Raw genomic sequence first — 57,671 nt, 5'->3', positions numbered from 1 at the left:
CCGCTTGAATCAGTTTCGAGCCGTGTTTGATCACCCCCTGCTGCTCCGATTCGGTGCCGACCATGAAGCCCGTGGTGTTGTGGAAGAACAGCAGCGGCGTCTGGCTCTGATCACACAGTTGAATGAACTGCGCAGCCTTGCTCGCACCGTTGGGCGTGATCGGGCCGTTGTTGCCGATGAAGCCGCAGGCGCGGCCCTGGATCTTCATTTGGCCACAAATGGTCTGCTGATCGAACTCGCCCTTGAATTCGAGAAACTCCGACTCATCGGCAATCCGCGCAATGATTTCGCGCACGTCGTAGGGCTTTTTCGGATCGTCCGGGATCAGCCCCAGCAGTTCGTCGATGGGGTAGAGCGGCTCTTTGTATTGCGGTTCCGGCAGCCACGGCAGTTGTTCGTTCCACGGCAACATGCGCAGGATCTCGCGCACCGTGCGCACGCCGTCGGCATCATTCTCGGCGAGGTATTCGGCGGTCCCGGCAACCTGTGCGTGCATCTCGGCGCCACCCAGTTCTTCATCGGTGGCCACTTCGCCCGTCGCGGCTTTGAGCAGCGGCGGACCGGCGAGAAACAGCTTGGCCTTGCCGCGCACCACCACCACGTAATCGGAAAGTCCCGGTTGATAGGCGCCGCCCGCGGTGGCCGAGCCATGCACCACGGTGATCTGCGGTAAGCCCATCGCCGACATCCGCGCCTGATTGGCAAAGCTGCGCGCTCCTTCGACGAAAATCTCTGCGGCATAGTTGAGGTTGGCGCCGCCGCTTTCGGCGAGGGTGATCACCGGCAATTTGTTCTCTTGGGCGATCTGTTGCAGGCGCAGGGATTTTTTCAGACCGCTGGGCGAAATCGTGCCGCCCTTGATCGCACTGTTGTTCGCCACCACCATCGCGCGAATGCCCGAGACGTAGCCAATACCCGCGATCAGCCCGCCACCGGCCGCGCTGCCGTCCTTGTCGTCATGCAACTTGTAGCCAGCGAGGCTGGCCAGTTCGAGAAAGGGCGCGCCCGGATCAAGCAACAGATTCAGACGTTCGCGGGGCAGCAACTGCCCGCGCTGGTCGAATTTCGCCTTGGCCTCGGCAGCCTTGTTCAGCAGGTTTTGTTCCAGTTGCTGCACATGCTCGATGGCTGCGAGCATCGCCGCACGATTTCGGGCGAAGGCTTCGCTGTGCGGATCGAGTTGGGACTGGATCTGCGCCATGACTTACTCCTTGTCCTTGAGGACATCTGGCAAGTAGGCCCGATGAAAACCATTGAACGACTCGCTGTGCGTCGCCTTGTGCAACGGCCACGCACGACTGCCGAGGCTGGCCGCGCCATCGATTTTCAGCGTGCTGCCGCTGATAAATGCCGCCGCCGGACTGAGCAGAAACACGATCGCGGCACTGACTTCCGATTCGGTGCCAATGCGCTTTAGCGGCACGTGTTCACGCAGGGTCGGGATCACCGCTTTGAACGCGCCTTCGTAGGTGTCCATGCCGCTGGAAGCGATCCAGCCAGGCGCCACGGCGTTGACCCGCACTCCGGCATAACCCCACTCGAACGCCGCCGTTTTAGTGAAGTTGTCCATGCCCGAGCGTGCCGCGCCGGAGTGGCCCATGCCGGGCATGCCGCCCCACATGTCGGCGAGCATGTTGACGATATTGCCGCCGTGCTTGCTCATCGACTGGTTGAACACTTCCCGGGCCATCAGGAAACCGCCGACCAGATTGGTGCGCAGCACGGTTTCGAAACCTTTCTGATTGATCGAGGCCAGTGGCGACGGGTACTGACCGCCAGCATTGTTGACCAGCCCGCGAATCGGCCCCTGTTCGTCGATCAATTCGCTGACCAGTTGTTTCACCGCGTCTTCATCGCGGATATCGCACGCCTTCCAGTGCGCACGACCACCGTCTTCGGCAATTTCTGCCGCGACCTTTTGCAGCTTTTCCGGCTTGCGCCCGACCAGCAGCACATTGGCGCCGAGCGCGGCGAGTTCATGCGCGGTGCAGCGGCCGATGCCGCTGCCGCCCCCGGTGACAATGATGGTCTGGCCGCTGAACAGATCGGCTTTGAATATCGACGCGTAAGCCATGCACACCATCCTCTAATCGAGCTGCTCGGCGATGCTCTGCGGCACCGGGATCTGGATTTCCAACAGTTGCTGGGCGAAGGCCTTGCCTTGCGGGTCGATGCGCAGACTGGCCACGCCACCGCCGCCGAGGGCGTTTTCCAAAAGGAAATTCAAGCTGTGGGTGCCGGGCAGATACCAGCGTTCGACCCGGCCGTGAATCGGGTCGAGGACGTGGCTCATCCAGTCGACGATCACCGCCGGGGTCAGCGCTTCGGCGATCCACGGCAGGTATTCGGGCTTGCGCGCCAGCACACCTATGTTGCTGTGATTGCCCTTGTCGCCGGAGCGCGCCACGGCCAGTTTTACCAACGCCACGCTGGCGTCGGCACGGCCCTGGGGTTTGGGTGGCTGATCGGCGATTGGCAGGTCGTGGCTGTCGAGTGCGGTCAGCGAGGGCAGGGTGCAGGGATGACGCTCACCGGCCAGATCGATGTGCAGCGTGCAGGCGCTTTTGTCGATGAGGAAGGAGAACAGCTGGATCACTGGGTAAACCGTCGGCCGCCCGCCGACGATCCCGGTCAATCCCGGCGCCATGCCGGTAGCGGCCTGGGCGATCTCCCGGGAGAACAGGACCAGCGCCTGTTTACTCTGATGGCGCACGGCGATTTTGATCACCACTTCGCGGCTGTCGCGACGCTGGCCGTGGGGGCCGTAAGTGGCTTCGCTGCCGAGCAGCTCGATGTCGGTTTCGCTGTAGGGCGCCCAGCCGCGCTGGCTGAACATCTCCGAGGTCTTGTCGAGGATCGCCTGGCTGACGCGCTGGGCCTTTTCTACTGCATCTATGCCGGCGATGAGGCAACTGGCGGTGCAGCGAAAGCCGTCCGGGCAGGTAGCGCTGACCTTGTATTTGTCGCTGGGCGGCAGGCCTTTGGCGCCGTGCACCTGCACAGCGTTCTTGCCTTGTTGGCGGAGTGTGACCTGGCTGAAATCGCAGATCACATCGGGCAGCAGATACGCCTGCGGATCGCCGATTTCATAGAGCAACTGTTCGCCGACGGTCAGCGGCGTGACCAGTCCGCCGGAGCCTTCGGGCTTGCTGACGATGAAGTGGCTGTCGGCGCTGACTTCAACGATCGGAAAGCCGATGTGCTCGTAATCCGGCACGTCGCGCCAGTCGGTGAAGTTACCGCCGGTGCATTGCGCGCCGCACTCGATGATGTGCCCGGCCAGCGCGGCCTGGGCGAGTTTGTCGTAGTCGTGCCACGACCAGCCGAATTCGTGCACCAGTGCCGCGCTGACCACCGCACTGTCGACCACGCGACCGGTGATAACGATATCGGCGCCCAGGCGCAGCGCTTCGACAATACCCGGCGCGCCGAGGTAGGCATTGGTCGAAACGCACACTGGTGGCAATGGGGCGCCGCTGAACATCTCGCGGATGCCGCTGAGTTGTTTGACTTGCGGTTGCAGATCATCACCCAGCAAGACGGCGATTTTCAGCGCGACGCCAGCCTTGTCGCACGCCGCTGCCAGCGCGGCGGCACAGGCCTGTGGATTGACCCCGCCGGCGTTGCTGATGACGCGGATATTCTGCTCGGCCAGTTGCGGCAGCAGCGGCGTGAGCACTTCGATGAAGTCACTGGCGAATCCGGCCTGCGGGTCCTTCATGCGTGCGCCGGCCATGATCGACATCGTGATCTCGGCGAGGTAATCGAAGACCAGATAATCCAGGCGTCCGCCGTGCACCAGTTGCGCGGCGGCGGTCGACGTGTCACCCCAGAAAGCACTGGCGCATCCGATGCGGACGGTGGTTGGCATTTTTATCTCCGACTCAGGAACCTGCGACAGAAGTGTCTGGAGGCTACCAAGCAAGCGCTTGGTTTGTAAACAGCTGAAATATCTTCTGCCCAAGCGCTTGCTTGGTCGCCATCGGCGGCTTAAATTGCGCGCAACCCTGCGGTTTCAGGGGGCAACAGACTGATCGACTGTAGGAGAGAACGGGTGGACGAGCAAAAAGCCCTGAGGGTCATGCGCGAATTGGTCGACGACGGCCAGTTGACCGACCCGGACAGCGCCCGCGGCAAACTGCTGCAAGTGGCGGCTCACCTGTTTCGCAACAAAGGCTATGAGCGCACCACGGTGCGTGATCTGGCCGGTGCGGTGGGCATTCAGTCGGGGAGCATTTTTCATCACTTCAAGAGCAAGGATGAAATACTCCGTGCCGTGATGGAAGAAACCATCCGTTACAACACCGCATTGATGCGCGCAGCGCTGGCCGATGCCGGCAATGTGCGTGAGCGGGTGCTGGCGCTGATTCGCTGCGAATTGCAGTCGATCATGGGCGGCAGCGGCGAGGCGATGGCGGTGCTGGTCTACGAATGGCGCTCGTTGTCCGAAGAGGGCCAGGCCAGGGTTCTCGCCCTGCGCGACGTTTATGAAGACATCTGGCTACAGGTGCTCGGTGAGGCCAAGGACGCCGGATTTATCCGCGGAGATGTATTTATTACCCGACGTTTCCTCACTGGCGCATTGTCCTGGACCACCACCTGGTTCCGTGCGGGCGGCAGTTTGAGCCTTGATCAGTTGGCTGACGAGGCGTTGATTCTGGTCCTGGAAGAGCGTTGAAGCGCTTTCTATCGAGTCGGGAAACTGGCTAACTGGGCGAAACCGCCTAGCTTGAATGCATTGATCGGTATTTTTTCGGGGAGTGGGGTGTTTTGAAGTCTTCGCCAATTCGGACGGCCGCGGGTTTATTGCTCGCAGCGCTGGCTGCAATATGGGTATTGCCCGCTCAGGCAGCGCAACTGGTTCGGGTCGGTGCGGCGCATTTTCCGCCTTACACCGTTCGCCCGGAAAACGGTGCCGACACGGGTCTGTTGCCGCAGTTGGTCGAGGCGTTGAACCGCCTGCAAAGCGACTATCAATTTGTCTTGGTTCCGACCTCGATTCCTCGCCGGTTCGGTGATTTCAAGCAGGGCCGGATCGACATGGCGATCTTCGAGAACCCTGAGTGGGGCTGGAAGGAAATTCCCCACAGCGATGTCGATATGGGTCTGGAGGACGCTGAAATATTCGTCGCGCAACGCGAGGACGGCCGCCAGCAGAGTTACTTTGCCGACCTCACCGGCAAGCGTCTGGCGCTGTTCAGCGGTTATCACTACGAATTCGCCAGCTTCAATGCCGATCCAAAATTTCTCGCGCAGAACTTCAATGCCACGCTGACCTATTCCCATGACAGCAACCTGTTGATGGTGCTGCGCGGGCGCGCGGACATTGCGCTGGTGACCCGTTCCTATCTGAGTGATTACCTGCTGCGAAACGAAAAAGTGCGCGATGAGTTGCTGGTATCGCAGCGCATTGATCAGATCTATCACCACTACGCTATCTTGCGTCCGACCGCGCCGATCAGCGGTGACGCATTCGGCAAATTGCTGCAAGGTCTGCGCGACAACGGCGAGATGCTGAAGATTTTCGAGCCGTACCGGATTGCCGTGGTGCCGGTGCCTCACCATTGAGGCACTGATTTGCCGCTGAGGCTAAATTTCCCCGCTCGGCTCACGTCCCATCGTTGAACTGTCGACGATTATCGTGAGCCCGACCCATGTCCAATCTGAATGACCTGACTGCCCTGGCCTTGCCTTCGGGCAGCCACTTGGTAGCCGATGCAACCGAAAGCCGTCTGAGCCTGAGCCTGGACGGGCAACCGCTGATTCGCCTGCGTCTTGATCGCGAGGCCCAAGGGCCGATCCAGATCGATGAGCGGTTTGCCCTGCCGCCTGTCCAGGCGCTGTGGGCGGCCTGTTATTGGCTGTTTGCGCGCGATCCCGAGTGCCGGCAATTGACCTGGCAACTCGACGAGCCGCCGAGCGAAGCCTTGCTCAGCGGTTTGTTGGTGAGCACTGAAGTGGCTGGTGAATACCGCTGTGAGCGCGGTTTGTTCTGGCAATTGCCACAACCGTGGCTCGGTACTTCGCTGACCGGCAGCTATCCGCAGCAAATGGTCATCAGCAGTGGCAAACGCCATCCGCTGCGCCCGGTCAAACCGCGCGGTGAAGTCTATCGGCGTTTTGATGCGCGGCTGGGGGCGTGGATTTCCCTGCGCACGGTCGAAATCGAAGCAGACCTGCCGCGTTTCAATCGCTGGCAGAACAGCCCGCGAGTGGCCAGTTTCTGGCAAGAAGAGGGCAGCCTCGAAAAGCATCGCGAATACCTGAGCAAACTCGACGCCGATCCGCACACGCTGACCTTGATCGGCTGTTTCGATGATCAGCCATTTGCCTATTTCGAAGCCTATTGGGCCAAGGAAGATCGCATCGCGCCGTTTTACGACGCGGACAATTACGACCGCGGCATTCACATGCTGGTGGGGGAAGAGGATCACCGCGGCCCACACAAAGTGGCGAGCTGGCTGTCGGCGCTGGTGCATTACCTGTTTCTGGATGATCCGCGTACTCAGCGGGTGGTCGCCGAACCGCGTGCCGACAACGCGAAGATGATCGGCCACATGCAAAATCAGTGCTTCCATTGCGAGAAAGAGTTCGATTTCCCGCACAAGCGTGCGGCGCTGATGATTCTGGGGCGCGAGCGGTTTTTTGATCGCTGCAAACTGGCTTGATGACCAGGCCTCAGGATCTCTGTGATCCTGAGGCCGCCTTCGCGAGCAGGCTCGCTCCCACATTTAACCGCGTTCTTTCAGGAGAAATGCAGTCGTATGTGGGAGCGAGCCTGCTCGCGAATGAGGGCGCCAAAACTTTTCTGATTAACGACGACCCACCGCCACTGCATCCCGACGACTGCCCGACACCTTGCGGCAGTGCACCAGTGCATCGCGAATCATGAAGTTGACCAGCGTCGGCGAAACCCCCAGTTCCTTGGCGATGTCCTTTTGCGGCACGCCATGCAGGCGGTACATCTCGAATGCATAGCGAGTGCGGCTGGGCAGCTCGGTCAGGGCGTCAGCGATGTTTTCGAGGGTCGAGAAGTTGATGTGCGAGGTTTCTGGTGACGCGCCTTGAATGACCACGTTCAGCCCTTCCTCTTCAGGGCCGGAATACTTCTGTTCCAGCGCCTGTTTGCGGTAGTGATCAATGGCGAGGTTGCGCACGATCTGGAACAGATAACTCAATTGAGCCTTGATCGACGACGTGATCGGTGGCGCCGATTGCAGTCGGAAAAACGCATCCTGCACCACATCTTCGGCGCGTGACCGGCAGCCGGTAATGCGGGCTGCAATCTTGACCAGAATCAGTCGATTGTCGACGAATGCCTGAAGTAGCGGTGAATCGCACCTGCTTGTGGATACTTGTTCCGTCATGGAAATCACCTTGCTGCCAATAGGTTAGTGGGACGCCTGGGGGACGGGGCCGTCCTACACATCGAGCGACAAATTATGTTGAATGATAATGATTGTCAATTGAGAAAGAGAACTAATGCGTCAAATCGGTGCGATGTGAGAACTGCGACACGCCGCCGCACCCCGGCCCCATTGGCGATCCAGCCTGCGGACTAATTATTTCAAGACGTCATCCGTTCTCATTGGTGAATGGTTCCGGCTGCAGAGCCCCGGCCAGACAGCATTCCCATGCCTTGCGCGGTCGGCGTAGACCGCGTCCTGCATGCGCTCCACGCCCCTGGATGGGCGTGACGCAGCACCCCGATTCCACTAGCAAGCCGAATTCAGGCAGGAAACCAAATGACCGACGCGTTCGAACTCCCCAGCACCCTGGTCCAAGCCCTCCAGCGCCGCGCGGCCCTGACCCCGGACCGGCTGGCCTTGCGTTTTCTTGCCGAGAACGCAGAACAGGCTGTGGTACTCAGCTATCGCGAACTGGATCAGCGAGCGCGCACTATCGCCGCCGCGTTGCAGGCCGAAGCCGAATTCGGAGATCGCGCGGTTTTACTGTTCCCCAGCGGTCCGGACTACGTCTCGGCATTCTTCGGTTGCCTGTATGCGGGCGTGATTGCGGTGCCGGCTTATCCGCCGGAATCGGCGCGCCGTCATCACCAGGAGCGTCTGCTGTCGATCATCGCCGACGCCGAACCGCGCCTGCTGCTGACCAGCGCCGACCTGCGCGATGCGTTGCAGCAGATCGAAGGCGCGCCGCCGCTGTTGTGCGTCGATACCCTCGACGACGCACTGGCCGAACGCTGGGCTGAACCGACCCTGCCGGCAGACCACATCGCCTTCCTGCAATACACCTCCGGCTCCACCGCGCTGCCCAAAGGCGTGCAGGTCAGCCACGGCAATCTGGTCGCCAATGAGTTGCTGATCCGCCACGGCTTCGGCATCGATGTGAACCCGGATGACGTGATCGTCAGCTGGCTGCCGCTGTACCACGACATGGGTTTGATCGGCGGCCTGCTGCAACCGATTTTCAGCGGCGTGCCGTGCATTCTCATGTCGCCGGCGTACTTCCTGGGCCGGCCGTTGCGCTGGCTCGAAGCGATCAGCCAATACGGCGGCACCATCAGTGGCGGGCCGGATTTCGCTTATCGCTTGTGCAGCGAACGGGTCAGCGAGTCGGCCATGGAGCGTCTCGACCTGAGCCGCTGGCGCGTGGCGTATTCCGGCTCGGAGCCGATTCGTCTCGATACCAATGAGCGTTTCGCCGAAAAATTCGCCGCGTGTGGCTTCAGCGCAGACAGTTTCATGGCGTCCTACGGTTTGGCCGAGGCCACGTTGTTCGTCGCCGGCACGCCACGCGGCAAGGGCATTACAGCCCTGCGCGTGGACGATCAGGCGCTGGCGCAGAACCGCGCCGAACCCGGCGACGGCAGCCCGATCATGAGTTGCGGCATCAGCCAGCCAGATCACGCGGTGCTGATCGTCGAGCCCGGCAGTCTTGCCGAACTCGCCGACAATGCCGTCGGCGAAGTCTGGGCCAGCGGGCCGAGCATCGCCCTCGGTTACTGGCGCAATCCCGAAGCCAGCGCCAAGACTTTCGTCCAGCACGCCGGCCGCACCTGGCTGCGCACTGGCGACCTGGGGTTCATGCGCGAGGGCGAACTGTTCATCACTGGCCGTCTGAAAGACATGCTCATCGTGCGCGGCCACAACCTGTATCCGCAGGACATCGAGAAGACAGTCGAGAACGAAGTGGAAGTGGTGCGCAAGGGTCGCGTCGCCGCGTTCGCAGTCACTCAAAACGGCGAAGAGGGCATCGGCATCGCGGCGGAAATCAGCCGCAGCGTGCAGAAAATCCTTGCGCCCGAAGCGTTGATCAAAGCCATCCGTCAGGCAGTCGCCGAGGCATATCAGGAAGCACCGAGCGTCGTGGTGCTGCTCAACCCGGGCGCGTTGCCGAAGACGTCCAGCGGCAAACTGCAGCGTTCGGCCTGCCGCAATCGCCTGGCCGACGGCAGCCTCGACAGCTACGCGGTGTTCCCGAGTGCAGAAGCCACAAGCACCGAGTCGACCCTTGAAGCCTCCGAGCTCGAAGCACTGATTGCGAGGATCTGGGCCGAGCAACTCAACGTCAAACAAGTCAACGCCGACGATCACTTCTTCCTGCTCGGCGGCAACTCGATCGCCGCCACGCAAGTGATCGCTCGGGTGCGTGAAGAACTCGGTCTGGAGTTGAGTCTGCGCCTGCTGTTCGAGGCTCCGACCCTGTCTGCATTTGCCGCTGCGGTGGCGCAACAGCAACAGGATGGCGGCACTGCCCAAGGTGACATCAGAGCGTTGTCGCGCGCGCAAGCGCTGCCGCAATCGCTGGCGCAAAACCGCTTGTGGATCACTTGGCAACTCGACCCGCAGAGCAGCGCCTACAACATTCCCGGCGGCCTGCGTCTGCGTGGCGAACTGGACGAAGACGCCGTGCGCGCCAGCTTCCAGCAACTGATCGAGCGCCACGAGTCCCTGCGTACGCGCTTCGTCGAACGCGACGGCGTGGCCCTGCAACAGATCGACGCGGCGGCTGAATTCAACCTGCAACTGATCGACATCAGCGACCTGCCGGCCCATGAACGTGAAGCCCGCGCCCAGCAGATTCGCGAGGACGAAGCACGCACCCAGTTCGACCTGGAAAAAGGCCCGTTGCTGTGGGTGACGCTGATTCGCCTCGACGACGAAGATCATCAACTGTTGGTGACGATGCACCACATCATCGCTGACGGCTGGTCGCTGAACGTATTGATCGACGAGTTCTCGCGCCTGTACGCCGCAGCCTCCCAGGGGCAGCGCGCCGAACTCGCAGCGTTGCCCACCCAGTACGCCGACTACGGCAGTTGGCAGCGCCAATGGCTGGCGCAAGGCGAGGGCGAGCGACAACTGGCGTACTGGAAAGCGCAGTTGGGCGAGGAGCATCCGACGCTGGAGCTGGCCACCGATCATCCGCGTGCTGCCCAGCAAAATCATAGTGCCGCACGCCACAGCGTACGTCTGAGCGTCAGCCTCAGCGAAGCGATCCGCAACACCGCGCAGGCGCATCAAGCCACGCCGTTCATGCTGTTGCTCTCGGCGTTGCAGAGCCTGTTGCATCGCTATAGCGGTCAGCGCGATATCCGCATCGGCGTGCCGAATGCCAACCGTCCGCGCTTGGAAACCCAGGGCCTGATCGGCTTCTTCATCAACACCCAGGTGCTGCGTGCGGATGTCGATGCACGCCTGCCCTTTGTCGAGCTGCTCGCCCAGACGCGTCAAGCCGCACTTGGCGCCCAGGCCAATCAGGACCTGCCGTTCGAACAATTGCTCGAAGCGTTCCCGCAGGCTCGCGAACAGGGTCTGTTCCAGGTCATGTTCAACCACCAGCAACGTGACCTGAGTGCGCTCAAGCGCCTGCCGGGTCTGCTCGCCGAAGAACTGCCGTGGCACAGCCGCGAGGCCAAGTTCGACTTGCAATTGCACAGCGAGGAGGATCGCAACGGTCGCTTGACCCTGTCCTTCGACTACGCCGATGAGCTTTTTGATGGAGCGACCATCGAGCGTCTGGCCGAACATTTCAGCAACCTGCTGCGCGATATTTGCGAGCAACCGCAACGTGCCATCGGCGATCTGCAAATACTCACTGCCATCGAGCACGATCAGCAGAAAGACTGGAGCGTCGCCCCGTGCGCGAAAGCTGAGCAATGGCTGCCGGAGCTGCTCAACGAACAAGCCCGCCAGACCCCGGAGCGCACCGCGCTGGTGTGGGCGGGTGGCAGTCTCGATTTCGCCGAATTGCATGCTCAAGCCAATCGTCTCGCGCATTACCTGCGCGACAAAGGCGTCGGCCCGGATGTCTGTGTGGCCATCGCCGCTGAGCGTTCGCCGCAACTGTTGATCGGTTTGCTGGCGATCATCAAGGCCGGTGGCGCTTACGTGCCGCTCGATCCGGATTACCCGGCCGATCGCCTGGCCTACATGCTCAGCGACAGCGGCGTCGAACTGCTGCTGACCCAGACCGAATTGCTTGAGTGCTTGCCGGCCAGTGAAGGCGTCAGCGTTATCGCCATGGACGCGCTGCACCTGGAAAACTGGCCAAGCCAGGCGCCGGGTTTGCACCTGCACGGCGACAACCTCGCCTACGTGATTTACACCTCCGGCTCCACCGGCCAGCCGAAAGGCGTCGGCAACACCCACGCGGCACTGGCCGAGCGTTTGCAATGGATGCAGAACGCTTACCGCCTCGATGAAACCGATGTGCTGATGCAAAAGGCGCCGATCAGTTTCGACGTGTCGGTGTGGGAATGCTTCTGGCCGCTGATCACTGGCGCGCGTCTGTTGATTGCCGGTCCCGGTGAGCACCGTGATCCGCATCGCATTGCACAACTGGTTCAGCAATACGGCGTGACCACGCTGCACTTCGTACCGCCGCTGCTCTCGCTGTTTACCGACGAGCCACTGAGTGCCGAATGCACCAGCCTGCGCCGGGTTTTCTCCGGCGGCGAAGCGTTGCCTGCCGAACTGCGCAACCGCGTGCTGGCGCAACTGCCGGCGGTGCAACTGCACAACCGCTACGGCCCGACCGAAACCGCGATCAACGTTACCCACTGGCAATGCACCAGCGCCGATGGCGAGCGCTCGCCGATTGGCCGGCCGCTGGGCAACGTGATCTGCCGGGTGCTCGATGCCGATCTCAATCCCGTTCCGGCCGGTGTGCCGGGTGAACTGTGCATCAGCGGCATCGGCCTTGCTCGTGGCTACCTAGGTCGCCCTGCGCTGACCGCTGAACGTTTCGTCGTCGATCCACTGGGCGAGCAGGGCGCGCGTCTGTACCGCACCGGTGACCGTGCGCGCTGGACAGCCGACGGCGTGATCGAATACCTCGGCCGTCTCGATCAGCAGGTCAAACTGCGTGGCTTTCGCGTAGAACCGGAAGAAATCGAAGCGCGCCTGCTCGCTCAGGACGGCGTTGCCCAAGCCGTGGTGCTGGTGCGCGAAACCGCCGCTGGCGCACAACTGATCGGTTACTTCACCGCGACCGATGCCAGCGAAGATCATGACGCGCAAATCGCCCGGCTGAAAACCGCACTGGCCGCCGAGCTGCCGGAATATATGGTCCCGGCGCAGCTGTTGCGTCTCGACAAAATGCCGCTCAGCCCCAGCGGCAAACTCGACCGTCGCGCCTTGCCCGATCCGCAATGGCAAGTGCGTGAGCACGTCGAACCGGTTACCGAACTGGAACAACAGATCGCCGCGATCTGGCGCGAAGTGCTGGGCCTGGCGCAAGTCGGCCTGCGCGACGACTTCTTCGCCCTTGGCGGCCACTCACTGCTGGCCACGCAAATCATCTCGCGCAGCCGTCAGGCCTGCGATGTCGAGTTGCCGTTGCGCGCCCTGTTCGAGCACAGCGAACTCGGTGATTTCGCTGAACAGATTCGTCTGATCCAGGCCAGCGGAAAAACCAACAAGCAGCCACCGATTGAAAAAGTCGACCGCAGCAAACCGGTGCCGCTGTCTTATTCGCAACAACGCATGTGGTTCCTCTGGCAGATGGAACCGGACAGCCCGGCGTACAACGTCGGCGGCATGGCGCGCTTGCGTGGCGTGTTGCATGTCGAGCGTTTCGAGGCGGCGCTGCAAGCGCTGATCCTGCGTCACGAAACCCTGCGCACCACGTTCCCGAGCGTCGACGGCGTTGCCCGTCAGCAGGTGCATGCCGAGACTGGTGTGCGCATGGACTGGAAGGATTTCTCGAAACTGCCGGCCGATCAGCGTGAGCAAAACGTCCAGCAACTGGCCGATGCAGAAGCGCACCTGCCATTCGATCTGGAAACCGGTCCGCTGCTGCGCGCCTGTCTGGTCAAGACTGCCGAGCATGAGCATTACTTTGTCCTGACCCTGCATCACATCGTCACCGAAGGCTGGGCGATGGACATCTTCGCCCGTGAACTCAGCGCGCTCTATGAAGCCTTTGTCGACGACCGCGATTCGCCGCTGGAACCGTTGCCGGTGCAGTACCTCGACTACAGCGTCTGGCAGCGCAACTGGCTGGAATCCGGCGAGCGTCAACGTCAACTCGACTACTGGACCGCGCAACTCGGTCGCGAACATCCGTTGCTGGAATTGCCGGGCGACCGTCCGCGTCCGCCGGTGCAGAGCCATCAGGGTGAGCTGTTCCGTTTCGACCTGAGCGACGATCTCGCCGCACGCGTTCGTGCGTTCAACGCGCAAAACGGTCTGACCCTGTTCATGACCATGACCGCCGCGCTCGCGACCTTGCTTTACCGCTACAGTGGCCAGACCGATCTGCGCATCGGCGCGCCAGTAGCCAACCGGATCCGTCCGGAAAGTGAAGGGCTGATCGGTGCGTTCCTCAATACCCAGGTGCTGCGTTGCCAGCTCGACGGGATGATGTCGGTTGGTGAATTGTTCGAGCAGGTACGTCACACGGTTATCGAAGGCCAGTCTCACCAGGATCTGCCGTTCGATCATCTGGTTGAAGCCTTGCAGCCACCGCGCAGTGCCGCGTACAACCCGTTGTTCCAAGTGATGTGCAACGTGCAGCGCTGGGAGTTCCAGCAGAGCCGCATGCTCGCCGGCATGACTGTCGAGTACTTGGCCAACGATGCGCGGGCGACCAAGTTCGACCTCAACCTGGAAGTCACCGACCTCGACCATCGCCTCGGCTGCTGCCTGACGTACAGCACTGATCTGTTCGACGAACTGACCATCGCCCGCATGGCCAGACATTGGCGCAATCTGCTGGAAGCGCTGCTCGCCAATCCGCAGCAGCGCCTCAGCGAACTGCCGCTGCTCGATGCGCCAGAGCAACAACAACTGCTCGACAGTCTCGGCGTTGAGCCGGGCGAGCATCGTCTCGATCAGTGTATTCATCACCTGTTCGCCGAGCAGGCGCTGGTGCGCAAAGATGCGCCGGCCCTGACCTTCGCTGGCCATACCCTGAGCTACGCCGAACTCGACGCCCGCGCCAATCGTCTGGCCTGGGCTCTGCGTCAGCGTGGCGTCGGCCCGCAAGTGCGGGTCGGACTGGCGCTGGAGCGTTCGCTGGAAATGGTTATCGGCCTGTTGGCGATTCTCAAGGCCGGTGGCGCCTATGTGCCGCTGGACCCGGAATATCCGCTCGACCGTCTGCATTACATGATCGAAGACAGCCGCATCGGTCTGCTGCTCAGTGATCGCGCAATGTTCAAAGCGCTTGGAGACTTGCCGGCAAGCGTGGCGCGCTGGTGCCTGGAGGATGACAGCGCGACACTGGCCGATCACCCAGCCACTGAGCTGCCGTTTATCAGCCTGCCGCAGCATCAGGCCTACCTGATTTACACCTCGGGATCGACTGGCAAACCGAAAGGCGTGGTGGTCTCCCACGGCGAAATTGCCATGCACTGCCAAGCCGTGATCGAGCGTTTCGGCATGCGCCCGGACGACTGCGAACTGCACTTCTATTCGATCAACTTCGATGCCGCGACAGAACGTCTGTTGGTGCCTTTGCTCAGCGGTGCGCAGGTTGTGCTGCGTGCGCAAGGGCAGTGGGACGCGGAAGAAATCTGCGGTTTGATCCGTAGGCATAAAATCAACGTCCTCGGCTTCACCCCGAGCTACGGCAGCCAGTTGGCGCAGTTCCTCGCGACGCAAAACGAAATCCTGCCAGTGCGGATGATCATCACCGGCGGCGAAGCGCTGACCGGCGAACATCTGCATCGGATTCGTGCAGCCTTCAAGCCAAGCCTGTTCTTCAACGCCTACGGCCCGACCGAAACCGTGGTCATGCCGCTGGCCAGTCTGGCCCCGGACGTGCTGGAGGAGGGCGTCGGCAGCGTGCCGATCGGCAGCGTGATCGGCGACCGGGTGGCGTACATTCTCGACGCCGACCTGGCGCTGGTCCCGCAAGGTGCGACCGGTGAATTGTTCGTTGGCGGCGCCGGTCTGGCGCAGGCCTACCACGACCGTCCGGGCATCACGGCCGAGCGTTTTGTCGCTGACCCGTTCGCCACCGATGGCGGGCGCATGTACCGCACCGGCGACCTGGTGCGCCAGCGTGCCGATGGTTTGGTGGAATACCTGGGGCGGATCGACCATCAGGTGAAAATCCGGGGTTTCCGTATCGAGTTGGGCGAAATTGAAACCCGCCTGCTCGATCACGATTCAATTCGCGAAGCCGTGGTGTTGGCGCTGGATGCGCCGAGCGGCAAGCAATTGGTTGGCTACCTCGTCACCGAGATCGCCGAACACGACGAAGCCAGACAAGCCGAACTGCGCGAAACGCTGAAGTCGCATCTCAAGAGCCAACTGCCGGACTATATGGTGCCGACGCACCTGATCCTGCTGGCGAGCATGCCGCTGACCGCCAACGGCAAACTCGACCGCCGCGCCTTGCCGGCGCCGGATCCGGAGCTCAATCGTCAGGATTACGTGGCACCGAGCAACGAGCTGGAGCAGACCCTGGCACAGATCTGGTGCGAAGTGCTCAACGTCGAGCAGGTCGGCCTCAACGACAATTTCTTCGAACTCGGTGGCGATTCGATTCTGTCGATTCAAGTGGTCAGCCGGGCGCGGCAGCAGGGCATTCATTTCAGCCCGCGTGACCTGTTCCAGCATCAGACGGTGCAGACCCTGGCGGCGGTGGCGAGCCGCAGCGAACAAGTAACGGCCGAGCAAGGGCTGGTTGCGGGTGAGTCGCGTCTGACGCCGATCCAGCACTGGTTCTTCGACACTGATATCCCTGAGCGCCAGCACTGGAATCAGGCGTTGTTGCTGGAGCCGACCGTGGCGCTGGAGCCGCATCGTCTGGAGCAAGCGCTGCTGGCCGTGATTGAACAGCACGACGCCTTGCGTCTGCGCTTCAGCGAGGTCGGCGGAGCATGGCAAGCGACGCATCAACCGCTGTCCGATGCGCCCGTGTTGTGGCAAGTGCGCGTGACCTCGATGGACAAGTGCGAGGCGCTGTTTGCCGATGCCCAACGCAGTCTCGATCTGGAAAACGGCCCGCTGCTGCGTGCCTTGCTGGTCGATGGTCCTGAAGCTCAACAACGTCTGTTCATCGCCATCCACCACTTGGTGGTCGACGGTGTGTCGTGGCGGGTCTTGCTCGATGATTTGCAAACGGTGTATCGCCAGCTCGACGCCGAACAATCGGTGAAACTGCCGGCGAAAACCAGTGCCTTCAAGGACTGGGCGGCGCGTTTGCAGGCATACGCCGGCAGCGAATCCCTGCGTGAAGAGCTGAGCTGGTGGCAGACGCAACTGGCCGGTCCCAACGCTGATCTGCCTTGCGCAAATTCGCAGGGCGGCCAGCAGAACCGTCACGCGCAAACCGTCAGCGTGCGCCTCGATGCCGAGCGCACCCGACAACTGCTGCAACAGGCGCCGAGCGCTTATCGCACCCAGGTCAACGATCTGCTGCTGACGGCGCTGGCCCGCGTGTTGTGCCGCTGGAGCGGCCAGCCATCGGCGCTGATTCAACTGGAAGGTCACGGCCGCGAAACCCTGTTCGACGAGATCGACCTGACCCGCACTGTCGGCTGGTTCACCAGCGCTTATCCACTGCGCCTGACCCCGCACAACATCGAAGAAGCCGCCGGGCAGGGCGCTTCGATCAAGGCGATCAAGGAGCAACTGCGCGCGGTGCCGCACAAAGGTCTGGGCTACGGCGTGCTGCGTTATCTGGCTGATGACCTCAGCCGACACAGCATGGCTGTGCTGCCGCATGCGCCGATCACCTTCAACTACCTTGGCCAGTTCGACCAGAGCTTCGGCAGTGATGCGCTGTTCCGTCCGCTCGACGAACCGGTCGGCGCGGCACACGGTCCGCAAGCGCCACTGCCAAACGAATTGAGTGTCGACAGTCAGGTTTACGGCGGTGAGCTGCTGCTGCGCTGGACCTTCAGCGCCGAGCGTTATGACACGCAGACCATCAATGATCTGGCCGACGCCTACCTCGGCGAATTGCAGAGTCTGATCGAGCATTGCCTGCAAGACACAGCCGGCGGTCTGACGCCGTCGGACTTCCCGCTGGCGAAACTGACTCAGGCGCAACTCGATGCCTTGCCGGTGCCCGCCGCGCACATCGAGGACGTCTATCCGCTGACACCGATGCAAGAAGGCATGCTGCTGCACACCTTGCTCGAACCGGGCACCGGCTTGTACTACATGCAGGATCGCTACCGCATCAACAGCGAACTCGACCCCGAGCGTTTCGCTCAGGCGTGGCAAGCGGTGGTCGCCCGTCATGAAGCACTGCGTGCCTCGTTCTGCTGGAACGTTGGCGAAGACATGCTGCAAGTGATTCACACGCCGGGTCGCACGCCGATCGAGTATCTCGACTGGAGCAACGTCAGCGAAGCCGAGCAGGAACCGAAACTGCAAGCATTGCTGAAAAGCGAACGTGAGGCCGGTTTCGATCTGCTTAATCAGGCACCGTTCCACCTGCGTCTGATCAAGGTCGGCGCGGCGCGCTACTGGTTCATGATGAGCAACCACCACATCCTTATCGATGCCTGGTGCCGTTCGCTGCTGATGAACGATTTCTTCGAGATCTACACCGCGCTCGGCGAAGATCGCGAAGCTCAATTGGCCGTACCGCCGCGTTACCGCGATTACATCGGCTGGCTGCAACGCCAGAGCCTGGCCGAGGCGCGTCAGTGGTGGCAGCAGAACCTGCAAGGCTTTGAGCGCACCACGCCGATTCCGAGTGATCGACCGTTCCTGCGTGAACACGCCGGTGAAAGCGGCGGCATGGTCGTCGGCGACCGTTACACCCGACTCAATGTCGAGGACGGCGCCCGTCTGCGCGAACTGGCCCAGGCTCATCAACTGACCATCAACACCTTCGCCCAAGCGGCGTGGGCCTTGGTGCTGCGACGCCTGAGCGGTGATCGCGACGTGCTCTTCGGCGTGACCGTGGCCGGGCGTCCGGTGGAAATGCCGGAGATGCAACGCACCGTCGGCCTGTTCATCAACAGCATTGCGCTGCGGGTGCAGATCCCGGCAGACGATCAGCGCGCCAGTGTGCGGCAGTGGCTCAGTGGATTGCTCGACAGCAACATGCAACTGCGCGAGTACGAATACCTGCCGCTGGTGAACATCCAGGAACAAAGCGAATTGCCGAAAGGCCAGCCGCTGTTCGACAGCCTGTTCGTGTTCGAAAACGCCCCGGTGGAAGTCTCGGTACTGGACCGTGCGCAAAGCCTTAACGCCACCTCGGATTCGGGCCGTACGCATACCAACTTCCCACTGACGGCGGTGTGCTACCCCGGCGATGACCTCGGTCTGCATCTGTCGTATGACCAGCGTTATTTCGACGAATCGACCATCGAGCGCATGCTCGGCGAGTTCAAGCGCCTGCTGCTGGCGCTGGTCGATGGTTTCCATGGCGACATGGCTGACCTGCCGTTGCTGGGCAGCGAGGAACAGGACTTCCTGCTGCACGGTTGCAACCAGAGCGCCCATGATTATCCGCTGGAGCAGAGCTACGTTGCGCTGTTCGAAGCACAGGTTGCAGCGCATCCGCAACGCATCGCGGCCAGTTGTCTCGATCAGCGTTTGAGCTACGCCGAGCTTAACCACAACGCCAACCGTCTCGGCCATGCACTGGTCGCGGCCGGGGTGGAGATGGATCAACCGGTGGCGTTGCTGGCCGAGCGTAACCTCGACCTGCTGGGCATGATCATCGGCAGCTTCAAGGCTGGCGCCGGTTACTTGCCGCTCGATCCGGGGCTGCCGAGTCAGCGTCTGCAACGCATCATCGAGCTGAGTCGCACGCCGGTGCTGGTGTGCAGCGAGGCGTGCCGTGACCAGGCGCAGGCGTTGCTCGATGAGTTCAGCTGTGCCAATCGGCCACGCTTGCTGGTGTGGGAAGAGGTTCAAGCGCAGGCGATCTCGATGGAAAATCCGGGCATATGCAGCGGCCCGGACAACCTCGCCTATGTGATTTACACATCGGGCTCGACCGGCCTGCCGAAAGGCGTGATGGTCGAGCAGCGCGGCATGCTCAATAACCAGTTGAGCAAAGTGCCGTACCTGAATCTGACGGACGCCGATGTGATCGCGCAGACCGCGTCGCAAAGCTTCGACATTTCGGTCTGGCAGTTCCTCGCCGCGCCGCTGTTTGGTGCGCGGGTCGACATCGTGCCGAACACTATCGCCCACGATCCGCAAGGTCTGCTGGTGCATGTGCAGACCCAAGGCATCACGGTGCTGGAAAGCGTGCCGTCGCTGATTCAAGGCATGCTGGCCTCGGATCGCCTGAGCCTCGACGGTCTGCGCTGGATGCTGCCGACCGGTGAAGCGATGCCGCCGGAACTGGCGCACCAATGGTTGCTGCGTTACCCGGACATCGGTCTGGTCAACGCTTACGGCCCGGCGGAATGTTCGGATGACGTAGCGTTCTACCGTGTCGACATGGCCTCGACGCGCGGCAGCTATCTGCCGATCGGTACGCCGACCGACAACAACTTGCTGTACTTGCTCGATGGCGCGCTGGAACTGGTGCCGTTGGGGGCCGTGGGTGAGTTGTGTGTGGCCGGTACCGGTGTCGGTCGCGGTTATGTCAGCGATCCGTTGCGCACGGCGCCGGTGTTTGTGCCGAACCCGTTCGGTGCGCCGGGCGAGCGTCTCTATCGCACTGGTGACCTGGCGCGTCGCCGTAGCGATGGCGTGCTGGAATACGTCGGTCGGGTCGACCATCAGGTGAAGATTCGCGGTTACCGGATCGAACTGGGTGAAATCGAGGCGCGCCTGCACGAGCAAGCGGAAGTCCGTGATGCCGCGGTCGGTGTTCAGGAGGGCGCCAACGGCAAGCACCTGGTGGGTTATCTGGTCGCCGCTGATTCGGCATTGAATCCAGGTGAACGGCTGGAACGGATCAAGCAGCGCCTGCGCAGCGAATTGCCGGAATACATGGTGCCGCTGCACTGGCTGTGGATGGATCAGTTGCCGCATAACGCCAACGGCAAACTGGACCGCAAGGCCTTGCCGGCACTGGAGATCGGTCAGTTGCAGAGCCAGGATTACCTGGCTCCGCGCAACGATCTGGAGCAGACCCTGGCGGGTATCTGGGCCGAGGTGCTGAAAGTCGAGAAAGTCGGTGTGCGCGACAACTTCTTCGAACTGGGCGGACATTCGCTGCTGGCCACACAGATTGCCTCGCGGGTGCAGAAAACCCTGCAACGCGACGTGCCGCTGCGAGCGATGTTCGAGTGCAACACGGTGGAAGAACTGGCCGAGTACATCGATGGACTGGCGGCCAGTGATATCACCGAGGAGAAGGTAGATCGCTTGAATGACCTGATGGCGGAGCTGGAGGGCTTGTAATCTCCAGGGTCTTTTTCGGCCTCATCGCTGGCAAGCCAGCTCCCACAGGGATTGAGTGTGTGCACAAATTTTTTGTTTACCGCTGAACCTGTGGGAGGTAGATCGCTTGAATGACCTGATGGCGGAGCTGGAGGGCTTGTAATCTCCAGGGTCTTTTCCGGCCTCATCGCTGGCAAGCCAGCTCTCACAGGGATTGAGTGTGTGCACAAATTTTTTGTTTACCGCTGAACCTGTGGGAGCTGGCTTGCCAGCGATGGCGTCAGTGCGTCCAACACAATTCAACCGGTACATTCACGTACATTTCCAAGGTTGACGATCCAGAACCGGCAGCTCAGTCTGCCGGTTCTCTTTTTTGTCTCGGGGGTGGTCGATGCCTTTCTTCACGGTGGACGGACAAGCGCTTCATTACATTGATCAAGGCACCGGCCCGGCCGTGCTGCTGGCCGGTAGTTATCTGTGGGATCAGGCCATGTGGGCGCCGCAAATCGCTGCGCTGTCACCGCACTACCGGGTGATTGCGCTGGATCTCTGGGGTCATGGCGAGTCCGCACGCTTGCCGGATGGCACGACATCGCTGAATGACATCGCCCGGCAGGCCGAGGCGTTGCTCGATCATCTGGAGATCGACCAGGTCACTCTGGTCGGTCTGTCGGTCGGCGGCATGTGGGGCGTGCGTCTGGCACTCTCGGCTCCACAGCGGGTCAACGGTCTGGTGTTGATGGACACCTATGTCGGCGTAGAGCCCGAACCCACGCGTCAGTATTACTTCTCGCTGTTCAAGCAAATCGAAGAAAGCGGTGAGATCAGCGAGCAGTTGCTCGACATTGTCGTGCCGATTTTCTTCCGCCCGGGCATTGATCCACAGTCGGCGCTTTATCAGGACTTCCGCGCAAAACTGGCGGGTTATTCCGCCGATCGACTGCGTCAAAGCATCGTGCCGATGGGGCGCATCACGTTTGGCCGTGATGATCTGTTGTCGCGTCTGGGCGAGCTGAATGCGGCCACCACGCTGGTGCTGTGCGGGGATCAGGACAAACCACGACCACCGTCGGAGACACAGGAAATGGCGGAGTTGATTGGCTGTCCGTGGGCATTGGTGCCGGAGGCGGGGCATATCTCCAATCTGGAGAATCCGCAGTTTGTGAATGAGGTATTGCTGAAGTTTTTGGCGGACCGCAATCAATAAACTCTTCAGGCACTGCGGCACGCTGCGATCTCTTGATCTTGCTTTTTACGATTAAAAATCAAAAAATCGCAGCCTCGTTTCACTCGACAGCTCCTGCAGCGGACTTGTGAGCGACGATGAAAACTTGTGGGGCTTTGCCCGCAATGATGTTCGTAAAGGATCTGCTGTGAAGCAATTTTACTGGCGGGATCTCAAGGATCTTGAGGAAAACTGGGTCGGGCTGAGCGTTGAGGTCAAACGCTCGAAGTCGAGCAAACCGCCACTGCATTTGCTCAGTGGCAACAATGCTCGAATGAAGTTGATGCTCAATGACGTCCCGTTGTTCTGGGGCACTATCGCCACTTCGTATTACGGCGCGTGGTTGGTGCGCAACCCTCAGCCCATTCAAGCGGATTCGCCATCCGTCCCCGCTATTGGCTCGGCTGACGTTCAGGAACACTTTGAGTTACCTCCCGACCAGCGCATACGCGGCTGGTGTCGCTACTTCATTAACAAGCTGATGGAGAATCAGGCCGATTTTCTCTACCCCGGCCATTGGGTGGCGCGACCAATGTTGCCCCATGCCGGGCGCAGTAAATCCGGCGATGGCTCAAGTGGCTGGTATTTCTCCACACTACCTGATGCATCCAGTCATTTGCCGAACTGGTACGCACGTGGTGAGGGCATTCTCGATAACGTGCAAGCGCAAACCGTGCATTGGCTCGATTGGGATCTGGGCCATATTATCGGCGTGCATGCGGTGGACCCGCTGGCAGGTCGTCTCAAGTGGTGGCGTAAGAAAGCGAGAGAGGGCAGTTTGCCGCCGGTATTGCTGTGGTACGTGGGAGGGTTGTGCTCATACGTGATTATCGATGGGCACTATCGGTTGCAGGCAGCGCTCGATGAGGATGTCCAACCCACTTTTATTGTCGTGAGCTCCACTGACGCTCGGCAGGTCAAATTGTGCGAAGAGACGCAACAGCGGGTGTTCAGCTCACTGATGATGCAGAACGCGAAAAATCCGGACTTTGATGTACGAACATTGAATCAGGCACTGATCAACACGTTTGACGATCGCCCCTACCATCGCGCGGGCACCCACGCTTGGGCTGGCATTGCGTCAGATCAGCAGTGGGTCGCCGAGGTCACGTCATTCTTGAAGGAACAGGGGACGGCAGACAATCTGGATGACATCGTCGGCCGATGCGAGTGGTAATGGCTCCCGCACCCGGTGCAGGAGCCCGTGATCTTTACTTAGGCCCGAGAATCTTCGCCAACTTGTCCGGCGAAGGCGCGCCTTGCTGTTGTTGCAGTTCACCCTTGTCATCCATGTAGAAAATTGCCGGCGTCGCCTGCAATTCCAGGTCTTCCATCAACTGCATGTTTACCGCCAGTTTGCTCTGCACCGCTGCTGGAATGTCCTTCAAGGCTTTGAGCGAACTGCCCTTGCCGGCCTTTTCGTGATCTTCCAGGGCTTTGCTCGGATCCTTGGCCGCCAGCAGTGCGGCGGATTTGCCCGGGCTGTCTTCGCGGATGATGCCCACCATGATGTGCCGCAACTGCACCTTGCCGGATTTGACCCAAGGGCGGGCCTGTTCCCAGAACATGTTGCAATACGGACAGTTCGGATCGCTGAACAGATACACGGTGCGTGGCGCATCCTTATTGCCGTCCTGAATCCAGTTGCTCGCCTCGAACTTGGCCCAGACTTCCTTGGCCAGCGGTGCGTAGACCAGTTTTTGCAACGGCTCGCTGCTCAAGTCTTTGCCGTCGGCATCGTACAGATTGCCCAGTAGCACGTGTTTACCGTCCGGGGTCAGGTACAGCGCCATGCCGCGGTTCTGGTATTGCGCGGCATAACCGCGCAAACCATCCGGTGCGTCGAACTGGCCGACGATTTTTGCGCCCTTGGCTTCGATCTGCTTGATCGCAGCGGGCAGTTCTTCGGCGGCCTGAACCGACGGCAGTTGCAGCAGGGCAGTGCCCAGGGTCAGCGTCAGCAGGTGGCGGAGGCGGGGCATGGCAGTTTCCTTGCAGAGGTGGCCGGTACGGCAGTCGAATCAGGATTCGGGACGTCGAAGTTTTCCAGGGCGCGGGCCAGGCTCGCGTTGGACAACTCGCCCAGGTGGCTGGCCAACAGGCGACCATCAGGGTTATAGAACAGGGTAGTCGGCAATGCCATGGAACCCACGGCCTGGCCCAGTCGACCGCCGCGATCAAACAACACGTTGTTCAGGCTCAGGCCTTGGGTTTCGAGAAAAGTCGCCACGCTCTGCATGCTTTCGGCCTGGTTGACGAACAGGAAGGTCAGGTCCGGGCGTTGCTGCTGGGCATTTTCCAGTACCGGCATTTCACGCCGGCACGGTGGGCACCAGGTCGCCCAAAGGTTGATCACCAGCGGGCCGCCCTGATAGTCGCTGAGCTTGATCGTCTCCCCGGCAGCGTTGCGCAGGTCGATGTTCGGCAGCCGAGTGCCTTGTTCGTAGATGTTCAGCGACAGCGTCGCCAGCAACCAGAACACCACACCACTGGCCACGCCAAACCCCAACGGCCGACGCAAACCCGGACGACGCCAGCCGCGATACAGGGCGGCGAGCAGCAAGACAATCACCCCCGGCCAGGCGAGAAAACCGCCATCGCGCAGGTCAACGATTTGCCATGGATCATTGCGATAGTGGCTCCAGTACAGAGCGACAAACGCAACGCGGGCGGCGAGCATGCCCAGCAGAAACAGGCTGAACAGCGCCGACTCGGGATTATCGCCGCCGCGTTTGGCCACCCGCCAGCCGACGAAGGTCGCCAGTGCCAATGCACTGATCAGCAGCAGGTGGTTAAGCGCGATGGCAAAGGTGCCGAGGGTGAATGTCAGCATCAGTTGGCGTCTCGGGTGGTGGTCCAGCGTTGCAGAAACGTCTCGGCATCGACTTCACCGGTAATGCGCTGGCTGCGTCGTTCCTCGCCGTTGGCGCCGATCCAGACAAAGCTCGGTGGCCCCGGCACTTTGTAACGGCCGAGCAGTTCACGGCTGACGGCATTGTCGGCGGTGACATCCAGGCGTAGCAGGCGTACGTCGCTCAACGCCTGCATCACCTGGTCCTTGCCGAACACCTGCTTCTCCATGACTTTGCACGACACGCACCAGTCGGCGTAGTAATCGAGCAGGACCCATTGGCCCTGTGCCTTGGCGGTATCGAGTTCGCGTTGCAGCGCTGCGGGGTCGTTGATCGTGATGAACGCGTCATGACCATTGGGTGCGGTGCTGGCGACACGGCCGCCGCTGTAAACCTGCAACGGCTGATACGGATCGTCGCTGCCGCCCGCCGCACCGATCACCAACAAACTGCCCCATAACCCGAGCAGCAATCCCGTAGCACCGAACAACTGTGCGACACGGCTAAAGCCTTCCGACTGTTTCCAGGCGCAATAAGCCGCGATCAACAGCAGGGCGCCGCACAGACCGAGCCACAACGATGGATCGAGCACCGGGCGCAGCATCAGCAAGGCCGTGGCGAGGAAGAGGAAACCGAACACGCCTTTGAGCAGGTTCATCCACTCGCCGGGTTTTGGCAGGAAGCGATTACCGACGGTCACCAGCAACAACAACGGCACACCGATGCCGATCCCCAGCGAGAACAGAATCAACCCGCCGTGCAGGGCGTTGCCACTCTGTGCGATGTACAGCAACGCGCCGGCCAGTGGCGCGGTCATGCACGGGCCGACCAACAGGCCCGACAGCGCGCCGAGTACGCCGGCGCCAATCAGGCTGCCGCCGCTGCGACTGCGCGAGGCATGTTCCAGCCGATCTCGCAGCGCCACCGGCAATTGCAATTCAAAGAAGCCGAACATCGGCAACGCCAGCACCACGAACACGGCCGCGAAGGCGCCCAGCAGCCACGGATTTTGCAACCACGCCTGAAGATTGGCTCCAAGCAGCGCGGCAATCACGCCCATCGCCGCATAGACCAGCGCCATACAGATCACATAACTGCCAGCCAAGGCGAAACCACGACGAGGCGTCGCGCCACTCCCCACAATAATTCCGGCCAGAATCGGCAGCATCGGCAACGTGCAGGGGGTGAAGGCCAACAGCAGGCCGAGGCCGAAAAACACCAGCAGGCTCCAGCCCAGCGCCCGTTGCTGCAGGCTGCTGGCCAGCGCTTGATCCGGTGCTTCGGCGCCGGCAGCCGGGGTCGCTTTACCGCCCAGGTCAATCACCCGGGTTTGCGGCGGATAACACAGGCCAGCATCGGCGCAGCCTTGATAACTGACTTTGATCTGACCGGTGGCCGCCGCCGGGATTTTCACTTCCAGGCCTTGGCGATAGACCGGTTGTTCGCCGAAAAACTCGTCGCTGTGGGATTCGCCTTCGGGCAAGGCTGGCTGCTGCTCAGCGGCCAGTCCATCGAATTTCAGGCGTTTCTGATACAGGTAATAGCCGTCGGCAATCTGCCAGAACAGCTGATTCTCACCGGACTCCAGACGTTCAGAGGTGAGGACGAACGCCTTATCGACCGGCAAGAATTCCGGTTTCGTTTCGAAAGGATTACTTCCCGCCTGGGCCAGGCCCGAGATCAGCAGAGCAAACAAAAGAAAAAAATGACGCATGGAGGAGCCTTGTCCCTGTGCAAGTGAGATGCAGAATGGGTGGCGGCGATTAACCGATAATTAACCCTATCCTACAAGCCCCTCCATGATTGGCCAATCAGTCGCGCAACAAGCCTGGCCAGCGTCCTTCATCAACCTCGTAGGGGCCATGTACACTTGTACCTGAATAGGTCACGTACTCATTGTTGGTAAGGAAGAAATAGATCCTTGTGGGGTCTGGCACATCATTTTGTACCACTGAGATAATTCGATCTTTAAAGGGCGATAAACCGGGCCAGTTACGGTGGTTGATAGTGTCGCGTTTGACTCTGCCAGTCGTCAGGTTCAGTACGAGACAATGGCCATCATTCAGGATGAATCGGAAAAGTTCGCTTTTAACGTTGGACCCCCACCAGAAACCTCCGATGATGCGATCGAAATAAGGTAGCAGGCGATACCATATTGATTCTTCAACGCGTTGGAAACCCATGTTCTTGTCGGTGTCCTGGTTGTACCAGTTCACTGTCGGAATTCCATCCTGATAAGAAAACAACCAGAGGATGTCACGATCGTCGAAGAACACGTCTTGCCTGGGGATTCCGGTCGTACTAAAGCCGAAACGCAAGGTCGTCATATCAGTGAGGGTATCCCAGCCTCCGGCAACCGGTCTCGGATAACCGGAGGGAACTTCATTATCGCCGATATTGAATCGAGAGTAAGTGTTGGTGTCTTTGAAGAAAAAATAGATCCGGTCCTTTCCGGAACGCCAATCCACGGCGACAAAATTTTTTAATGCGGGCATATCTTGATCCTTTAATTTAAATAGGGTGAATGTGTTGCTTTGAGTTGCTCTGCGCTAGCTCTTTCATGAAGTGATTAAGTTGCGCATAATTTCGAGTCAATGGCTGTTATCGATTTTTTTTCGGGCCGGGGAGCCAGTAAATAGAGACGATTTGTTATAGTTTTGATGTGTTCTACATATCAATTTTGTGGCTGTTTAAGTTGTCGGTTTTAAATTAATTGATTGGGCTGTTTATATATAGGTGAAAAGTGTTTCTTTATTAGTGAGAGAGGATTGAACGCCCGGTGACTGTGGCTTTTCGCGCCAGGTTTTATGCAGCGGTTTTTATCCCGTCTTCCCGGGAACCTCGGTGACGGCCATAATTGCCGCTTAATCCTCGCCTGCTTCACTCGCCTTTTTATTCACGGAGCACCCATGCACGTACTGGTTTGCGAAGACGACGAGCTGATCGCCAGCGGCATCGTTGCCGGTCTCACGGCTCAGGGGCTGACCGTCGAACACGTCAACACCGCGTCCAAGGCGCGGGCGATGCTCAAGGTTGCCGAGTTTGATGTCATGGTGCTTGATCTCGGCCTGCCCGACGAAGATGGTCTCAAACTGTTGCAGCAGCTGCGCCAGCACGGTCTGGAAATTCCGGTGCTGATTCTGACCGCGCGCGATTCGGTCACCGACCGGGTCGATGGCTTGCAGGCCGGCGCGGATGATTACCTGCTTAAACCGTTCGATCTGCGCGAGCTGTTCGCGCGTCTGCAAACCTTGTTGCGGCGAGTGGCCGGGCGCAGTGTCAACCTGATCGAACACGGCGCGCTGACCTACGATCCGAGCAGCCGCGAAACCACCCTGGCCGGACAACCGGTGGATTTGTCGCGACGTGAGCAATCACTGTTGCAGGCCTTGTTGCACAATCGCGGCCGGGTGCTGTCGACCGAGCAGTTGAAGGACAGCGTCTACGGTTTCAACGATGAGCTGGAAAGCAACGCGTTGAATGTGCATATCCATCACCTGCGCAGCAAACTCGGCAAAGGCATCGTCGAAACCGTACGCGGTCTGGGCTATCGCTTGGGCCCGGCCGATGGTGGAGATCAAGGCAAGTGATGAGCCTGCGACTGCGCCTGAGCCTGACCCTCGGCGCTGCGTTCGCGCTGATCTGGGCGCTGGCGGCAGCCTGGATGCTCAGCGATCTGCGCAACCAGATGATGTTCTCCCTCGACCAGCGTCTGGTGGCGTCGGCGCGCATGGTCGCCGGGCTGCTGGAGCAACTGCCGGCGCTGCCGAGCAAGGGCGAGGGCACCCATTTCAGTGCCGAGCAACTGAACATTCCCGGCGGCATGGCGTGTCAGGTCAGTTCGCTGCGCGGGGAAATTCTTGCTCGCAGTCACAACCATCCCGAACAAGCGCTGGAGGCCGAAAAAATGGGCTTCCACGACCAGATGATCGATGGTGCGCCATGGCGCAGCTTCACCCTGGCTCGCGGCGATGTGCGGATCACCACGGCGGATCGGCAAATCGAGCGCGAAGCCCTGAACATGTCGATCCTGCTGGCGGCTTCGGTGCCTGTCGGTGTGGCGCTGCTCGGCTGTCTGTGCCTGCTGTGGCTGGGCATCGGCCAGGGGCTGGCACCGCTCAACCGCCTGCGCGAAGCCTTGATGCGGCGCAATGCCGACTCGCTTGAGCCGTTGCAATTGCAGTCGTTTCCCAGCGAATTGAAGCCGTTGCTCGACACCCAGAATCAACTGTTCCAGCGCATCGGCAAGACCCTTGAACGTGAACGTCGATTGACCGGTGATGCCGCCCACGAATTGCGCAGCCCGCTGACAGCGATCAAGACGCACCTGCAAGTGGCGCGGATGACCGACGGCAGTGCCCGCGACCAGTCGCTGGCGCGGGCCGAGGAAGGTGCCGACCGGCTGCATCGCACGCTTGAACAATTGCTGTTGCTGGCGCGGGTGGAGGGCAGCCTGTCGTTCGACGATGGCTCGCAATGCAGCGCCGAGCAAGTGGCCAGGCTGGCGATTGCCGATGCCACGGGCGGTGAGCGTCTGCGGATCAAGTTGCACCTGCCGCCCGAGCTTTCCACAGCGCCGTTGCACATGCCTGCGGTGCTGTCGATTGCTGCGTTGCGCAATCTGCTTGATAACGCTTTGCGCCATACCCCTGAGGACTGTGCGGTGGAGTTACGTCTGGAAACCATTGGCAACCGCGTACGTTTCGTCGTGCGTGACCATGGCCCGGGCATTGCGCAGGATGATCTGCAGCATCTGACTCAGCGCTTCTGGCGCAACGGCCAGAGCACCGGCTGCGGCCTCGGCCTGGCGATTGTCCAGGCGATCGTCCAGCGTTGCGACTGTGCCCTGCATTTCGACAGCCGCCCGGATGGCTTGCGCGTCGAGCTGACCATGCCGTTGCAAGCCGTCTGAATTCACCACTTTCCCTTGTAGGAGTGAGCCTGCTCGCGATAGCAATCGTTCAGTCCCATGAGTGTGGAATGAACCGACGCTATCGCGAGCAGGCTCACTCCTAGAGGAGTGGCGCACATCAAATGTAACTTCTCTCCATTGGTTATTCGCTGGCGGTGACGCTAAGGTCAGCGCAGCTTTGACTCAATGGATTGAGGGGACAGCGCCATGGAAGCACCCATCTGTATTCGTCCGGCCGTTCTGGCCGATGTCGGAATCATCAGCCGTATCATCGAACGCTCGATCCGCTTCGGTTGTGCGCTCGATCATCGCAATGACCCCCAACTTGTCAGCGACTGGATCGGTCAGCAGTCCGCCGATTTCATCAGTGCCCGGCTGGCCGATCCGCACTTCTACCTGAGTATCGCCTTGCTGGCGGACAAACCGGTGGGCGTCGGCATGGCGCAGGCCAGTGGTGACATTGTGCTCTGCCACGTTCAACCGGAATCCTTTCGCCGGGGCGCAGGGCGGGCGCTGATGAGCGATCTGCAAGGCTGGCTGCAAGGGCGTGGCGTGTTCCATGCGCACCTGAACAGCACGCGCACCGGGGAAGCGTTTTATCGCCATCTCGGCTACCGCGAATCTGCCCCACGCCTCGTCCACAAAGGCTTGCAGATCTTGCCTATGTCCACGCCACTGGCAATGTCCGGATGATCAGTCGCTCAAGGGGCTAAATCCTCGCCTCGCTTAAGCGTTTCCAGAACAGGAAAACCTGCAAGTGCGCCCCGCAACCGGAATGCGCACCTGTCCGGTGTGCTGTTTTGGTCACAATCCATAGCGAATTGAGGGGTCGAGAGATGTCAGTCGCCACCAGCCTTATCGAAGAGTCGTCGGCCCGGGTCAGCTCGGCGCCAGCAGAAACGTTGTACCAGTTCAACGAATCGCCACTGCTGGCCCGTCAGGCCCGGCAGGAATCCAATGCCCGCAGCTATCCGCGCCGCATCCCGCTGGCACTCAAACGCGCCAAGGGCCTGTATGTCGAAGACGTTGAGGGCCGGACCTTCATCGATTGCCTGGCCGGGGCGGGAACGCTGGCATTGGGGCATAACCACCCGGTGGTGATCGAGGCGATCCAGCAGGTGCTGGCCGATGAACTGCCGCTGCACACGCTGGACCTGACCACGCCGGTCAAGGATCAATTTGTCCAGGATCTGTTCGGCCTGCTGCCGCCGGCACTGGCGGCGCAGGCGAAAATCCAGTTCTGTGGCCCGACCGGCACCGATGCTGTCGAAGCCGCGCTGAAACTGGTGCGCACCGCCACCGGGCGCAGCACCGTGCTGTCGTTCTCCGGCGGTTATCACGGCATGAGCCAGGGGGCGTTGAGCCTGATGGGCAGCCTGGGGCCGAAAAAGCCGCTGGGCGCCTTGCTCAGCAGCGGCGTGCAATTCATGCCGTTCCCGTATGACTACCGTTGCCCGTTCGGACTCGGTGGCGAGGCGGGTGTGAAAGCTAACCTGAGCTATCTGGACAACCTGCTCAACGATCCCGAAGCCGGCGTGCAATTGCCGGCGGCGGTGATCGTCGAGGCGGTGCAGGGCGAGGGCGGTGTGATTCCAGCCGACATCGAATGGCTGCGCGGCTTGCGCCGCATCACCGAGAAAGCTGGCGTAGCCTTGATCGTCGATGAGATCCAGAGTGGGTTTGCCCGCACCGGCAAAATGTTCGCCTTTGAGCACGCCGGTATTACGCCGGACGTGGTGGTGCTGTCCAAAGCCATTGGCGGCAGTCTGCCGCTGGCGGTGGTGGTTTATCGCGACTGGCTCGACACCTGGCAACCGGGTGCCCACGCCGGCACGTTCCGTGGCAACCAGATGGCGATGGCCGCCGGTTCCGCCGTGATGCGTTATCTGGTGGAGCACAAGGTTTGCGAGCACGCCGCTGCCATGGGCGAGCGCCTGAGCGAACACCTGCACATCCTGCAGCGCGATTTCCCGCAACTCGGTGATATTCGAGGCCGTGGTTTGATGCTCGGCGTTGAGCTGGTCGATCCAACGGGCACGCCGGATGCGCTCGGCCATCCCCCCGCGTTTGCGCGTCTGGCGCCACTGGTGCAGCGCGAATGTCTCAAGCGCGGTCTGATTCTGGAGCTGGGCGGTCGTCATGGTGCGGTGGTGCGATTCCTGCCACCGCTGGTGATCACCGCAGCGGAAATCGACCGCGTCGCCGAGATTTTTGGCCGTGCGTTGGCTGCCGCCACCGCCGCTGTGTAAATTTTTCGCCGCGCCGAACGTTCTTTCTACATACCCGGCTGCATCCGATGTGCAGCCACCCTTACAACGATGGAGAACCAGCATGACGTCAGTTTTCGACCGCGAGGACATCCTCTTTCAGGTCGTGGTCAACCACGAAGAGCAGTACTCGATCTGGCCGGACTACAAAGCCGTGCCTGAAGGTTGGCGCACCGTGGGCAAGAGCGGCCTGAAGAAGGAATGCCTGGCCTATATCGAAGAAGTCTGGACCGACATGCGCCCACTGAGCCTGCGCCAGAAAATGGAAGCACAGGCTGCCGCTCAATAAGCTGCCGGCCAAAAAGAAACCCGCTGGACTGGTGACAGTCAGCGGGTTTTTTCATGGCTGGAACTTGTGGTGCCTTTTAGCCCCCCATCGCTGGCAAGCCAGCCCACAGTGATTTGCGGTGTGTACACCATTTGTGGAACACAACCAACCCTTGTGGGAGCTGGCTTGCCAGCGATGAACGATGACTCGGTACAACTGAAGTTATGCGCCGCTCAAACCCTTGAGCAGCAGATCCACATTCCCCTCAAGCTCAGTCACCGGATCCGCCGCATCGGTACTCAGCACCAGCAGACGACTACCCGACTCGGCAATCGCCGCTTTCACCGCGTCCGAAGGCTGCCGGTGATGCAACACCACCGCCACATCATTGTCCTTGAGCGTCGCCGTCAATTGCTTCAGATCCTCCGGCGTCCACTCGCTATCAGGACGTGGATCCTGTCCGATCAGCTCCAGGTTCAGGCTGCCGATCAGATAACCGAAGTGATCGCTCAGACTCATCACACTCAGGTTATCGGCACTGGCCAGACGCGCCTCACTGTCGGCACTGAGTTTGAGCAGGCGCTGTTTCAACGCCGCCAGATTCGCTTCGATCTTCGGTTTGGCAGCCGGTGCCAGACGCACCAGATCCGCCGCCATCACGTCGGCCATGCGTCCCATATTGTTGCTCGCCAGCCACGGCTGACTGTTCAAGCCATCGACCTTCGAGCCCGGTTGCACGGCGATGCCGGGCAGGGCGCCATCAACCGGGCGTGCGGCATCGACCTCGACGATACGGATGTTGCTGCGCCGGGCGATCGGATACAGCGGATCATCGGCCCACAGCGAACGCACGCCGATCACCGCGTCAGCCCCGGTCGCCAGTTTGCTCAGCGCCGGGGCGCCGCGACCGGTGAAATAGGCGGTCTGTCGGCTGCCCGGCAAATTTGCCGGTGCGGCGCGTTCCAGGCTGATGTCAGTACCCTTGAGCAGCACTTCGCCCAAGCCGTAGGTGATCGGTAGCGAGGCCAGCACCCGCAAGGGCTTGCTGCTTTCAGCGGCCATCAGCGGTGTGCAGACCACGCCGCACAGGGCCATGGCCAAGGTCAGGTTGCGCAATGAAAAAGTCATTTATCCAAGATTCCCTTTCAGACTCGGGACAACCCCGCGCGCGATGGCGGCGAGGGCGAAAGCAATGCCGGCGACCAGAATGATCGCGGCGCCAGACGGGATCGGCAGATCGAATACGATGGGGGCGAGAATTCCGCACAGCGTGCTGACGGTGGCGATCAGCACCGAACACCAGAAAAAGCCCTTGAGCGACTGACTGAGCAAGCGCGCCGCCGCTGCCGGAATCACCAGCAACGCGCCGACCAGAATCGCGCCGATGACTTTTACCGCCGCCACAGTGATCAGCGTGACCAGAATCACGAACAGGTAATCCAGGGTCTTCACCGCCACGCCGCGCACGGCGGCCAACTGAGGGTTGAAACTGGCCAGCATGATGCGGTTGTACAGCGGCAGCGCCAAAGCCATGACCAGTGAACCGACGATGGCCAGCACCGCCAGATCATTGCCATTGACGGTCAGGACTGAACCGAACAGCACGTTTTCCAGAATGTGCACGTTGATCTTGCCCGCCAGAATCAGTAGCAGACTCGCGCCCAGCGCCAGCGATACCGACAGGAACACGCCGATCAGAGTGTCCGGCGCCAGGCCGGTGCGGTTGCGCAGGTAATTGAGCAGAATGCCGAACAGCAGGCAGTAGCCGAACAGGCTGCCATACGGTCCGGTGTAAGGTTCGCCGAGCAGAATGCCGATGGCCACCCCGGTCAAGGCGGCGTGGCCGACCGCTTCGGAGAAAAACGCAAAGCGTTTCACCACCACCAGCGTACCGAGCCCGCCCAGTACCGGGCCGATCAACAGACCGGCAAGCAGCGCGTTGACCACAAAACCATAGGCCAGCGCTTCCGGCAGGTAACCGGAGGACGCCCAGCCCTGAACCATCAAGCGAAAGGCTTCATAACTCATCAGACAGCGCTCCGTGGATGGGTTGAAAACAGGCTCAGCAGACGTTCCGGGGTCAGCGCCTGTTGTGGCGTGGCGTCGAACAGCACGCGACGGTTGAGGCCGGTGACGCGATTGGCCAGACGCCCGACTGCTTCCAGATCATGCTCGATCCACAGCACTGTAATGCCCGCCGCGCGCCAGTCGCCGAGCAGGCGCTCGAACACCTGGATCCCGGCCTCATCGAGGGCCGACATCGGCTCATCCAGCACCAGCAATTGCGGGGCAGGGATCAGGCCTTGGGCGAGCAACACGCGTTGACGTTCGCCGCCGGACAGTGCGCCCATGCGCCGTTTGCGTTTGTCCTGCATGCCGACCCGTTCCAGCGCCTCGCCGATGGCGCCGGCGTAGTGCTTGCTCAAACCGAGAAACGCCGGGCGGCGCTGACACATCGCAGCCATGAAATCGTCGACGGTCATCGGCAAGCCGCGATCAAACTCCAGCGCCTGCGGCACGTAGCCGATGGTGCCGGGCTCGCCGGGCCATTGCAGGCTGAGCTGGCCTTGGTGCGGCATCTGTCCGAGCAGGGTCTTGATCAGCGAACTCTTGCCGCCACCGTTGGGGCCGACCAGCGCATGGACGCTGCCGGGCAGAACCTGAAAGGTGACGTTGTCGAGAATCGTGGTGCGGCCCAGCGTCAGGCAAACCCCCGCAAAATCCAGCGTCGGCCCGAAACCCTGTAGGAGTGAGCCTGCTCGCGATAGCGGTGCGTCATTCGATAAAGATGTTGGCTTATCGGGCGCCTTCGCGAGCAGGCTCGCTCCCACAGGGGATTTGGAGGTGTCAGAAAGGGTTTCTTTTACAGTCATGCCCCCGACTCCTGAATCGCCCGCACCACGGTGTCGAGGTTGCCGGTCATTTCCTTTTCGTACTTGTCGGCGGTGTATTCGCCGTAGGAAATGTGCGACAGCGGATACAGCTTCACACCCGACTCACGCTGAATGGTTTCGACGTACGTGGACGGGAAATCCATTTCCGAGAAAATCACCTTAACGTCCAGTTCGCGCAGTTGGTCGATGGTTTTCTTCAACTGGCTGGGGCTCGGTTCGATCCCGTGTGCAGGTTCGACCACGGCCGTCACTTCCAGGCCGAATTCGCGCAGCAGATAGTCGTAAGCCGCGTGGACGGTGGCGACACGCAGTTCGGCGTTCGGCGCCTGGGTCAGTTTGGCCAACGCATCGGCACGCATCTGCCGCAGGCGTTTGCCGTAGGCGCGAGCGTTCTGGGTGTAGGTCTTGGCATTGTCCGGATCAATTTTGCCCAACTCCCGGGCGATGTTGTTGACCTGCGCGATGGAGGCGCTGATCGACAGGAAGGTGTGCGGGTTGACCACTTTGCCGGCACCCCGTGCGGCGACTCCTGTGGCGGCCAGCAGCGGCACGTTTTCGTTGGCCTCGATGGTTTTGATCTTCGGTGTTTCGCTGGCGGCGATCATGCGGTCGGCGAAGTCATCATGGCCCACGCCATTAAGCACGATCACGTCGAGGCCGCTGATGCGCTTGATGTCTTCGGCGCGCGGCTCGTAGGCGTGCGGGTTGAAACCGGCCGGGATCAACGGGACGACTTCGGCCTTGTCGCCGACGATGTTCGCCACATAGCTGTAATAAGGATGCAGGGTAATGCCGATGCGCAGGCGCTTGGCCTCATCGGCGCTGGCCAACGGGCTCAGCAGACAGGCGCAAAGGCCAAACAGAAACAGACGCAATAAAGGACGACGAGGCGATGAACTGGACATGGGCAAACGGTCTTCTCTCGGTTGAGGGCGAGGAATCAATGGCGATGTTCGCGGGTAACCCCGGCATCGTATTGCGTGACGATCTGTTTCCAGCCAGCGGCAGACAGCGCAGCGTCGGTCAGATCCTGCGGCGCCGTGAGAGCGGCGTCACGGTTGAGCCAGATATCCGGCGCAGCCTTGTCGTCGCTGTCGATGCGCATCAGAAACGAACCGGCAACGGCAGGCGTCTGGCTGTGGCCGAAGTAGGCGGTGTCTGCCTGCATTTGCCAGGCATGACCGCCACGGCTGACGGAACTCGCGTCCTGCGCAAACGGCGCAAAGCCTTCATCCGCGAGGTTTTGTGGCGTCGGCAGGGTTTTCTGCTCTTCACGCAGCAAGCGAATTTCGTCCAGGGTCACGCGCAGGTCGGCATAAATGCCTTGCTCGGCGGCACTCAGGTCGCGGCGAGCATCGAGTTGATCGCTCGCGACCGGTTCCGGGTCATGGGACACCCCGCGCCACGCCACCACGGAACCGGCCAGCGCGAGGATCAGCAGGCACAGCAGCAGAACGTTGAGGGTTTCATGACCGGCACCGGCCGGGCGCACGATTTGTGTGGTGGGCGTGGTCATGGGGCTTCGATATCCGCTTGGTCGATTTCGACGACGTGGCCGGGGCCGGCGTCGAACAGCACGTAGAACTCGGCGCCGGGTTTCTTGAAGGTCAGCGTCGAATCACTACCGAGCTTGCCCGGCACCAGAATGGTTTCGTCGTAGCCGATCACGTCCAGGGTCACCCCCGGTGCGCCACTGCCGTCGGAAAAACCACCGGTGCATTTGATCTGCTCGGCGTCGATGGCTTTGCATTCGCACATCGGGTTATGCGCCAGGGCGCTGGCACTGAAACCGGCGCACAGCACCAGCAGCGCGGCGCCCAGCCGCAGGCGGGAAGGATGTTTGGCAGGGCTCATGGTTTGGCTCCTTGTTTATTCAGCCAGGCGACAGTGGCGGGGGAGGCCTGGCTCAGGGGAATCGAGGCCTGATGCATGCTGCCGTCCCAGCCTTCCATGGTGATCCACAGTTCGGCGTCGGTTTTGGTCTTTTCCGGGATCGGCATTTGTGTGCCCATGCGGTAGGGCGTGCCAAAGAAGATGGTTCCGGCTGCGCGCAGGCTGCGCGGCTTGCCGATGCGCAGGTAGGTGGCTTTGACCTGTTCGACACAGGTATCGCACAGGGCTGCGCTGAAGTCTTTCATGTAGCCGGCCGGGCCCGTGAGGATGGGGGCCTGGTCACGCAGTTCGGCCAGGCGCAGACTCCATGGCCCGACCTGGATATTGCCGATTTCATGTTGTCCCAGGCCGCTGTCGCCGCGAAACAGCGAAGCGTCGGCGAAGTACTTGGGCATGAAGCCCAGCGGGATCAACAGCAACAGGATGTTGATATGAAACCGCCATTTGCGCCAGAAACGCGCCAGTGGCGAGGGCGCCGCGGTCGTTTTGGACTTGCTCATTGGGTGGCCTCCGAAGGTTCACGGCTCATGACCGCTTGTGCCTTGGTGCGGTTTTTCTTGTCTTCGCGTTTGAGCGCGTTTGCGGTAGCGAGGGCAGTGCGTTTGGTCCAGATCAGCAAGCCGCTGAGCACCATCATGCTCAGCAGCAGGCCGAAGAAAAACCAGATCAGCTTGATCCAGATACCGCCGAAGTCACCGGTGTGCAGCGGGCGCATGGATTCCGTGACGAACTCCAGCGAGGAGCGATCGGAGAGCAAACGTGAAGCGGCCATATCACCGTTGTACGGATTGAGTGTCGCGGTCTGGAACATCAACGGATACCAGCCGCGACCACCGACACTCATGTGGCTGTAAGCGTTACCCGGCAGGCTGACGAAACTGGCTTCCAGTCCCGGAATCTCCTGCTGAGCGATTTCGACGGCGCGATCCAGGCTGATGCGCGGGGGCGGCGTGCCGGCTGCGGAAATCGGCACGCTTTCACGGGACATGGCCGGAATGATCGGTTCACTCGAGATTGAAATCTGGTTGTCGAACAGGAACGCCCGAATCAGGAACCAGATGCCGGTGATGGAGATCACCGCAATGAACCAGATTGACCAGATACCGGACAGTCGATGGAAGTCGCCCCAGAAAATCCGCGCGCCGTGGCGCACGCGCAGGGTCGGGCGCAGAAAGCCTTTCCAGAAGCGTTTGTAGACCACCAGGCCGGTAATCAATGACACCAGCATCGGCACGCCGAGAAACGACACCAGGTACCAGCCCCAGCTGTAGCCGTTGGTGAACGGCACCAGCCACCAGCCGTGCAGGGCGCGGGTGAAAGCCTTGAAGTCGAAGGTGGGCGCGGTGCCCTGGATGACGCCGGTGTACGGGTTGACGTAGACCGTCAGCGAGCGCCCGTCGGGGTAGCTGACTTCGACATCGAGGGCAAAGTGCGACTCGTCCGGACGACTGATGCTTTCGACGATTGTCTGTGGCTCGGCTTTTTTGATCGCCGTCAGCACCTGATCGTAACTGAGCAGCGGGGCGTCATCCGACGGCTGGCTGGCGCGCATTTGCGGGTTGGCCAGCCAGACGATTTCCTGGCTGACCACCGCCAGTGTCCCGGTCACGCAGACGATCAGGACAAAAAACCAGATCGGCAACGCCAGCCAGCTATGCACCAGGAACCATAGTTTTGAACGGGATTTCTTCGACATGATTGCGCGTCTTGTTTTCGGTGGAAGGGAGCGGGCTACGGGCTTCGCAGCACGGGAATCCCCGAAAGGCGCTCGTGGCTTTTGCCTACGCGAACGGCCTGCATCTCTATAGGACGAATGAGCGTGGTAAATCCCGAAAAGCGATATGAAAGCAAATGTTTCGCAATTCGCTTGGTCAGCACAATTACCGCAGGGGACGGGACCTCGGTGCCCGGCAGATCAAACACGATTCATGGACGACGCGATCACTGTCTGCCGATTGATGGCAACTCGCCGCTGCCTATGATGGAGCTCACCCGGATTCCCTGCGTGAGTGCTGTTCATGACCCCCAGAACCCTTTACGACAAACACATCGATTCGCACACGGTGTGTCGCCTCGACGATCAGGGCCACGTCCTGTTGTACATAGATCGTCAGGTGATCAACGAATACACCAGTCCACAGGCCTTCAGCGGTTTGCGTGATGCCGGGCGCGAGGTATGGCGCCCGGGGACGGCGCTGGCGGTGGTCGACCACGTCAACCCGACCGCACCGCAGCGGGTCGCGGCGATGCCCGACGCGGGTGGCGCCCGGCAAGTGTCATATCTGGCGGAAAACTGTCGGGACTTCGGTATCGAATTGCTCGACATTCTCGACAAGCGCCAGGGCATCGAACATGTGATCGCCCCCGAGCAGGGTTTTATTCTGCCGGGCATGGTGATCGCCGCCGGCGACAGCCACACCACCACCTATGGCGCCCTCGGCGCTTTCGGTTTCGGCATTGGTACCTCGGAAATCGAGCATCTGCTGGCCTCGCAGACGCTGGTTTACAAACGCCTGAAAAGCCTGCGCGTGACAGTCGATGGCCAACTGGCGCCGGGTCTGACCTCCAAGGATGTGATCATGGCGCTGATCGCCCGGATCGGCGCGTCCGGGGCTACCGGTTACGCCATCGAGTTCTGCGGTTCGACCATTGCTGCCCTGAGTGTCGAGGCGCGCATGACCATCTGCAACATGGCGGTCGAGGCCGGTGCACGCGGTGCGTTCATGGCGCCGGACGACAAAGTATTCGCCTATCTCAAAGGCAAACCGCGTGCGCCTGAAGGTGAACTGTGGGAACGCGGAGTGGCAACGTGGCGTGAATTGCGCAGTGATCCGGGTGCGCGGTTTGACCGGGAAATTCATCTTGATGCGGGTCTGCTGGAACCGATGGTCACTTGGGGCACCAGCCCGGATCAGGCCGCCGCCATCGGTGCGCGAGTACCGGACCCACAAGACATCGACGACCCGATCCTGCGCCAGGACATGCGTCGCGCGCTCAATTACATGGGTCTTGAAGCGGGTATGGCGCTAGGCGATATCGTCATCAGCCATGCCTTTATCGGCTCATGCACCAATGCCCGGATCGAAGATTTGCGTGACGCCGCCAGCGTCGTGCGCGGGCAACAGGTGGCCGCGCATGTGCGGGCGATGATCGTGCCGGGCTCCAGCGAAGTCCGCGCTCAGGCTGAGGCCGAAGGGTTGGCGCAGATCTTTATCGACGCCGGTTTCGAATGGCGTCAGTCCGGTTGCTCGATGTGCCTGGCGATGAACGACGACATCCTGGCCCCCGGCGACCGCTGTGCTTCAAGCACCAATCGCAATTTCGAGGGCCGTCAGGGCGCCGGCGCGCGCACCCATCTGATGAGCCCGGCGATGGTCGCCGCCGCTGCGATCAGCGGTAGACTCACCGACATCCGCCACTTTGGAGAACGCCCATGAGCCTGCAACCCTTCACTCACGTCAGCGGCCAGGCCGCAGCGCTGCTGGCGGCCAACGTCGACACTGACGTGATCATGCCCAAGCAGTTTCTCAAGGGCATCGATCGTCAGGGGCTGGATCGTGGCGTGTTTTTCGATTTGCGTTTTCTCGCCGATGGCACGCCCAATCCTGCGTTCGTGTTGAACCAGCCGGCGTGGCAGGGCGCGAGTTTTCTGCTGGTCGGGGCGAATTTCGGTTGCGGGTCCAGCCGTGAACATGCGGTGTGGGGCTTGCAGCAGATGGGCATTCGCGCGTTGATCGGCAGCAGTTTTGCCGGGATTTTCTACGACAACTGCCAACGTAACGGGGTGTTGTTGATTACCCTGGAAGAGGCGCAGGTCCAGCAGATCGCACAACTGGTCAGTCAGCCTGACCGAGCGCGTATCAGTATCGACCTGGAGGCACAGCAGATCGGTCTGGCCGGTGGCTCGGTGATCGACTTTCAGATTGATACGCTGCGCAAGACGGCGTTGTTGCTGGGGCTGGATGCCATCGGCAGCACCTTGCAGCGCCGCGAGCAAATCAAGGCTTTTGAACGCGAGCATCTGGCCGCCAATCCCTGGCTGAATTGAAAGCGTAACTTGTGGGAGCCGGCTTGCCAGCGATGAGGCCGGCACATCTTGCATTTGTATTGGCTGAACCGACGCCATCGCTGGCAAGCCAGCTCCCACAGGGTTTTATGGTGGTTGGGCTACAGGGACAGATCCCGGAAATGCGCCTGCAAAAACTCCACACACGCACGCAATTTCCCCGAATGCGCCAGTCGCGTCGGGTACACCGCCCAGACGTTGGCACTTTGACGGTAATCCTCGAGCACTTGAACCAGACGTCCGTCATCCAGCAGCGGCTTCACATCCCACAACGAGCGCAGCAATATCCCACGCCCATCGAGCGCCCATTGCATGACAATCTCGCCGTTGTTCGACGATAAAGGCCCGCTGACCCGCACGCTTTCCTGCGTGCCGTCGCGATCCAGATTCCAGATGCCGAACGCGTTGTCGCGTTCCTTGATCACCAGGCAATCGTGTTGCTGCAACTCATCGAGCGTCTGCGGTGTGCCGCGTCGCTGCAGATAGCTCGGTGCCGCACACAGCACTCGCCGGTTGCTGACCAGACGCCGGCCGATGTGCTGGCCAGGAATATCGTCGCCCACACGGATTTCCAGATCGAACCCTTCATGGATGATGTCCACCACCCGATCAAACAGGTCCAGGCGAATCTCCAGCGCCGGATAACGTTCGGCAAGCAATGAAACGGCAGGCGCCACGTGATTGCGGCCAAAACCGAAACTGCTACAGATGTGCAGACGCCCACGCGGGCTGTCGTGGGCGTCGGCAAGTTCGTCGTGCAGTTGCTGGAAATCATCGAGAATGCGCAACGCCCAGCGCTGCACGCGCTCGCCGTCATCGGTCAGCGAGACGCGGCGGCTGGTGCGATGCAGCAGGCGCGCGCCGAGGGTGCTTTCGAGAATCTGGATGCGCTTGCTGACGTAGGCCGGGGACAGCCCCAACTCATCGGCCGCAGCGGCGAAGCCGTGCTTGCGGATCACGGTGAGCAGTACGCGCAGGTCTTCGGGCAGGGGCACGGCGTCTTTCTTCTGGGTCATGTCAAAACGAGCACTGTCGGCAGAAGCCGCCAGCATAGCATCGACATTGGCAGGCTCCGTTCAGCGCAGAAAATCCAGCGCTTGCGCGAGCAGTAGTTGCGGGACTTCTTCGGCGAGATAGTGGCCGGCGGGCAGCGCCTGGCCTGTCACGTTCGTCGCCACTTGCTGCCATTCCCCGAGCGGATCGAAGCAGCGTCCGACGACACCGTCAGCGCCCCATAGCACCCGCAGCGGCAGATTCAAATGCTGGCTTGCGGCAATGTTGGCGCGATCATGCTCCAGATCGATGCCGGCGCTGGCGCGGTAATCTTCGCAGATCCCCCGAGCGCTGCCGGGTAGCTGCAAGCAACGCAGGTATTCACCGAACGCCTGTTCAGTGAACGGCTTGAGCCCGGCGCTGCGACTGCCCATCACGCTGCGCAGGTACGATTCGGGATCGGCCTCGATCAAGGTTTCCGGAAGCGGCGCCGGGCGGATCAGGAAAAACCAGTGCCAGTAAGCGCGGGCGAAGGCTTCGTTGGTTTGTGCGTACATCGCCAGGGTCGGGGCGATGTCCAGCAGCATCATGCGTTGCACGGCGGCGGGGTGGTCGAGGGCCAGGCGATGGGCGACCCGAGCGCCACGGTCGTGGGCGAGGATCGAAAACTGCTCGAAACCCAGCGCCTTCATCAGTTCGACGTTGTCCCGGGCCATTTCGCGTTTTGAATAATTGCGGTGCAGCGCATCGGCGGCGGGCCGACTGCTGTCGCCGTAACCGCGCAGATCCGCAGCGACCACGGTGAAGTGTTCGGCCAGTTGTTCGGCGATTTTGTGCCAGATCACATGGGTCTGCGGATGGCCGTGCAGCAGCAACAGCCCCGGCCCGCTACCGCCGAGTCGGTAGGCGATGTCGACGCCGTTGACGTGGCGCTGGTCTTTGAGAAATCCGGCAAACATCGGGCTGATCCTTTTTCAGGGTGCTTGTGGGATGCATCCTGAAATTGTCCGGGGTTCGGGGCAAGGGGCTAAATGTGGTGTGGCGGTTCATGAAGTGTGTTGTCAGTGATGGCCCATTCGCGGGCAAGCCCGCTCCCACAGGGAGCTTTAGTGTGACCACTATCTATGTCACCCCGCAAAATCCTGTGGGAGCGGGCTTGCCCGCGAAGAGGCCATTGATCACACAGCAAATCTCAACTCTGCTGGAACATCTCCATCGCCCGCTGCTTGATTTGCTCCTCGGTCAAATCTTCCTTGCGCGAGGCGAGAAACCACAGATGCCCGTACGGATCTTTCAATGTCCCGCTGCGATCACCGTAAAACTGATCCTTGACCTCGGACACCGTCGTCGCCCCGGCATCCAGTGCCCGTTGAAATGATTTGTCGACATCCGTCACATACAGATGCAAACCGACCGAAATCGCTGTGTCCGGCCCGCTCAAGGGGCCTTGATCGCACGGCGTACCGAGCATGATCGCGCTGTCACCGATGCGCAGTTCCGCGTGGCCGACGCGGCCATCAGGCATGTCCAGGCGCATGACTTCGTTAGCGCCAAAGGCTTTCTTATAAAAGTCGATGGCCTCGGCGGCTTTTTCGATGCCGAGATACGGGGTAATGCTGTGATACCCCTCGGGGATGGGTTTTACGCTCATGACGTTCTCCCTGATTTTTGTTTTACGAAATGCGGCTTCACCGCATCGGCGGAAGAATCACTATAGAACTGTCTTCACGGCCAGGAATTTCGCCCGACGAGCAGTCACTTCACGTTGAACAGGCATATAACTGTGGCGAGGGGATTTATCCCCGATGGGTTGCGAAGCAGCCCTAAAACCTGCCGATTCATTCTTTCAGGATTACCGCGCTGGGAGGCTTAGGGGCTGCTTCGCAACCCATCGGGGATAAATCCCCTCACCACAAGTTTTACATTTACCCAGAAGATTTCACTCAGGTTGGAAAGTGCGCTCCCGGCCCTTGTTCGCCCAGCACATCGCCCTGATTGCGCAGCGGGCATGCCTCCATCGACAGACAACCACAACCGATGCAGCCATTGAGCCGGTCACGCAGCAACGTCAGTTGATTGATCCGTTCATCCAGTTCTCGCCGCCATTGCTCCGAGAGCTTCTTCCAGTCCGCCGCCGTCGGTGCGCGGTCGTCCGGGAGGATTTTCAGTGCCTCGCCAATCTCCGCCAAGGAAATTCCCAGCCGTTGTGCGACCTTGATCAACGCTACCCGGCGCAGCACGGCTCGCGCATAACGGCGCTGATTGCCGGCATTGCGCTGGCTCTTGATCAAACCCTTGGACTCATAAAAGTGCAGGGCCGTGACCGCGACACCGCTGCGCGCCGCGACCTCGCCAACAGTGAGTGGCTTGTGCACGTTTTCCTTGCTGATCATGCTGAAAAAGCTCTTGACCTTGACTTAACTAGAGGTTTTACCCTGCGGTTCTTCGAGTCGCAAGACTCGTTTTACGATGAGTGGGGACTTTTCATGCAAGCATCAGCGCAAAACCGCAGCTTTACCCAATTGATCGAATTCGAGATCGAGCCTCGGCAACAACCGTCGTTGGTCTCGGCACTGTCGTTGCAGACTGAACGCCTGGCCCAGCGCTACGACGGTTTTGTCAGTGCAAGCGTGCAAGCCAGCGACGATGGCCGGCGGGTCTTGAGTTTTTTGCAGTGGCAGACGCGCGAGGCCGGGGAGGCCGCGTTTCGCAGTTTCGAAAGCGGCGAGCAGGATTTCTGGCAGTTGATCCGCGCCCATCAGGCGAAAACCGTCACCTTCAACTCGTTCCAGGTGCTGAGCAGCATCGCCCGTAGTCACGACGATGCATTGCACTGCACCCTGGTCGGTTAGATCGACAACTGGATCAGCCGCTCACCTTGCAGGTTTTCCGTCATACGCCGCTTGTTCACCGCCAGTTCGCCGATCCTGATCAACCGCGTGCGGGTGACATTGCGGCTCAGACCGAGCAACGCTGCGGTGTGCACTTGGTTGTAATGGCAGAAGCGATAGGCGGCGCGTAGCAAAGCGTCTTCGACTTTTTCGTGCAACGCCCCGGCCTGTTGGGCGAAGAGTTTCTGGAAGGCTTGTTCCAGCAACGCTTCCGGTGAGTCGTCGGCGCTGGCGTGGTGATCATCCGGGCGTTCGATACGCAGGTTCGACAGACGCAAGTCATCGCGTTCGATCACACCGTTGCGACAGATCAGCAGCGTGTGATGGATGACGTTTTCCAGTTCGCGGATGTTGCCCGGCCAACTGTAGCTGCGCAGCTTGTTTTCCGCGCCGGGGCTGATGCTGACCCGGCCGTAACCCAGACGCTGACTGTAGGCCTCGATGAAATGCCGGGTCAGCGGCAGGATATCGCCGGGCCGATCGCGCAATGGGTTCAATTCCAGATTGACCACGTTGAGTCGGTAATAGAGATCCTCGCGAAAATTCCCGGCGTTGATCGCTTTCTCCAACTGCACGTTGGTCGCCGCCAGCACTCGCACATCAATAGGGATGCTTTTGCGCGACCCTAGCCGCACCACTTCGCGCTCCTGCAGTACCCGCAACAACTTCACCTGAATCGCCATCGGCAAATCGCCGATTTCATCGAGGAACAGCGTGCCGCCATCCGCTTCCTCGAACCACCCGGCCTTGGCACTCAGCGCGCCGGTGAAGGCGCCTTTTTCGTGGCCGAACAGTTCAGCTTCCACCAGTGACTCGGAAAACGCGCCGCAATTGACCGCGATGAATGGCCGATGACGGCGGTTGCTCAGGTTATGAATGTGCCGCGCTACAAGCTCTTTGCCGGTGCCGGTCTCACCGATGATCAGCACGCTGGCTTCGCTCGGCGCGACCTGTTGCAAATGCGCGAGCAGGGCCTGGGACTTCGGGTCTTCGAACACCTGCGCGGTGGCGCGGATCGACGTGGCCAGGGCGGGTGAGGGCGGTAGAGTCAGCAGTTGCATGGGCTCGTCCTTCTTTTTAGTTCAAATGCAGGCAGGTCAGGAATAGAAGGTTGGTACCGGCAGCGCCTGATTCAGCGCCCAGTCGCCCAGCTCATGGAGTTTGTAATCCAGCGGGTCGTGCAGGGTTTGCGTGCGCAGGTTGCGCCAGTGTCGATCCAGGCGCAGCGAGGCGTGAGTCGCCCGTGCGCCGGTGACTTCAAACAAGCGGCTGCAAATGTCGAGGCCCTGACGGCTGGCGGCGACTTTGGCGGTGGCAATCGCCGTGGCCAGATGTCCGCGTTCTTCGGCGCTGAGGTTCGGACCTTTGGCCCACGCCTGATCAAGCAGCGCTGCTGCGCGCTCGACCAGCAGGCGAATGCCTTCCAGTGCAACCCAGAACTCGCCGTAATGCGCGAGCACGTAAGGATCTTCACGCACATCGCGCGCGGCGGATTTGTGCCAGAGGCGGGTTTCGCTCAGGGTGTAATTCCGCGCTTCTTCAAAAGCCCCTTCGGCAATCCCGAGAAACATATGCGTGAAGGTCAGTTGCGCGATCAACGGGCGCAAGCAGGCGAACGGTGTGCTCAGCGGGCCGGGATCGAGCAGCAGTTCCGATTCCTCGACCCGCACCCGTTCGAAGGTGGCGCTGCCGCTGTCGGTCTGGCGCTGGCCGATGTTGTTCCAGTCATCATGTAAGGTGATGCCACTGCGGCCCGTAGGGATCGCGGCGATGAGCAATTTGCCGCCAGCACTTTCATCCACTGCCGAGGCGATGAGCATCTGCGAGTCGGTGGCGCCGGAGCAGAAGCTTTTCTTGCCGGAAAACTCACGCCAGCCACCGAAGTCCTTGACCACCGTGCGGGTGTCGAGCGGATTCAAGGCGTTACCCCAAAACCAGTTCTGGCGGGCGGTCTGTTCGAACCATGGCTGCCATTGCTCGGTGCGAGAAAACAGGCGCACGGTCGCGAGCATCAGGTGATGAAAACCGAAGACGTGGGCGATGGAACTGTCGACTTTGGCGAACTCGCGGACGATCTGCAGGGTTTCACTCCAGCTCGCGCCGAGACCGCCGTAGCGGGTCGGAATGCTCAGGGCCAGCAGGCCGCTGTCACGCAGGGCATCCCGCTGGGCTTTCGGGGTGCCACCGCGCTCGTCGCGTTCGACGGCGGTCAGGGCAAATTCGGCGGCCAGTTGACGGGCAGTCTGCAAGGGGGACAGCAAGGTACTTTGCGGTTTGGCGGTCACGCGGTGTTCCTCATCAAATCGACGCGATTATCTGTAGGAGTGAGCCTGCTCGCGATGAGGTCAGCACAGTCGACATCACCGGCGCAGACACACCGCTTTCGCGAGCAGGCTCACTCCTACAGTGGGCGTTTTCAGGCCTTGGCTTGGGCGGGGAGTACGTCGTTGGCAATCATTTCGCCAAACGGCCCGGTGAGGTTGGTTACGCCGCGTCCGGCCAGGCTCGCGTATGGCTCCGGCAACAGCGGAAACACCAGTTCGGCAAACCGGTACGCCTCTTCCAGATGCGGATAGCCGGAGAAAATGAAACTGTCGATGCCCAGGTCCGCGTACTCCTTGATCCGCGCCGCGACTTGCTGCGGATCGCCGACCAGTGCAGTGCCGGCGCCGCCACGCACCAGGCCGACGCCAGCCCACAGGTTGGGTGCGATTTCCAGGTTGTCGCGACGGCCATCGTGCAATGCCGCCATGCGCCGCTGGCCTTCGGAGTCGAAACGGGAGAAGGATTTCTGCGCCGCCGCAATGGTTTCATCACTGATGTGTTCGATCAGTTTGTCTGCCGCCTTCCACGCTTCCTCGGCGGTCTCGCGGACGATCACATGCAAGCGAATGCCGAATTTGACCTTGCGACCATGACGCGCCGCACGCTCGCGCACATCGGCAAGTTTCTCGGCGACGGCAGCCGGCGGTTCACCCCATGTCAGATAAACGTCGACTTGTTCAGCGGCGAGATCATGTGCCGCGTCGGACGAACCACCGAAGTACAGCGGCGGATAAGGCTTCTGCACCGGCGGGTACAACGCCTTGGCGTTCTGCACTTTGAGATGCTTGCCTTCAAAATCCACTGATTCGCCTTGCAACACCCGGCGCCAGATCCTGAGGAATTCGTCGGTGACTTCGTAGCGTTCGCTGTGGCTGAGGAAACTGCCATCGCCTCGGTTCTCGTCCGGATCGCCGCCGGTCACCACGTTGATCAGCAAGCGGCCGTTGGACAGTCGATCCAGCGTCGCCGCCATGCGCGCCGACACCGTCGGCGAAATGATCCCCGGGCGAATCGCCACCAGATAACGCAGGCGTTCTGTCAACGGCACCAGCGCCGAGGCGATCACCCACGAGTCCTCGCAGGAGCGTCCGGTGGGAATCAGCACACCGTGATAACCGAGACTGTCCGCGGCTTGCGCGACTTGTTTCAAATAATTGAGCGTGACCGGGCGCGCACCTTGAGTGGTACCCAGATAGTGGCCGTCGCCGTGGGTCGGCAGGAACCAGAAAACATCCATGAACAGCTCCTTAAGCGATCTTCAGCAACGGTTTGATTTGCGTCGCGAACAACGGCGCGGCACGCTCGGCGGCCAAGCGGATCCGCGCTTTCAATGGCTCGCTGGTGATCTGGTAATCGGCGAAATCGGCCTCGGTGGCGTACACGCCGATCGGCAGCGTCACGGCCTGGAAGAAACTGAACAGCGGGCGAAGCTGGTGATCGAGTACCAGCGCATGGCGTTCACTGCCACCAGTAGCCGCCAGCAACACCGGTGTATCGATCAGCGCATTGAGGTCTATCAGGTCGAACAAATGCTTGAGCAGACCCGGATAGGAACCGCGATAAACCGGTGCGGCCACGATCAGCAGGTCGGCCTGTTCGATGGCTTGCAGCTGGGCTTCGACTTCCGCACTCAACTCTTGGCGCGAAAGGGCGCCACCCAGCGGACGGGCGATGTCACCGAGTTCGATCAGATGGCTCTCGATTGGCAAGTGCCCGGCCAATTCGCTCAGTAGGGCTTGGGTCAGCACCAACGTGCGCGATGGACGCCAGGTGCCGCCGGACAGGGCGACGACTTTCAGAGGACGCGACATGATCAGTTCCTTTTTCAACAGTTGCTCAGCGAGCAGTGAGTAAGTCACTGGGCTTGAGCAAGTGCTGTACCAATTCCTGGAGGGCCCGGTTTATGGGGCGTTGAGCGTTTCGGTCGGGGTCGGCTATGTGAATTAGCGGCCGGATTGTTGATCCACTGTTGCCAGTGCAACAGTTGCTGGAGCAACAGTGGCGAATGCATGCAGGGATTTATAAAGGTTGATTGATATTCCGTAAAAGAACGTTAATTGATATTTATAGATCATTAGGAGATATAGGCCGGTAATGCTGATTTTCTGATAGCCACTATTGAGAGCGATGATTTTTGCGCGAGTGTGCCCGGGCGTAGCCTTTGTCCATCGACCCCCACATTGCTCGCCAGGACGCTCCCATGAATCGTTTATTGACTGTCTCCCTATTGCTCGCTGTCTCCGTTCTCGCCGGTTGCGCCAGCCATGTTTCCCCGGAATTGCGCCCCTACACCGCAGAAGAATCCCGCGAACTGGCGATGGAAGCGCTGAACCGCAGCGGTTTGTCCTTCGACGAATACCACGCGAAGAAAGCCCAATTGCTGGGACAGTCGCAATTCGACAAGCAAGCCGAAATGAGCGCAGAACGTGCGGTACAGCTGCACGGTCGTCCAAGTTAGAAGAAAACTGTACTGCTCGAAGTTTTTCCCAACTGTCCGTGGGTTTGCCGGGCCGCGTGGGATAGGGTCAACATCTGAATGACCCTGACGGATTGAACCCATGACGCTCTCGCTTGATCTTTTGCTGGGCTTTGCCCTGTTTGCCCTTGTCACCTCGATTACACCGGGACCGAATAACACGATGTTGCTCGCATCGGGGGTTAATTTCGGTTTCAACCGAACCATCCCGCACATGCTCGGCATTACCTGCGGTTTCTTCGTGTTGGTTGTCGCCGTAGGCTTTGGCCTGGGTGCGGTATTTCAGACTTACCCGCTTCTCTACACAGTTCTGCGCTATGTCGGCGCGGCGTACCTGTTGTATCTGGCGTGGAAAATCGCGCACTCGGGGCCTGTCGGTGACAACGTCGAAGGCGACGCCAAACCGATCAGTTACCTTGGCGCTGCGGCGTTCCAGTGGGTCAATCCCAAGGCGTGGATCATGGCCATCGGTGCTATCAGCACCTATACGCCGATGCAGGGCTACTTCACCAATGTGGTCGTGATCGCCGCGGTGTTCGCCATCATCAACTTGCCGAGCGTTGGCGTCTGGGCCGCATGCGGCACGCTGTTGCGCAATGTGTTGAAAGATCCGCGCTGGCTGCGCGTGTTCAACTGGGGCATGGCGGCGTTACTGGTGATTTCGTTGTACCCGTTACTTCTCGAAAGCTTTAGCTGACGCATTGCTTCAACCGCCGGCCCGATGCCTGTTAAGCTCGGCTTCAGGAGCGTTCCTACGCACTTTTAAATGAAGTTGTTCTTCTTTAACGGCATCCGATCAGGTATTGATGACGCTCTCGAACCGACGCGCAGCTCACAAGGCTGCGCAGTGCCGTTTGCAGACACGAGCCTCCTGATCCCGGAACACGCTCTGCGAGTCTTTTATGAACATACGTCCGTTGTATTTCGATTACGCCGCCACCACCCCGGTGGACGAGCGGGTCATCCAGGTGATGATCGAATGTCTGGGGTTTCACGGTAATTTCGGCAACCCGGCCTCCAGCTCCCACGCGTTCGGCCAGCAAGCCCGGCAAACGGTCGAGCAGGCCCGCCGGCAAGTCGCCGAACTGGTCGGCGCGCAAGCCGAACAGATCGTCTGGACCTCCGGTGCCACCGAGTCCAACAACCTCGCCCTCAAAGGCGTCGCCCAGGCGCGCGGTGTGCCCGGCGGCCACATCATTACCAGCCAGATCGAACACAAAGCCATCCTCGATACCGCCCGCCAGTTGCAGGACGCCGGCATTGCCGTGACCTACCTGGTGCCGGACGCCGATGGCTTGATTACCCCGCAAGCGGTCAGCGAAGCCATGCGTGACGACACTTTTCTGGTGTCGCTGATGCTGGTCAACAACGAACTCGGCACTGTCAACGACATCCCGGCCATCGGTGAAATCGTCCGTGGTCGCGCGGCGTTGTTCCATGTCGACGCGGCGCAAGGCGCAGGTAAGGTGGCGATTGATCTGGCGCAGTGGCCGGTCGACCTGATGTCGTTTTCAGCACACAAGCTCTACGGTCCCAAAGGGATCGGCGCGCTGTACGTCGGTCCCCGGGCGCAGCAGCGCGTGCAAGCGCAGATTCACGGCGGCGGACACGAGAGCGGTTTGCGCTCGGGCACCTTGGCGACCCACCAGATCGCCGCAATGGGCGCCGCATTTGCCTTGGCCGCCGCTGCATTCGATGAAGAGAAAAAAACCATTGTCGCGTTGCGCGAACGCTTGCTTGAACAACTGCTGAGCCTGCCGGGCATGCGCCTCAATGGCAGTGCCACCCAGCGCATTCCGCATACCTTGAGCCTGACCTTCAGCGAGGGCGAATTCAACAGCGCGGCTTTGAGCCATTCGATGGCGTTTTCCGCGACTTCGGCGTGCAATTCCGCGAGCAACACGCCGTCGCATGTGCTGTTGGCCCTGGGGCATGATGCGCGTCTGGCCGGGCGTACCATCCGCTTGAGCCTCGGCCGTTTCACCACCGCCGAAGATATCGACAAGGCCGCGCAACTGATCAAGACCGCCTGCGCCAGTGCTCCGGCATTCTGGGCGACAGGGCTTTAACGCGCCGGTTGTTCCGGTGACGAACAATAACGATGAAGTGATTGGCAGGAGACATGATGAGTACCCAGACTTTGACCGAAGGATCGGTTCCCCAGCGCCTGGCGCACACCCGTGAACTGATGCGCCGCGAAGGCATTCATGCGCTGTTGGTGCCGTCCGCCGACCCGCATCTGTCGGAATACCTGCCGGGTTACTGGCAAGGTCGGCAGTGGCTCTCGGGTTTCCATGGTTCGGTCGGGACTTTGATTGTTACTGACGATTTCGCCGGTGTCTGGGCTGACAGTCGTTATTGGGAACAGGCGACCAAGGAGCTCAAAGGCAGCGGTATCGAACTGGTCAAGCTGCAACCGGGTCAACCGAGCCCGCTGGATTGGCTGGCTGAGCAAACACCGGAAGGTGGTGTGGTTGCGGTCGATGGCGCGGTGATGGCGGTGGCTTCCGCCCGCACGTTGGGCAGCAAGCTCGAAGCACGCGGCGCACGTCTGCGCACCGATATCGATCTGCTCAAGGAAGTCTGGAGCGATCGCCCAAGCCTGCCGAATGCGCCGATCTATCAGCATTTGCCGCCGCAAGCGACTGTCAGTCGCGGCGAGAAGCTCGCCAAACTGCGCGAGACGTTGCAGGAGCGCGGCGCCGATTGGCACTTCATCGCCACCCTCGACGACATCGCGTGGTTGTTCAATTTGCGTGGCGGTGACGTGTCGTTCAACCCGGTGTTTGTTTCGTTCGCGTTGATCAATCAACAGCAAGCCACGCTGTTCGTGGCGTTGAGCAAGGTTGATGCTGATTTGCGGGCAGTGCTGGAGAAAGACGGCGTAACGCTGCGTGATTACACCGAAGTGTCCGACGCTCTGCGTGCCGTACCGAGTGGCGCGAGCCTGCTGGTGGACCCCGCGCGCGTAACCAGTGGTCTGCTGGATAACCTCGATAGCGGCGTGAGACTGGTCGAAGGCTTGAACCCGACCACGCTGGCCAAATCGCAAAAAAGTGAAGCTGACGCCCAGCACATCCGTAAAGCCATGGAACAGGACGGCGCGGCACTCTGCGAGTTTTTCGCCTGGCTGGAGTCGGCCTGGGGCCGCGAACGCATTACCGAACTGACCATCGACGAAAAACTTACCGCTGCCCGTGAGCGTCGCCCGGATTATGTTTCGCTGAGTTTCAACACCATCGCTGCATTCAACGCCAATGGCGCGATGCCGCACTATCACGCCACCGAAGAAGAGCACGCGGTGATCGAGGGTGATGGTCTGCTGCTGATCGACTCCGGTGGTCAATACCTGGGCGGCACCACTGATATCACACGTATGGTGCCAGTCGGCACACCGACCGAAGAGCAGAAGCGCGATTGCACGCGCGTGTTGAAAGGGGTGATTGCGCTGTCACGGGCACAGTTCCCCAAAGGCATTCTGTCGCCGCTGCTCGACGCTATCGCACGCGCGCCGATCTGGGCCGAAAGCGTCGATTACGGTCACGGCACCGGTCACGGCGTGGGGTATTTCCTCAATGTGCACGAGGGCCCGCAGGTGATTGCCTACCAGGCAGTGGCGGCACCGCAAACCGCGATGCAATCGGGGATGATCACCTCCATTGAGCCGGGCACTTATCGTCCGGGCCGTTGGGGCGTGCGCATCGAGAACCTGGCGATGAATCAGGTGGCGGGGAGTAGCGAATTCGGTGAGTTCCTCAAATTCGAAACCTTGACCCTGTGCCCGATCGATACACGCTGCCTGCTGCCATCGTTGCTGACTCAGGAAGAGAAACAGTGGTTCAACGCATACCACGCTGAAGTGCGCGAGCGCTTGAGCCCGTTGCTCGAAGGTGCAGCGTTGGAATGGCTGAATACGCGTACTGCTGCAATCTGATCGTGTACAACTCAGGCGCTGAAATCAGCGCCTGACTTTTTTGTCGATTCAGGATTGGCGTAACGCTTCCTCGACGAAGTCGAGACGATCCTGGCCGAAGAACATCTGATTGCCGATAAACATGGTTGGGGCACCGAAAACACCACGTTTAACGGCCATCTCGGTATTGTCTTTCAATGCAGCCTTGACGGTTTCGTCGCTGGTCAACGCCAGGACTTCATCGGGATCAAAGCCGTGTTCGCTCAACACAGCGGCGACTGTAGCCGGTTCGTCCAGGCTTCGGCTTTCTACCCACAATGCGCTGAACAAGCAGTCGATAAACGCTTGAAAGCGTTCCGGCTGGCGCAGCTGTATGCCGGTGACGGCACGCATCAGTATCAGCGTATTGATCGGGAAGTGCGGATTGAACCTGAGGGGCACGCCATAGCGTTTTGCGTAGCGATCCAGGTCTTGAAACATGTACCGACCCTTGGCCGGAATCATTGCCGGAGAAGCATTGCCGGTTGCCTTGAATACGCCGCCGAGCAACATCGGGATATAGATCAGCTCGCTGCCGGTATCGGCGCAGATTTTCGGCAGCTGGGTGTAGGCCAGGTACGTGGCAGGGCTGCCAAGGTCGAAATAGAACTCCACGGTTTTCGTCATTATCGCTGCTCTCTACTTATTGTTATGGGCGGTGGGTTTACCAGCGTTCGTTCCAGGGGCGCAGATCCAGTTCGAATGTCCATGCGTCCCGTGGCTGACTGTGCAGATACCAATAGTTTTCGGCGATGTGTTCGGGATTGAGGATGCCGTCCTGATCCTTGGTGGCGTACTTCTCAGGGAAACTGGTGCGGATGAAGTCGGTATCAATAGCACCATCGACCACGACATGGGCGACATGAATGTTCATTGGTCCCAACTCGCGCGCCATGCTTTGCGCCAAGGCGCGGATGCCGTGTTTGGCTCCGGCGAATGCAGCGAAACCCGACGCACCACGCAATCCGGCAGTGGCCCCGGTGAAAAGTATCGTGCCGCGTTTGCGGGTGACCATGCGTTTGGCCACCTCACGGGCGTTGAGAAAGCCGGAGAAACAAGCCATTTCCCAGATCTTGAAATACTTGCGAGCGGTTTCTTCTAGGATGCTGCAGGGCACGTTGGCGCCGATGTTGAAGACAAACGCTTCAATCGGGCCGAGGCGGGTTTCAATGTCTTCGATCAAGGCAATGACGTCTTCTTCCTTACGCGCATCGCAGGCAAAACCGTGGGCTTCGCCGCCCTCGGCCTGAATCGCCTCCACCAGTGGCTGCAATTTATCGACGCTGCGCCGGGTGACGCAGGCGACGAATCCTTCTTTGGCAAAACGCTTGGCAATCGCTCCTCCCGTCGCATCGCCTGCGCCAACCACCAATACGACCTTCTTGTTATTCATGGGTGTACCCCTTTAGTAAACGATCGTTAAGTGAACGAACGTTATGCTAGGATCCGAGTAACGTCAAGGCGGCCAATTCGAGGATCAACACATGCGTTATTCCGCCAGTCACAAACTGGAAACCCGTGAAAAACTATTGCAGAGCAGCGCGTTGTCGGCCAAACAAAACGGGTTTTCCACGGTCGGCGTCGATGGTTTGATGAAAGCCATTGGTCTGAGCGGAGCGGCGTTTTACAGTCACTTTTCGTCGAAAGATGCGCTGTTCACGGCGATCGTCGAGCGAGAGTTGGGGCAAAGCCTGGCGCGATTGGGCGGGCAGGGCGAACAGGATCGTGAACGGCTGGAACGCTGTCTCAAACACTATTTGAGCATGGCTCACGTTGAACAGCCTGAATCCGGCTGTGCTCTGCCGGCGCTGGGTGCGGAAATCGCCCGTTCGGAAATTCAGGTTCGTGAGCAGGCCGAGCTGTGGATCTGTCGGCTTCAAGAGAGTTGGGCGCGGATACTGGAGAGCGACAGCCTGGCGTGGTCGGTTCTGTCGCAGTGCGTTGGAGCTCTGGTGGTGGCGCGGATGCTGGCCACGCCGGACATTCAGCGAGCGGTGCTGAAGTCCAGTCATGACGAGATTGGTCGCCAGATCGCCAGTCTGCCGTGATCTATTTACAGATGACGATCATGCTGCGGCTGGTGTAACCGGCGGGATTGAGACCGAATGGATAATCGCCAGGCTCCTCCACGGAGTCCCCCGACTTGGCGATGACCTTATAACCTTTCGGAGCGCAGGAGTTGGCTGCGCTGGTATAGCACTTGTCCCAAGAGGACGAGAGCCCCGAACAGTTGATGTGCAGCCCTTTCTTGCCGTGCTTTACCTGGGTTTTCGAGGTCGCCGCACAGCCCGCGATTGCGAGTACGGCGATCAGTATCAAAATTCGTTTCATTACCGTCCTTATAGCGGCCGCGAGTCTGACGCTCGGGTCTGCCTGTATTCGCCTGCGCTCTAAGCGTTGTGAAATCCCTGTCCGAAAAAAATCCATGTCTGGCATTGGGTTACGGGCCTAAACATGGCCTATATGAGCGCCAATTGCCAGACCTTCGTCAAATCCTGTTTCAATCTGCCGCAATGGCGGGCTTGGCGGCACTGCCCATGGTCATGGTGGCGCCGACGGAAGCCAGGATGATGCACAGGATCGCCATCCATTGTGACAGCGTGAGGTATTCCTGCAGAAACAGCAGACCTGACAGCGCACCGAACGCGGGTTCGATGCTCATCAATGTTCCGAAGGTGCGCGCTGGAATACGCGTGAGCGCGACCATTTCCAAGGTATAGGGAAGGGCGGTAGAGAGGATGGCAACGCCAATTGCCACCGGGATCAGTGATGGCGTCAGTAGCGCGGCACCCGCATGGACGATGCCTATGGGGGCGACAAACAACGCCGCGATCATCACGCCCAGTGCTGCGGTGGTGACTCCGTTATCTGCACCGGCCTTCTGCCCGAACAGAATGTACAGCGCCCAGCAGGCACCGGCCCCCAAAGCGTAGCCGGCACCGGCCAAATCGATTCCGGCGGTTGTTGCCCCCGTCGGTATCAATAGCAGCAGTCCGGTTGCAGCCAGTCCGATCCATAGAAAGTCGATTGCACGACGAGATGCATAGATGGCTACGGCCAGTGGTCCGGTGAATTCGAGGGCAACGGCGATCCCCAAAGGCACTGTGCGCAATGACATATAGAAGAGAAAGTTCATTCCACCTAGCGCCATGCCGTAGACGATCACCGTACGCAATGACTTGGCTGTCAGCTTTGCTCGCCAAGGGCGCAGCAATAACAACATGATCACACTGGCGAAGATCAGGCGCAGGGTGGTTGTTCCCTGAGCGCCAACTACCGGGAACATGCTTTTGGCCAGCGATGCGCCGGACTGGATCGATGCCATGGCTATTAATAGCAGGCCAACCGGAAACAACATTGAGGCAAGGGAGCGGGGTTGGTCATTCATTACAGGGCATCGTCCTAAATAAGAGCTGAGTGTTGTTTTAGGTGTTGGGCAATATACTGCGCATTCAGGGCTGGCGCGTCTATATATAAGCAGGCTTTTCCGGCGTTTTGATAAAAAGCGAAATTAACGGTTGACGGCAGATTCTGGAGGTCTATAATTCGCCCCACTTCCGGCGCAGTCGAAACGGAAAACTCCTTGAGATTCAATGAGTTATACGGTTTTCGAGAGTGGGTCGCTTCAGTTCATCGAAGCCTGGAAGGAGTTGAAAGTGTCGTGATGTTTGACTCTTTTAACGGTTCGATCTTCTCGGTCGAAAGCGGAGAAAAAGAGGTGTTGACAACAGCGAGTAACGCTGTAGAATTCGCCTCCCGCTAACGAGAGATCGGAAGCGCAAGTGGTTGAAGTTGTTGAAGAATTCTTCGAAAACTTCTGAAAATAATCACTTGACAGCAAATGAGGCTGCTGTAGAATGCGCGCCTCGGTTGAGACGAAAGATCTTAACCAACCGCTCTTTAACAACTGAATCAAGCAATTCGTGTGGGTGCT

General features: G+C 60.3%; 47 protein-coding genes (1 of these 47 running past the window's edge). 19 read left to right on the top strand and 28 right to left on the bottom strand.

The window, feature by feature from the left end; genetic code table 11:
* The 3 genes in view from atuC to ACIONG_RS12045 are tightly spaced (at most 12 nt apart) and all read right to left on the bottom strand, a layout consistent with a single transcriptional unit that may run on beyond the window.
* On the bottom strand, window positions 1-1,201 hold the 5' portion of the coding sequence (gene atuC / locus ACIONG_RS12055; RefSeq protein ID WP_401299568.1) for a geranyl-CoA carboxylase subunit beta. The gene continues 416 nt to the left of window position 1, outside the view; the window shows 1,201 of its 1,617 coding nt (coding positions 1-1,201); it begins with the start codon at window positions 1,199-1,201; its stop codon lies off the left edge, out of view.
* Window positions 1,202-1,204: 3 nt separating this feature from the next.
* Complete coding sequence (locus ACIONG_RS12050) at window positions 1,205-2,074, bottom strand: SDR family oxidoreductase (protein WP_401299565.1); 870 nt, start codon at window positions 2,072-2,074, stop codon at window positions 1,205-1,207.
* A 12-nt stretch (window positions 2,075-2,086) separates the two neighbouring features.
* A complete protein-coding gene (locus ACIONG_RS12045; RefSeq protein WP_401299562.1) occupies window positions 2,087-3,871 on the bottom strand; it encodes an acyclic terpene utilization AtuA family protein in 1,785 nt (594 codons plus the stop codon).
* A 183-nt stretch (window positions 3,872-4,054) separates the two neighbouring features.
* On the opposite strand from ACIONG_RS12045, the gene ACIONG_RS12040 reads away from it, so the two are divergent.
* From ACIONG_RS12040 to ACIONG_RS12030, 3 genes are all read left to right on the top strand, one after another.
* A complete protein-coding gene (locus ACIONG_RS12040) occupies window positions 4,055-4,678 on the top strand; it encodes a TetR/AcrR family transcriptional regulator (RefSeq protein ID WP_213026179.1) in 624 nt (207 codons plus the stop codon).
* 92 nt (window positions 4,679-4,770) lie between these two features.
* Window positions 4,771-5,568 (top strand): ABC transporter substrate-binding protein, encoded by a 798-nt coding sequence (locus ACIONG_RS12035; RefSeq protein ID WP_103304788.1) that lies wholly within the window; start codon window positions 4,771-4,773, stop codon window positions 5,566-5,568.
* 86 nt (window positions 5,569-5,654) lie between these two features.
* The gene (locus ACIONG_RS12030) at window positions 5,655-6,668 is read left to right on the top strand and encodes a GNAT family N-acetyltransferase (protein ID WP_401299557.1); all 1,014 of its coding nucleotides are present in this window, start codon (window positions 5,655-5,657) and stop codon (window positions 6,666-6,668) included.
* Window positions 6,669-6,812: 144 nt separating this feature from the next.
* Here ACIONG_RS12030 and ACIONG_RS12025 read toward each other — a convergent pair whose 3' ends face one another.
* Complete coding sequence (locus ACIONG_RS12025; protein ID WP_064120208.1) at window positions 6,813-7,367, bottom strand: RNA polymerase factor sigma-70; 555 nt, start codon at window positions 7,365-7,367, stop codon at window positions 6,813-6,815.
* A gap of 378 nt (window positions 7,368-7,745) precedes the next feature.
* Here ACIONG_RS12025 and ACIONG_RS12020 point away from each other — a divergent pair, with 378 nt between their 5' ends.
* The 3 genes from ACIONG_RS12020 to ACIONG_RS12010 all read left to right on the top strand — a co-directional run bounded on the left by ACIONG_RS12020 (window position 7,746) and on the right by ACIONG_RS12010 (window position 23,125).
* Complete coding sequence (locus tag ACIONG_RS12020) at window positions 7,746-20,744, top strand: non-ribosomal peptide synthetase (protein ID WP_401299554.1); 12,999 nt, start codon at window positions 7,746-7,748, stop codon at window positions 20,742-20,744.
* Between the two features lie 370 nt (window positions 20,745-21,114).
* On the top strand, window positions 21,115-21,930 hold the full coding sequence (locus ACIONG_RS12015; protein WP_103304792.1) for an alpha/beta fold hydrolase: 816 nt from the start codon (window positions 21,115-21,117) through the stop codon (window positions 21,928-21,930).
* Window positions 21,931-22,036: 106 nt separating this feature from the next.
* A complete protein-coding gene (locus ACIONG_RS12010; protein WP_401299550.1) occupies window positions 22,037-23,125 on the top strand; it encodes a hypothetical protein in 1,089 nt (362 codons plus the stop codon).
* 34 nt (window positions 23,126-23,159) lie between these two features.
* On the opposite strand, the gene dsbG is transcribed toward ACIONG_RS12010, so the two are convergent.
* The 4 genes from dsbG to ACIONG_RS11990 form a co-directional block, all read right to left on the bottom strand.
* Window positions 23,160-23,930, bottom strand: coding sequence for a thiol:disulfide interchange protein DsbG (dsbG, locus tag ACIONG_RS12005; protein WP_315445898.1), 771 nt, complete (start codon window positions 23,928-23,930; stop codon window positions 23,160-23,162).
* Window positions 23,906-24,781, bottom strand: coding sequence for a TlpA disulfide reductase family protein (locus ACIONG_RS12000; protein WP_103304795.1), 876 nt, complete (start codon window positions 24,779-24,781; stop codon window positions 23,906-23,908). The genes dsbG and ACIONG_RS12000 overlap by 25 nt, the downstream gene beginning before the upstream one ends.
* Window positions 24,781-26,514 (bottom strand): protein-disulfide reductase DsbD, encoded by a 1,734-nt coding sequence (gene dsbD / locus ACIONG_RS11995; protein ID WP_401299545.1) that lies wholly within the window; start codon window positions 26,512-26,514, stop codon window positions 24,781-24,783. Before dsbD ends, ACIONG_RS12000 begins: the two co-directional genes overlap by 1 nt.
* A gap of 97 nt (window positions 26,515-26,611) precedes the next feature.
* The gene (locus ACIONG_RS11990) at window positions 26,612-27,295 is read right to left on the bottom strand and encodes a hypothetical protein (RefSeq protein WP_401299542.1); all 684 of its coding nucleotides are present in this window, start codon (window positions 27,293-27,295) and stop codon (window positions 26,612-26,614) included.
* Window positions 27,296-27,709: 414 nt separating this feature from the next.
* Between ACIONG_RS11990 and ACIONG_RS11985 the strand changes: the two genes are divergently transcribed.
* The 5 genes from ACIONG_RS11985 to ACIONG_RS11965 all read left to right on the top strand — a co-directional run bounded on the left by ACIONG_RS11985 (window position 27,710) and on the right by ACIONG_RS11965 (window position 32,268).
* The gene (locus ACIONG_RS11985) at window positions 27,710-28,390 is read left to right on the top strand and encodes a response regulator (RefSeq protein WP_103304798.1); all 681 of its coding nucleotides are present in this window, start codon (window positions 27,710-27,712) and stop codon (window positions 28,388-28,390) included.
* Window positions 28,390-29,712: an ATP-binding protein gene (locus ACIONG_RS11980; RefSeq protein ID WP_103304799.1), complete on the top strand. Its 1,323-nt coding sequence runs from the start codon at window positions 28,390-28,392 to the stop codon at window positions 29,710-29,712. The genes ACIONG_RS11985 and ACIONG_RS11980 overlap by 1 nt, the downstream gene beginning before the upstream one ends.
* Window positions 29,713-29,919: 207 nt before the next feature.
* On the top strand, window positions 29,920-30,405 hold the full coding sequence (locus ACIONG_RS11975) for a GNAT family N-acetyltransferase (RefSeq protein ID WP_401299537.1): 486 nt from the start codon (window positions 29,920-29,922) through the stop codon (window positions 30,403-30,405).
* A gap of 143 nt (window positions 30,406-30,548) precedes the next feature.
* Window positions 30,549-31,961: an aspartate aminotransferase family protein gene (locus ACIONG_RS11970; protein WP_401299534.1), complete on the top strand. Its 1,413-nt coding sequence runs from the start codon at window positions 30,549-30,551 to the stop codon at window positions 31,959-31,961.
* Between the two features lie 82 nt (window positions 31,962-32,043).
* Window positions 32,044-32,268, top strand: a complete 225-nt coding sequence (locus ACIONG_RS11965; RefSeq protein ID WP_007917715.1) for an MbtH family protein — start codon at window positions 32,044-32,046, stop codon at window positions 32,266-32,268.
* 201 nt (window positions 32,269-32,469) lie between these two features.
* Here ACIONG_RS11965 and ACIONG_RS11960 read toward each other — a convergent pair whose 3' ends face one another.
* Genes ACIONG_RS11960 through ACIONG_RS11925 form a run of 8 tightly spaced genes read right to left on the bottom strand, consistent with a single transcriptional unit; the run spans window position 32,470 to window position 38,730 of the window.
* On the bottom strand, window positions 32,470-33,375 hold the full coding sequence (locus tag ACIONG_RS11960) for a metal ABC transporter substrate-binding protein (RefSeq protein WP_401299530.1): 906 nt from the start codon (window positions 33,373-33,375) through the stop codon (window positions 32,470-32,472).
* A complete protein-coding gene (locus ACIONG_RS11955) occupies window positions 33,376-34,275 on the bottom strand; it encodes a metal ABC transporter permease (protein WP_007917717.1) in 900 nt (299 codons plus the stop codon).
* Window positions 34,275-35,120, bottom strand: a complete 846-nt coding sequence (locus tag ACIONG_RS11950; RefSeq protein ID WP_401299527.1) for a metal ABC transporter ATP-binding protein — start codon at window positions 35,118-35,120, stop codon at window positions 34,275-34,277. Before ACIONG_RS11950 ends, ACIONG_RS11955 begins: the two co-directional genes overlap by 1 nt.
* Window positions 35,117-36,046: a metal ABC transporter substrate-binding protein gene (locus ACIONG_RS11945; RefSeq protein ID WP_401299524.1), complete on the bottom strand. Its 930-nt coding sequence runs from the start codon at window positions 36,044-36,046 to the stop codon at window positions 35,117-35,119. Before ACIONG_RS11945 ends, ACIONG_RS11950 begins: the two co-directional genes overlap by 4 nt.
* A 35-nt stretch (window positions 36,047-36,081) precedes the next feature.
* The gene (locus ACIONG_RS11940; RefSeq protein WP_103304805.1) at window positions 36,082-36,657 is read right to left on the bottom strand and encodes a DUF6162 family protein; all 576 of its coding nucleotides are present in this window, start codon (window positions 36,655-36,657) and stop codon (window positions 36,082-36,084) included.
* Entirely contained in the window at window positions 36,654-36,995 is a 342-nt protein-coding gene (locus tag ACIONG_RS11935; protein ID WP_103304806.1) for a hypothetical protein, read from the bottom strand. Before ACIONG_RS11935 ends, ACIONG_RS11940 begins: the two co-directional genes overlap by 4 nt.
* A complete protein-coding gene (locus ACIONG_RS11930; protein WP_103304807.1) occupies window positions 36,992-37,534 on the bottom strand; it encodes a thiamine pyrophosphate-binding protein in 543 nt (180 codons plus the stop codon). Before ACIONG_RS11930 ends, ACIONG_RS11935 begins: the two co-directional genes overlap by 4 nt.
* Window positions 37,531-38,730: a PepSY-associated TM helix domain-containing protein gene (locus tag ACIONG_RS11925; protein ID WP_401299520.1), complete on the bottom strand. Its 1,200-nt coding sequence runs from the start codon at window positions 38,728-38,730 to the stop codon at window positions 37,531-37,533. Before ACIONG_RS11925 ends, ACIONG_RS11930 begins: the two co-directional genes overlap by 4 nt.
* A 322-nt stretch (window positions 38,731-39,052) precedes the next feature.
* Between ACIONG_RS11925 and leuC the strand changes: the two genes are divergently transcribed.
* Window positions 39,053-40,471, top strand: coding sequence for a 3-isopropylmalate dehydratase large subunit (gene leuC, locus ACIONG_RS11920; protein WP_401299517.1), 1,419 nt, complete (start codon window positions 39,053-39,055; stop codon window positions 40,469-40,471).
* Window positions 40,468-41,082, top strand: a complete 615-nt coding sequence (gene leuD / locus ACIONG_RS11915; protein ID WP_315445910.1) for a 3-isopropylmalate dehydratase small subunit — start codon at window positions 40,468-40,470, stop codon at window positions 41,080-41,082. The genes leuC and leuD overlap by 4 nt, the downstream gene beginning before the upstream one ends.
* A gap of 119 nt (window positions 41,083-41,201) precedes the next feature.
* Here leuD and ACIONG_RS11910 read toward each other — a convergent pair whose 3' ends face one another.
* From ACIONG_RS11910 to soxR, 4 genes are all read right to left on the bottom strand, one after another.
* Entirely contained in the window at window positions 41,202-42,152 is a 951-nt protein-coding gene (locus ACIONG_RS11910; RefSeq protein ID WP_401299513.1) for a LysR substrate-binding domain-containing protein, read from the bottom strand.
* A gap of 24 nt (window positions 42,153-42,176) precedes the next feature.
* Window positions 42,177-43,052, bottom strand: coding sequence for an alpha/beta fold hydrolase (locus ACIONG_RS11905; protein WP_401299510.1), 876 nt, complete (start codon window positions 43,050-43,052; stop codon window positions 42,177-42,179).
* 233 nt (window positions 43,053-43,285) lie between these two features.
* Window positions 43,286-43,744, bottom strand: a complete 459-nt coding sequence (locus tag ACIONG_RS11900; protein WP_103304813.1) for a VOC family protein — start codon at window positions 43,742-43,744, stop codon at window positions 43,286-43,288.
* A gap of 292 nt (window positions 43,745-44,036) precedes the next feature.
* Window positions 44,037-44,486: a redox-sensitive transcriptional activator SoxR gene (gene soxR, locus ACIONG_RS11895; protein WP_401299505.1), complete on the bottom strand. Its 450-nt coding sequence runs from the start codon at window positions 44,484-44,486 to the stop codon at window positions 44,037-44,039.
* A gap of 93 nt (window positions 44,487-44,579) precedes the next feature.
* On the opposite strand from soxR, the gene ACIONG_RS11890 reads away from it, so the two are divergent.
* Window positions 44,580-44,945: an antibiotic biosynthesis monooxygenase gene (locus ACIONG_RS11890; RefSeq protein WP_401299502.1), complete on the top strand. Its 366-nt coding sequence runs from the start codon at window positions 44,580-44,582 to the stop codon at window positions 44,943-44,945.
* Here the strand turns inward: ACIONG_RS11890 and ACIONG_RS11885 are convergent.
* The 4 genes from ACIONG_RS11885 to msuE form a co-directional block, all read right to left on the bottom strand.
* Window positions 44,942-46,045 (bottom strand): sigma-54-dependent Fis family transcriptional regulator, encoded by a 1,104-nt coding sequence (locus tag ACIONG_RS11885; protein ID WP_213026160.1) that lies wholly within the window; start codon window positions 46,043-46,045, stop codon window positions 44,942-44,944. The two genes, ACIONG_RS11890 and ACIONG_RS11885, sit on opposite strands and share 4 nt — an antisense overlap.
* A 36-nt stretch (window positions 46,046-46,081) precedes the next feature.
* Window positions 46,082-47,269 (bottom strand): acyl-CoA dehydrogenase family protein, encoded by a 1,188-nt coding sequence (locus tag ACIONG_RS11880; protein WP_103304817.1) that lies wholly within the window; start codon window positions 47,267-47,269, stop codon window positions 46,082-46,084.
* 131 nt (window positions 47,270-47,400) lie between these two features.
* Window positions 47,401-48,546, bottom strand: coding sequence for an FMNH2-dependent alkanesulfonate monooxygenase (gene ssuD / locus ACIONG_RS11875; protein ID WP_401299498.1), 1,146 nt, complete (start codon window positions 48,544-48,546; stop codon window positions 47,401-47,403).
* A gap of 10 nt (window positions 48,547-48,556) precedes the next feature.
* A complete protein-coding gene (msuE, locus tag ACIONG_RS11870; RefSeq protein WP_401299495.1) occupies window positions 48,557-49,120 on the bottom strand; it encodes an FMN reductase in 564 nt (187 codons plus the stop codon).
* 389 nt (window positions 49,121-49,509) lie between these two features.
* Between msuE and ACIONG_RS11865 the strand changes: the two genes are divergently transcribed.
* The 4 genes from ACIONG_RS11865 (at window position 49,510) to ACIONG_RS11850 (ending at window position 53,719) form a co-directional block, all read left to right on the top strand.
* A complete protein-coding gene (locus ACIONG_RS11865; protein ID WP_213026157.1) occupies window positions 49,510-49,767 on the top strand; it encodes a hypothetical protein in 258 nt (85 codons plus the stop codon).
* Window positions 49,768-49,867: 100 nt separating this feature from the next.
* On the top strand, window positions 49,868-50,482 hold the full coding sequence (locus ACIONG_RS11860; RefSeq protein WP_103304820.1) for a LysE family translocator: 615 nt from the start codon (window positions 49,868-49,870) through the stop codon (window positions 50,480-50,482).
* 205 nt (window positions 50,483-50,687) lie between these two features.
* Window positions 50,688-51,854 carry an aminotransferase class V-fold PLP-dependent enzyme gene (locus ACIONG_RS11855; RefSeq protein WP_401299491.1) on the top strand — a complete coding sequence of 389 codons (1,167 nt, stop codon included), beginning with the start codon at window positions 50,688-50,690 and terminating at the stop codon, window positions 51,852-51,854.
* Between the two features lie 56 nt (window positions 51,855-51,910).
* Window positions 51,911-53,719, top strand: coding sequence for an aminopeptidase P family protein (locus ACIONG_RS11850; RefSeq protein WP_401299488.1), 1,809 nt, complete (start codon window positions 51,911-51,913; stop codon window positions 53,717-53,719).
* 48 nt (window positions 53,720-53,767) lie between these two features.
* On the opposite strand, the gene ACIONG_RS11845 is transcribed toward ACIONG_RS11850, so the two are convergent.
* A complete protein-coding gene (locus ACIONG_RS11845; RefSeq protein ID WP_401299485.1) occupies window positions 53,768-54,364 on the bottom strand; it encodes a 2-hydroxychromene-2-carboxylate isomerase in 597 nt (198 codons plus the stop codon).
* Between the two features lie 37 nt (window positions 54,365-54,401).
* Window positions 54,402-55,130 (bottom strand): SDR family oxidoreductase, encoded by a 729-nt coding sequence (locus ACIONG_RS11840; RefSeq protein WP_103304824.1) that lies wholly within the window; start codon window positions 55,128-55,130, stop codon window positions 54,402-54,404.
* A 91-nt stretch (window positions 55,131-55,221) separates the two neighbouring features.
* On the opposite strand from ACIONG_RS11840, the gene ACIONG_RS11835 reads away from it, so the two are divergent.
* Entirely contained in the window at window positions 55,222-55,785 is a 564-nt protein-coding gene (locus tag ACIONG_RS11835; RefSeq protein WP_103304825.1) for a TetR/AcrR family transcriptional regulator, read from the top strand.
* A gap of 1 nt (window position 55,786) precedes the next feature.
* Here the strand turns inward: ACIONG_RS11835 and ACIONG_RS11830 are convergent, their stop codons facing one another.
* Together ACIONG_RS11830 and rhtA are read right to left on the bottom strand one after the other, a co-directional pair.
* Entirely contained in the window at window positions 55,787-56,068 is a 282-nt protein-coding gene (locus ACIONG_RS11830) for a hypothetical protein (protein ID WP_103304826.1), read from the bottom strand.
* Between the two features lie 169 nt (window positions 56,069-56,237).
* On the bottom strand, window positions 56,238-57,125 hold the full coding sequence (gene rhtA, locus ACIONG_RS11825) for a threonine/homoserine exporter RhtA (protein WP_401299480.1): 888 nt from the start codon (window positions 57,123-57,125) through the stop codon (window positions 56,238-56,240).
* Window positions 57,126-57,671 lie beyond the last annotated feature (546 nt).

It is taken from the genome of Pseudomonas sp. NPDC087817 (assembly GCF_044742875.1).
In the GTDB taxonomy this organism is placed as follows: Bacteria; Pseudomonadota; Gammaproteobacteria; order Pseudomonadales; family Pseudomonadaceae; genus Aquipseudomonas.
Note: the sequence above shows the minus strand (reverse complement) of the source record. Positions and strands in the feature narration are given on the sequence as shown.

Bases quoted from the DNA above. Each gene is read 5' to 3' on its own strand.
- ACIONG_RS11835 (WP_103304825.1), top strand. From the start codon at position 55,222: ATGCGTTATTCCGCCAGTCACAAACTGGAAACCCGTGAAAAACTATTG.
- ACIONG_RS11925 (WP_401299520.1), bottom strand. From the start codon at position 38,730: ATGTCGAAGAAATCCCGTTCAAAACTATGGTTCCTGGTGCATAGCTGG.
- ACIONG_RS11900 (WP_103304813.1), bottom strand. From the start codon at position 43,744: ATGAGCGTAAAACCCATCCCCGAGGGGTATCACAGCATTACCCCGTAT.
- ACIONG_RS11975 (WP_401299537.1), top strand. From the start codon at position 29,920: ATGGAAGCACCCATCTGTATTCGTCCGGCCGTTCTGGCCGATGTCGGA.
- ACIONG_RS11830 (WP_103304826.1), bottom strand. From the start codon at position 56,068: ATGAAACGAATTTTGATACTGATCGCCGTACTCGCAATCGCGGGCTGT.
- ACIONG_RS11990 (WP_401299542.1), bottom strand. From the start codon at position 27,295: ATGCCCGCATTAAAAAATTTTGTCGCCGTGGATTGGCGTTCCGGAAAG.
- ACIONG_RS11860 (WP_103304820.1), top strand. From the start codon at position 49,868: ATGACGCTCTCGCTTGATCTTTTGCTGGGCTTTGCCCTGTTTGCCCTT.
- ACIONG_RS12025 (WP_064120208.1), bottom strand. From the start codon at position 7,367: ATGACGGAACAAGTATCCACAAGCAGGTGCGATTCACCGCTACTTCAG.
- ACIONG_RS12015 (WP_103304792.1), top strand. From the start codon at position 21,115: ATGCCTTTCTTCACGGTGGACGGACAAGCGCTTCATTACATTGATCAA.
- ACIONG_RS12030 (WP_401299557.1), top strand. From the start codon at position 5,655: ATGTCCAATCTGAATGACCTGACTGCCCTGGCCTTGCCTTCGGGCAGC.
- ACIONG_RS11970 (WP_401299534.1), top strand. From the start codon at position 30,549: ATGTCAGTCGCCACCAGCCTTATCGAAGAGTCGTCGGCCCGGGTCAGC.
- ACIONG_RS12050 (WP_401299565.1), bottom strand. From the start codon at position 2,074: ATGGCTTACGCGTCGATATTCAAAGCCGATCTGTTCAGCGGCCAGACC.
- ACIONG_RS11955 (WP_007917717.1), bottom strand. From the start codon at position 34,275: ATGAGTTATGAAGCCTTTCGCTTGATGGTTCAGGGCTGGGCGTCCTCC.
- ACIONG_RS11965 (WP_007917715.1), top strand. From the start codon at position 32,044: ATGACGTCAGTTTTCGACCGCGAGGACATCCTCTTTCAGGTCGTGGTC.
- ACIONG_RS11855 (WP_401299491.1), top strand. From the start codon at position 50,688: ATGAACATACGTCCGTTGTATTTCGATTACGCCGCCACCACCCCGGTG.
- ACIONG_RS11950 (WP_401299527.1), bottom strand. From the start codon at position 35,120: ATGACTGTAAAAGAAACCCTTTCTGACACCTCCAAATCCCCTGTGGGA.
- ACIONG_RS12000 (WP_103304795.1), bottom strand. From the start codon at position 24,781: ATGCTGACATTCACCCTCGGCACCTTTGCCATCGCGCTTAACCACCTG.
- ACIONG_RS12045 (WP_401299562.1), bottom strand. From the start codon at position 3,871: ATGCCAACCACCGTCCGCATCGGATGCGCCAGTGCTTTCTGGGGTGAC.
- ACIONG_RS11910 (WP_401299513.1), bottom strand. From the start codon at position 42,152: ATGCTGGCGGCTTCTGCCGACAGTGCTCGTTTTGACATGACCCAGAAG.
- ACIONG_RS12020 (WP_401299554.1), top strand. From the start codon at position 7,746: ATGACCGACGCGTTCGAACTCCCCAGCACCCTGGTCCAAGCCCTCCAG.
- ACIONG_RS11985 (WP_103304798.1), top strand. From the start codon at position 27,710: ATGCACGTACTGGTTTGCGAAGACGACGAGCTGATCGCCAGCGGCATC.
- ACIONG_RS11960 (WP_401299530.1), bottom strand. From the start codon at position 33,375: ATGACTTTTTCATTGCGCAACCTGACCTTGGCCATGGCCCTGTGCGGC.
- dsbG (WP_315445898.1), bottom strand. From the start codon at position 23,930: ATGCCCCGCCTCCGCCACCTGCTGACGCTGACCCTGGGCACTGCCCTG.
- ACIONG_RS11945 (WP_401299524.1), bottom strand. From the start codon at position 36,046: ATGTCCAGTTCATCGCCTCGTCGTCCTTTATTGCGTCTGTTTCTGTTT.
- ACIONG_RS11980 (WP_103304799.1), top strand. From the start codon at position 28,390: ATGAGCCTGCGACTGCGCCTGAGCCTGACCCTCGGCGCTGCGTTCGCG.
- soxR (WP_401299505.1), bottom strand. From the start codon at position 44,486: ATGATCAGCAAGGAAAACGTGCACAAGCCACTCACTGTTGGCGAGGTC.
- ACIONG_RS11865 (WP_213026157.1), top strand. From the start codon at position 49,510: ATGAATCGTTTATTGACTGTCTCCCTATTGCTCGCTGTCTCCGTTCTC.
- msuE (WP_401299495.1), bottom strand. From the start codon at position 49,120: ATGTCGCGTCCTCTGAAAGTCGTCGCCCTGTCCGGCGGCACCTGGCGT.
- leuC (WP_401299517.1), top strand. From the start codon at position 39,053: ATGACCCCCAGAACCCTTTACGACAAACACATCGATTCGCACACGGTG.
- ACIONG_RS11840 (WP_103304824.1), bottom strand. From the start codon at position 55,130: ATGAATAACAAGAAGGTCGTATTGGTGGTTGGCGCAGGCGATGCGACG.
- ACIONG_RS11885 (WP_213026160.1), bottom strand. From the start codon at position 46,045: ATGCAACTGCTGACTCTACCGCCCTCACCCGCCCTGGCCACGTCGATC.
- ACIONG_RS11935 (WP_103304806.1), bottom strand. From the start codon at position 36,995: ATGAGCCCTGCCAAACATCCTTCCCGCCTGCGGCTGGGCGCCGCGCTG.
- rhtA (WP_401299480.1), bottom strand. From the start codon at position 57,125: ATGAATGACCAACCCCGCTCCCTTGCCTCAATGTTGTTTCCGGTTGGC.
- ACIONG_RS11905 (WP_401299510.1), bottom strand. From the start codon at position 43,052: ATGTTTGCCGGATTTCTCAAAGACCAGCGCCACGTCAACGGCGTCGAC.
- ACIONG_RS11845 (WP_401299485.1), bottom strand. From the start codon at position 54,364: ATGACGAAAACCGTGGAGTTCTATTTCGACCTTGGCAGCCCTGCCACG.
- leuD (WP_315445910.1), top strand. From the start codon at position 40,468: ATGAGCCTGCAACCCTTCACTCACGTCAGCGGCCAGGCCGCAGCGCTG.
- ACIONG_RS11850 (WP_401299488.1), top strand. From the start codon at position 51,911: ATGAGTACCCAGACTTTGACCGAAGGATCGGTTCCCCAGCGCCTGGCG.
- ACIONG_RS11930 (WP_103304807.1), bottom strand. From the start codon at position 37,534: ATGAGCAAGTCCAAAACGACCGCGGCGCCCTCGCCACTGGCGCGTTTC.
- ACIONG_RS11890 (WP_401299502.1), top strand. From the start codon at position 44,580: ATGCAAGCATCAGCGCAAAACCGCAGCTTTACCCAATTGATCGAATTC.
- ACIONG_RS11940 (WP_103304805.1), bottom strand. From the start codon at position 36,657: ATGACCACGCCCACCACACAAATCGTGCGCCCGGCCGGTGCCGGTCAT.
- ssuD (WP_401299498.1), bottom strand. From the start codon at position 48,546: ATGGATGTTTTCTGGTTCCTGCCGACCCACGGCGACGGCCACTATCTG.
- dsbD (WP_401299545.1), bottom strand. From the start codon at position 26,514: ATGCGTCATTTTTTTCTTTTGTTTGCTCTGCTGATCTCGGGCCTGGCC.